This window comes from Rubrimonas cliftonensis (genome assembly GCF_900107585.1).
GTDB lineage: Bacteria > Pseudomonadota > Alphaproteobacteria > Rhodobacterales > Rhodobacteraceae > Rubrimonas > Rubrimonas cliftonensis.
In genome coordinates, this window is sequence record NZ_FNQM01000001.1 from 1 (window position 1) to 56860 (window position 56860).

The 56860-nt window shown below is 71.8% G+C and carries 46 protein-coding genes and 1 pseudogene (1 of these 47 cut by a window edge); 20 read left to right on the forward strand and 27 right to left on the reverse strand.

The genetic code is table 11. The annotated features are described in order from the left end of the window. Positions 1 to 1340 (forward strand): IS1634 family transposase (locus BLW43_RS00005; protein ID WP_093247447.1); only part of this gene is annotated, 1340 nt, incomplete at its 5' end. A gap of 566 nt (positions 1341 to 1906) precedes the next feature. Here BLW43_RS00005 and ilvC read toward each other — a convergent pair. Then, positions 1907 to 2950 (reverse strand): annotated as a pseudogene (gene ilvC, locus BLW43_RS00010) (ketol-acid reductoisomerase); the annotation flags it as partial. Positions 2951 to 3349: 399 nt separating this feature from the next. Here ilvC and BLW43_RS00015 point away from each other — a divergent pair. The 7 genes from BLW43_RS00015 (at position 3350) to BLW43_RS00045 (ending at position 10458) form a co-directional block, all read left to right on the forward strand. Further along, positions 3350 to 4438, forward strand: coding sequence for a vWA domain-containing protein (locus BLW43_RS00015; protein WP_093247449.1), 1089 nt, complete (start codon positions 3350 to 3352; stop codon positions 4436 to 4438). 86 nt (positions 4439 to 4524) lie between these two features. Continuing rightward, positions 4525 to 6228: a tetratricopeptide repeat protein gene (locus BLW43_RS00020; protein ID WP_093247450.1), complete on the forward strand. Its 1704-nt coding sequence runs from the start codon at positions 4525 to 4527 to the stop codon at positions 6226 to 6228. Between the two features lie 108 nt (positions 6229 to 6336). Beyond that, positions 6337 to 7092: a glycosyltransferase gene (locus BLW43_RS00025; protein WP_175478689.1), complete on the forward strand. Its 756-nt coding sequence runs from the start codon at positions 6337 to 6339 to the stop codon at positions 7090 to 7092. 117 nt (positions 7093 to 7209) lie between these two features. Next, a complete protein-coding gene (locus BLW43_RS00030) occupies positions 7210 to 7647 on the forward strand; it encodes a YeeE/YedE family protein (protein ID WP_093247452.1) in 438 nt (145 codons plus the stop codon). Beyond that, the gene (locus BLW43_RS00035) at positions 7647 to 8075 is read left to right on the forward strand and encodes a DUF6691 family protein (protein ID WP_093247453.1); all 429 of its coding nucleotides are present in this window, start codon (positions 7647 to 7649) and stop codon (positions 8073 to 8075) included. The genes BLW43_RS00030 and BLW43_RS00035 overlap by 1 nt, the downstream gene beginning before the upstream one ends. Positions 8076 to 8208: 133 nt before the next feature. Beyond that, a complete protein-coding gene (gene ctaD / locus BLW43_RS00040; protein WP_093247454.1) occupies positions 8209 to 9831 on the forward strand; it encodes a cytochrome c oxidase subunit I in 1623 nt (540 codons plus the stop codon). Positions 9832 to 9879: 48 nt separating this feature from the next. Then, positions 9880 to 10458, forward strand: coding sequence for a DUF2244 domain-containing protein (locus BLW43_RS00045; protein WP_093247455.1), 579 nt, complete (start codon positions 9880 to 9882; stop codon positions 10456 to 10458). Here BLW43_RS00045 and BLW43_RS00050 read toward each other — a convergent pair. Then, a complete protein-coding gene (locus BLW43_RS00050) occupies positions 10445 to 11428 on the reverse strand; it encodes an MBL fold metallo-hydrolase (RefSeq protein ID WP_093247456.1) in 984 nt (327 codons plus the stop codon). The two genes, BLW43_RS00045 and BLW43_RS00050, sit on opposite strands and share 14 nt — an antisense overlap. Before the next feature lie 91 nt (positions 11429 to 11519). Here BLW43_RS00050 and BLW43_RS00055 point away from each other — a divergent pair, with 91 nt between their 5' ends. Continuing rightward, on the forward strand, positions 11520 to 12860 hold the full coding sequence (locus BLW43_RS00055) for an ATP-binding protein (protein ID WP_093247457.1): 1341 nt from the start codon (positions 11520 to 11522) through the stop codon (positions 12858 to 12860). A 98-nt stretch (positions 12861 to 12958) separates the two neighbouring features. Here BLW43_RS00055 and BLW43_RS00060 read toward each other — a convergent pair whose 3' ends face one another. The 3 genes from BLW43_RS00060 to BLW43_RS00070 all read right to left on the reverse strand — a co-directional run bounded on the left by BLW43_RS00060 (position 12959) and on the right by BLW43_RS00070 (position 17352). After that, complete coding sequence (locus BLW43_RS00060; protein WP_093247458.1) at positions 12959 to 13924, reverse strand: hypothetical protein; 966 nt, start codon at positions 13922 to 13924, stop codon at positions 12959 to 12961. Between the two features lie 32 nt (positions 13925 to 13956). Beyond that, positions 13957 to 15576: a long-chain-fatty-acid--CoA ligase gene (locus BLW43_RS00065; protein WP_093247459.1), complete on the reverse strand. Its 1620-nt coding sequence runs from the start codon at positions 15574 to 15576 to the stop codon at positions 13957 to 13959. Between the two features lie 192 nt (positions 15577 to 15768). Next, on the reverse strand, positions 15769 to 17352 hold the full coding sequence (locus tag BLW43_RS00070; RefSeq protein ID WP_093247460.1) for a lysine--tRNA ligase: 1584 nt from the start codon (positions 17350 to 17352) through the stop codon (positions 15769 to 15771). A 135-nt stretch (positions 17353 to 17487) separates the two neighbouring features. Between BLW43_RS00070 and BLW43_RS00075 the strand changes: the two genes are divergently transcribed. Next, positions 17488 to 17901 carry a tellurite resistance TerB family protein gene (locus BLW43_RS00075; RefSeq protein ID WP_093247461.1) on the forward strand — a complete coding sequence of 138 codons (414 nt, stop codon included), beginning with the start codon at positions 17488 to 17490 and terminating at the stop codon, positions 17899 to 17901. Between the two features lie 40 nt (positions 17902 to 17941). Here BLW43_RS00075 and BLW43_RS00080 read toward each other — a convergent pair whose 3' ends face one another. From BLW43_RS00080 to BLW43_RS00100, 5 genes are all read right to left on the reverse strand, one after another. Then, on the reverse strand, positions 17942 to 19453 hold the full coding sequence (locus BLW43_RS00080) for a D-alanyl-D-alanine carboxypeptidase (protein WP_093247462.1): 1512 nt from the start codon (positions 19451 to 19453) through the stop codon (positions 17942 to 17944). Between the two features lie 100 nt (positions 19454 to 19553). Continuing rightward, a complete protein-coding gene (locus tag BLW43_RS00085) occupies positions 19554 to 20156 on the reverse strand; it encodes a nicotinate-nucleotide adenylyltransferase (protein WP_245730891.1) in 603 nt (200 codons plus the stop codon). 163 nt (positions 20157 to 20319) lie between these two features. Further along, complete coding sequence (locus BLW43_RS00090) at positions 20320 to 21288, reverse strand: 4-(cytidine 5'-diphospho)-2-C-methyl-D-erythritol kinase (RefSeq protein ID WP_425441156.1); 969 nt, start codon at positions 21286 to 21288, stop codon at positions 20320 to 20322. Continuing rightward, positions 21278 to 22987, reverse strand: coding sequence for a tetratricopeptide repeat protein (locus BLW43_RS00095; protein WP_093247464.1), 1710 nt, complete (start codon positions 22985 to 22987; stop codon positions 21278 to 21280). The genes BLW43_RS00090 and BLW43_RS00095 overlap by 11 nt, the downstream gene beginning before the upstream one ends. 93 nt (positions 22988 to 23080) lie before the next feature. Then, positions 23081 to 24733, reverse strand: a complete 1653-nt coding sequence (locus tag BLW43_RS00100) for an electron transfer flavoprotein-ubiquinone oxidoreductase (protein WP_093247465.1) — start codon at positions 24731 to 24733, stop codon at positions 23081 to 23083. A gap of 189 nt (positions 24734 to 24922) precedes the next feature. On the opposite strand from BLW43_RS00100, the gene BLW43_RS24540 reads away from it, so the two are divergent. Together BLW43_RS24540 and BLW43_RS00110 are read left to right on the forward strand one after the other, a co-directional pair. Continuing rightward, on the forward strand, positions 24923 to 27328 hold the full coding sequence (locus tag BLW43_RS24540; protein WP_093247466.1) for a methyl-accepting chemotaxis protein: 2406 nt from the start codon (positions 24923 to 24925) through the stop codon (positions 27326 to 27328). A 13-nt stretch (positions 27329 to 27341) separates the two neighbouring features. Beyond that, positions 27342 to 28940, forward strand: coding sequence for a chemotaxis protein CheW (locus BLW43_RS00110; RefSeq protein ID WP_093247467.1), 1599 nt, complete (start codon positions 27342 to 27344; stop codon positions 28938 to 28940). Between the two features lie 37 nt (positions 28941 to 28977). Here the strand turns inward: BLW43_RS00110 and BLW43_RS00115 are convergent, their stop codons facing one another. The 10 genes from BLW43_RS00115 to BLW43_RS00160 form a co-directional block, all read right to left on the reverse strand. Then, the gene (locus tag BLW43_RS00115) at positions 28978 to 29223 is read right to left on the reverse strand and encodes a DUF2312 domain-containing protein (RefSeq protein ID WP_093247468.1); all 246 of its coding nucleotides are present in this window, start codon (positions 29221 to 29223) and stop codon (positions 28978 to 28980) included. A gap of 168 nt (positions 29224 to 29391) precedes the next feature. Further along, a complete protein-coding gene (locus tag BLW43_RS00120) occupies positions 29392 to 30897 on the reverse strand; it encodes a UxaA family hydrolase (RefSeq protein ID WP_093247469.1) in 1506 nt (501 codons plus the stop codon). 11 nt (positions 30898 to 30908) lie between these two features. Beyond that, entirely contained in the window at positions 30909 to 32186 is a 1278-nt protein-coding gene (locus BLW43_RS00125; protein WP_093247470.1) for a TRAP transporter large permease, read from the reverse strand. Continuing rightward, complete coding sequence (locus BLW43_RS00130; RefSeq protein WP_093247471.1) at positions 32186 to 32788, reverse strand: TRAP transporter small permease; 603 nt, start codon at positions 32786 to 32788, stop codon at positions 32186 to 32188. Before BLW43_RS00130 ends, BLW43_RS00125 begins: the two co-directional genes overlap by 1 nt. 3 nt (positions 32789 to 32791) lie before the next feature. Beyond that, a complete protein-coding gene (locus BLW43_RS00135) occupies positions 32792 to 33769 on the reverse strand; it encodes a sialic acid TRAP transporter substrate-binding protein SiaP (RefSeq protein ID WP_217632061.1) in 978 nt (325 codons plus the stop codon). A 134-nt stretch (positions 33770 to 33903) separates the two neighbouring features. Then, positions 33904 to 34662 (reverse strand): SDR family NAD(P)-dependent oxidoreductase, encoded by a 759-nt coding sequence (locus tag BLW43_RS00140; RefSeq protein ID WP_093247472.1) that lies wholly within the window; start codon positions 34660 to 34662, stop codon positions 33904 to 33906. A 24-nt stretch (positions 34663 to 34686) separates the two neighbouring features. Further along, positions 34687 to 34854 carry a 50S ribosomal protein L33 gene (gene rpmG / locus BLW43_RS00145; protein WP_093247473.1) on the reverse strand — a complete coding sequence of 56 codons (168 nt, stop codon included), beginning with the start codon at positions 34852 to 34854 and terminating at the stop codon, positions 34687 to 34689. Between the two features lie 107 nt (positions 34855 to 34961). Then, on the reverse strand, positions 34962 to 35453 hold the full coding sequence (locus BLW43_RS00150) for a DUF2948 family protein (protein ID WP_093247474.1): 492 nt from the start codon (positions 35451 to 35453) through the stop codon (positions 34962 to 34964). A gap of 2 nt (positions 35454 to 35455) precedes the next feature. Continuing rightward, positions 35456 to 36721, reverse strand: a complete 1266-nt coding sequence (murA, locus tag BLW43_RS00155; RefSeq protein ID WP_093247475.1) for a UDP-N-acetylglucosamine 1-carboxyvinyltransferase — start codon at positions 36719 to 36721, stop codon at positions 35456 to 35458. A gap of 23 nt (positions 36722 to 36744) precedes the next feature. Then, complete coding sequence (locus BLW43_RS00160) at positions 36745 to 36942, reverse strand: hypothetical protein (protein WP_093247476.1); 198 nt, start codon at positions 36940 to 36942, stop codon at positions 36745 to 36747. 141 nt (positions 36943 to 37083) lie between these two features. Here BLW43_RS00160 and BLW43_RS00165 point away from each other — a divergent pair, with 141 nt between their 5' ends. The 7 genes from BLW43_RS00165 to BLW43_RS00195 all read left to right on the forward strand — a co-directional run bounded on the left by BLW43_RS00165 (position 37084) and on the right by BLW43_RS00195 (position 44720). Then, positions 37084 to 37413, forward strand: a complete 330-nt coding sequence (locus tag BLW43_RS00165) for a DUF1476 domain-containing protein (protein ID WP_093247477.1) — start codon at positions 37084 to 37086, stop codon at positions 37411 to 37413. Positions 37414 to 37620: 207 nt separating this feature from the next. Then, entirely contained in the window at positions 37621 to 39153 is a 1533-nt protein-coding gene (locus BLW43_RS00170; RefSeq protein WP_093247478.1) for an FAD-binding domain-containing protein, read from the forward strand. 129 nt (positions 39154 to 39282) lie between these two features. Beyond that, the gene (locus BLW43_RS00175) at positions 39283 to 39432 is read left to right on the forward strand and encodes a DUF2256 domain-containing protein (protein WP_093247479.1); all 150 of its coding nucleotides are present in this window, start codon (positions 39283 to 39285) and stop codon (positions 39430 to 39432) included. Next, the gene (locus tag BLW43_RS00180) at positions 39429 to 40961 is read left to right on the forward strand and encodes a cryptochrome/photolyase family protein (protein WP_093247480.1); all 1533 of its coding nucleotides are present in this window, start codon (positions 39429 to 39431) and stop codon (positions 40959 to 40961) included. Before BLW43_RS00175 ends, BLW43_RS00180 begins: the two co-directional genes overlap by 4 nt. A 533-nt stretch (positions 40962 to 41494) precedes the next feature. Continuing rightward, positions 41495 to 42574, forward strand: a complete 1080-nt coding sequence (locus BLW43_RS00185) for a hypothetical protein (protein WP_093247481.1) — start codon at positions 41495 to 41497, stop codon at positions 42572 to 42574. A 103-nt stretch (positions 42575 to 42677) separates the two neighbouring features. Beyond that, positions 42678 to 44042: a serine/threonine-protein kinase gene (locus tag BLW43_RS00190; protein ID WP_093247482.1), complete on the forward strand. Its 1365-nt coding sequence runs from the start codon at positions 42678 to 42680 to the stop codon at positions 44040 to 44042. A 36-nt stretch (positions 44043 to 44078) separates the two neighbouring features. Then, positions 44079 to 44720 (forward strand): vWA domain-containing protein, encoded by a 642-nt coding sequence (locus BLW43_RS00195; RefSeq protein WP_093247483.1) that lies wholly within the window; start codon positions 44079 to 44081, stop codon positions 44718 to 44720. Positions 44721 to 44753: 33 nt separating this feature from the next. Here the strand turns inward: BLW43_RS00195 and BLW43_RS00200 are convergent, their stop codons facing one another. The 5 genes from BLW43_RS00200 to BLW43_RS00220 are packed head-to-tail and all read right to left on the reverse strand — an operon-like array spanning position 44754 to position 51393. Beyond that, the gene (locus tag BLW43_RS00200; protein ID WP_093247484.1) at positions 44754 to 45032 is read right to left on the reverse strand and encodes a hypothetical protein; all 279 of its coding nucleotides are present in this window, start codon (positions 45030 to 45032) and stop codon (positions 44754 to 44756) included. 50 nt (positions 45033 to 45082) lie between these two features. Then, positions 45083 to 45988, reverse strand: a complete 906-nt coding sequence (locus tag BLW43_RS00205; RefSeq protein ID WP_093247485.1) for a hypothetical protein — start codon at positions 45986 to 45988, stop codon at positions 45083 to 45085. Positions 45989 to 45998: 10 nt separating this feature from the next. Beyond that, the gene (locus BLW43_RS00210; RefSeq protein ID WP_093247486.1) at positions 45999 to 47774 is read right to left on the reverse strand and encodes an OmpA family protein; all 1776 of its coding nucleotides are present in this window, start codon (positions 47772 to 47774) and stop codon (positions 45999 to 46001) included. Further along, complete coding sequence (locus tag BLW43_RS00215) at positions 47771 to 49378, reverse strand: hypothetical protein (RefSeq protein ID WP_093247487.1); 1608 nt, start codon at positions 49376 to 49378, stop codon at positions 47771 to 47773. Before BLW43_RS00215 ends, BLW43_RS00210 begins: the two co-directional genes overlap by 4 nt. Next, positions 49375 to 51393 (reverse strand): type IV secretory system conjugative DNA transfer family protein, encoded by a 2019-nt coding sequence (locus BLW43_RS00220; protein WP_093247488.1) that lies wholly within the window; start codon positions 51391 to 51393, stop codon positions 49375 to 49377. Before BLW43_RS00220 ends, BLW43_RS00215 begins: the two co-directional genes overlap by 4 nt. A gap of 150 nt (positions 51394 to 51543) precedes the next feature. On the opposite strand from BLW43_RS00220, the gene BLW43_RS00225 reads away from it, so the two are divergent. Further along, entirely contained in the window at positions 51544 to 51864 is a 321-nt protein-coding gene (locus BLW43_RS00225; protein ID WP_139283939.1) for a hypothetical protein, read from the forward strand. Positions 51865 to 52673: 809 nt separating this feature from the next. Here the strand turns inward: BLW43_RS00225 and BLW43_RS00230 are convergent. Together BLW43_RS00230 and BLW43_RS00235 are read right to left on the reverse strand one after the other, a co-directional pair. Next, positions 52674 to 55835, reverse strand: coding sequence for an efflux RND transporter permease subunit (locus tag BLW43_RS00230; RefSeq protein WP_093247490.1), 3162 nt, complete (start codon positions 55833 to 55835; stop codon positions 52674 to 52676). After that, a protein-coding gene (locus BLW43_RS00235) for an efflux RND transporter periplasmic adaptor subunit (protein WP_093247491.1) crosses the window boundary here: on the reverse strand, positions 55832 to 56860 show its 3' portion. It continues 273 nt past the right edge of the window; 1029 of the gene's 1302 nt are visible here — the last part of the coding sequence; the start codon falls outside the window, past its right edge; its stop codon occupies positions 55832 to 55834. Before BLW43_RS00235 ends, BLW43_RS00230 begins: the two co-directional genes overlap by 4 nt.

The window sequence follows — 56860 nt, forward strand, 5'->3', positions numbered from 1 at the left end:
AAGCCCTGGTGCGCGCCATGGTGTTCAACCGGCTGTGCGATCCGGCCAGCAAGCTCGGCTGCCTGCGCTGGCTGGAGACCGTCGCCATGCCGGCGGCGCCGGAGGGCGTCACCCACCAGCATCTCCTGCGCGCCATGGACGCGCTGATGGACCACGCCGAGCGGGTCGAGATGGAGCTGGCGAAGCAGATCCGCCCGCTCGTCGACCGCGATCTGGCGGTGGTGTTCTACGACCTGACCACCGTGCGCATCCATGGCGAGGGGGCTGTCGAGGACGACATCCGCGCGTACGGCATGAACAAGGAGCTGGGCGCCGTCGCGCGGCAGTTCGTACTCGGCGTCGTGCAGACCGCCGAAGGCCTGCCGCTGATGCACACGGTTCACCCGGGCAACGTCGCCGAGACCAAGACCCTGCAGGCGATGCTCGCCGCTGTCTTGCAGCGTTTCCCGGTCCAGCGCGTGATCCTGGTCGCCGACCGCGGCCTGCTCAGTCTCGACAACATCGGCGCGCTGACCGCGCTCGCCGACCAGGGTGGGCGGACGCTGGAGTTCATCCTCGCCGTCCCCGCCCGGCGCTACGGCGAGCTGGTCGAGACCTTCCGCGACATCGCCTTCGACGAGGCAGGGCTGGCCGAGGCCGCCTTCGCCGGCCATCGCCTGATCGTCGCCCACGATCCCCTGCGCGCGGCCGAGCAAGGCGACCGTCGCCGCGCCCGCATCGCCGAGCTCGAGGTCATGGCCGAGACGATGGTCGCGAAGCTCGACGCGCAGGACGCGGCGCGCGCGACGGAGGCCAAGGCCGCTCGCGGCCGCCGGGCGTCGGACCGCGGCGCCTACAGCCGCTTCACCCGCGCCGTCACTGATGCCGAACTCACCCGCTTCCTCAAGGCCGACTTCGCCGCCGACCGCTTCAGCTGGTCCGTGGAGGAGGACGCCGTCGCTGAAGCCGAACTCTTCGACGGCAAGCTCGCATTGCTGACCAACGCCCCGGATCTGACGCCTGCCGACGCCGTCGCCCGCTACAAGGCGCTTGCCGACATCGAGCGCGGCTTTCGCGTGCTGAAATCCGACATCGAGATCGCTCCGGTCCATCACCGGCTGCCCGACCGCATCCGAGCCCATGCGCTGATCTGCTTTCTCGCCCTCACGCTCTACCGCGTCATGCGCATGCGCCTGAAAGCTAAGGGCCGCAGCGCCAGCCCCAGCACCGCCCTCGCCATGCTCGCCCGCATTCAGCGCCATCACGCGCGGATCGCGGACCGAAAGCTGGAAGGCGTCACCACCCCGAACACCGAGCAACTGGACCTCTTCGACACGCTGAACCTGCCAAAACCAGCCTGACAAGCCCGTGTAGTTACATTTTGGCCCATCCGGCCATAACAATATCAATCGCTTACGCGTTTTGCTGTCGAAGTTGGGGTGCCACCCATTGCCGAAAGTGTGCGCAATAACACCGTCTCGGTAATTCTTAAGGTTCTGAAGCTCGGCCGACCTCGAAACGAAATCCAGACGCTCGTAGAGCTCTTCATGCGCCTGCGAGTGAGAAATGCGTTGAGAAATCATCCTGTCACCAAGGCGCTTAAAGCTCACCGTAACTTGGCTTCGTAACTCGCTTGCTGCGGTCAGTCGATCCGAATATCTTCTAAGTTTGAATGCAGAAAGACGGTCACTGTTTCCCTTGTCTGGATCCCAGAAACGCGCCAATGCCAGAACCGCGCTCTGAAACAGAGCTTCGCCGCATTGGCTCGGGATCCAAGCAAGAACGCCGAACTCTCGATCCGCTGCAATAAGTTGCTCAGTGAGGGCGTTACAAGATGCGATCTTCGTGACCGCATCTTGATAGTTGTCGGTAAGCGCGCCGAAGAGCTGCTCAATCTCTGCATCAAGCGCGCCTTCACACATGCTCTTTAGTTCTTCGCCTTGTCCACCAAAGCGTTGGACTTGATCCACGGCATCATGCCGCGCAGCTTCTCGCCGACCTGCTCGATCTGGTGGGCGTCGTTGTTGCGGCGGATCGCCTTGAAGGAGGGCTGGCCGGCCTTGCACTCCAGCATCCAGTCGCGCACGAAGCGGCCCTGCTGGATGTCGTCGAGCACCGCCTTCATCCGCGCCTTGGTCTCGTCATAGGGCAGGATGCGCGGGCCGGAGACGTATTCGCCATACTCCGCCGTGTTGGAGATCGAGTAGTTCATGTTGGCGATGCCGCCCTCGTAGATGAGGTCGACGATCAGCTTCACCTCGTGCAGGCACTCGAAATAGGCCATCTCGGGGGCGTAGCCGGCTTCCACCAGCGTCTCGAAGCCCATGCGGATCAGCTCGACGAGCCCGCCGCAGAGCACCGCCTGCTCGCCGAAGAGGTCCGTCTCGCACTCCTCCTTGAAGGAGGTCTCGATCACGCCCGAGCGCCCGCCGCCGATGGCCGAGCAGTAGCTCAGGCCGATCTCCAGCGCCTTGCCGGAGGCGTCGTTGTTCACCGCCACGAGGCAGGGGACGCCGCCGCCGCGCTGGAACTCGCCGCGCACGGTGTGGCCGGGGCCCTTGGGCGCCATCATCAGAACGTCGATGGTCGCCTTCGGTTCGATCAGGCCGAAATGGATGTTGAGGCCGTGGGCGAAGGCGATTGCCTTGCCGTCGCGCAGGTTGCCGGCGATGTGGTCGCGGAAGCAGTCGGCCTGCAGCTCGTCGGGCATCGCCATCATCATCAGGTCGGCCCACTTCGCGGCTTCGGCGATCTCCATCACCTTCAGCCCGGCGGCTTCGGCCTTCTTCGCCGACGCCGAGCCCGGACGCAGCGCGACGACAACGTTCTTGCAGCCGCTGTCGTGCAGGTTCAGCGCGTGCGCGTGGCCCTGGCTGCCGTAGCCGACGATGGCCACGTTCATGCCCTTGATAAGATTGATGTCGCAATCGCGATCATAATAGACGCGCATCCGCTGGAGCCCCTCATGTCCCGTTGTTGCGCGCCGGGGTCTAAAGCGCGCGCGACGTCATGTCCAGCCGTCCGCGGGTATCGCGAATCACGACGGGCGCGGGCCGCCGCCGCCCGGACGCTCCCATGCCGCACGCGCTGTCGCTGCGCCGCAGCGACGAACGACGCTCAGCCCTGACGCGAACGCCGGATCGAGGCGCGTGTCGCCGATCGGGCTTTTGTCGCCCCGGATCAAGGGGCGCATCGCGCTGACGCGCAACCGTGAGGCGACTGCGACACGAATGGATTAACTGCGAATAAATGGTGAGAAATAATAAATATTCCATTAAAGTTCAGTGCAGATGGAGTATCCATTCGGATGACATGTGTGTAACTCGCGCGTGTTTCATCCTTGAGTTGCAATTTTCACGGGAGACTAGAAATGAATTGGGTCTACAATCTCAGGACGTCGCTGGTGACCAGCGTGTTCGTATGCATGGCGGGCGTCGCCTCGGCCGACAGCATCACGCCGCTCACCTTCAGCGCCGACCTTGCGGTGGGCGAGTCGGCGACGATCTCCAAGACCGTCGTGGTCAATGAGGGCGCGCCCACCGATGCGCTCGTCGACGTCCACTTCCTGATCGACACGTCCGGCAGCATGAGCGGTGAGATCAACGCTGCGAAGGCTGCTGCGGCGGAACTCTTCGACGGGCTCAAGGCGTCGTTCGGCGATGTCGCCGCCGGGGTGGGCGTGTTCTCCGAAGGATCGTTCCTGCCGCCCGACGGGCCGCTCAACGGGCGATCGATCAACCAGGATCTGACCACCGACACCACGACTTTCACCGGCGCAGTGAACAACGTCTCGCTCGGCAACCCTGACGGGGGCTTCGACCGTCCCGAGTCCGGCTACACCGCGATCGCGCAGGCGGGTTCGAACGTTTCGTGGCGGGCGGGCTCCAACCGGTTCATGTTCGTCTTCACCGACGCCGATGGAAAGGGCGACTCGGTCGGCGCCCTGGCCGCGCTCGCCGACGAGGACATCGATCTCATCGTTCTCGCCTACCGCCGCACCGATATCCAGCAGAGCACCTACGGGAACATCCTGGGCGCCGACGTCTTCGGAAGCACGACCTCGGCGGAGGCCATCATCGACGACGTGACGGCCGGGATCACGGCCGGCTTCGCCGACTACACGTCCGTCACCGTGGGCGACCTCGACGGCGGCTTGCCCAACATCGCTGTTTCGACCGTCTGCACCTCGGCTGACACCGGCGCCTGCGTCGGCGCCGAGGCCGTCGGCGTTTTCGATCGCTCCACCGAGCGAACCTTCACCTTCGACGTCACCTTCACGCGCATCGCCGCAGGCTCCACGACCTTCGACACCTTCGCTCTCGTCGATGGTGGCATCGTCGCTCGTGAATTCGACAGCTTCCCCGACAGCGCCGCGGTGATCCCCGTGCCGGCGGCGCTCCCGCTGCTCGCGTCGGCCTTCTGCGGCTTCGCGCTGTTCCGCCGCAAAAGGGCCGCCTGACGAGAGGCTCCGCTTGACGGAGTAGACGCTTGCGCGGGGCGAGGCAGCCCCGCGCCCCTCCTTGTCACATCTGGAGTTCCCGTCCGATGTCCGCATTTCAACGCACAATTTTCGCGGCCGCCGCTTTCGCCCTCGCGCTCGCAGCCGCGCCATCCGGCGCCGCCACGATCGTGGATCGGCTCGACAGGCAAGCCGACGAGGCGCAGGAAGGGTATCTCGTCCCGATCGCCGAGGCCCTCGCCGCGGGCGACATCGACCGGGCGGAGACGCTGATCCAGGCGCGTCTGGAGGCGGAGCCCGACGATGCGCTCGCTTGGGAGTTGCTTGGCGTCGCATCGGCCCTCTCTGGCGACGCCGCCGGCGCCGACGCCGCTTATGCGCGCGCGATTGCGCTCGATCCCGGACGGCTGACGGCCTGGATCAAGCGCGGCGATCTTGCCGACGCATACGGCGACATGGAGGGGGCGCGGCGCGCGTGGCTCGGGGCGCTCGACGTCAACCCGCGATACGCGATCGCGCATGAGCGCCTGGGATTTTACTATGCGACGGCCGGTCGACCCGACGCGGCGATCTCCCACCTCGAGCAGGCGCTTGCCGCCTCTGCGGCTGACGGGGATCGGCTGGAGGCCGACCTCGCGTTTCTCTACAACCGCGCCGATCGCCCAAAGGACGCGCTCACGCTGTTGAAGCGTTGGGACGAGGCCGCTGCGCGCGGCGATGCGGCGCCGTCACTACAGATGCTCGCCCTCGGCAACGCGCATTTCGCCCTCGGCGACGCCGAGACCGCCATCGCGCGCTATCGGCTCGGGCTCGCGACCGCGCCCGGCGATGGCGCGCTCCTGCGCGCTTTCGGAGCGGCGCTGCTGGCGACAGGCGACGCGGAGGGCGCGGCGGCGGCGCTCGAGGGACCGGCGGCGGCCGAGCCGATCGACGCTTTCGCCAACGCCCAGCGCGGGCGGGCGCTTCTGGCGATCGGTCGCCCCGCAGAGGCCGTCGACGCAGCCGAACGCGCGATCGAGGCCGAGAACGGAGCGTCGGCTGCGACCCTCATGCTCGCCGCGCGCGCGCGGCTCGCGGCGGGGGAGGCGGACGCCGCCGCCGATGCGGCGCGGCGGCTCGTGGCGCTGCATCCCGACGAGCCCGCCGCCTGGCGTGAGCAGTCGACGATTCTGGGCGCACTGGGCCGCTATGACGCCGCTCTCGCGGCAAGCGACGCGGGCCTCGCGCGCTTTCCCGAAGACGCCGCAATGCTGAGGGGCCGCAGTCTCGCAAACTTGCGGCTCGGGCGCCTCGACGCGGCCGCGGCCGACGCCGCCGGCGCGGCGGCGGTCGCGCCCGACTGGCTCGAACCGCGGTACCTGCTTGGCGTCATCGAGGAGGCGCGCGGCGACGCCGTCGCCGCGGAGGCGGCGTATCGCGCGGCCTTGGCGGTCGCGCCGGACCATGCGCTCAGTCTCAACAACCTCGCCATGCTGCGCCTGCGGGCAGGCGCGGCCGAGGAGGCTCTCCCGCTCGCGCAGCGGAGCGTGTCCCTTGCTGGCGTCGCGGCGACCTACGACACGCTCGCGCAGGTTCTTGCGGCCTCCGATCGACTCGGCGAGGCGCTCGGAGCCCAGCGCGAGGCGGTCCGGCTGGACGCGAACGACATCGGGGCCCGGTTGCGGCTCGCGACCTATGTCGCCGCGTCGGGCGACGTGGAGGCCGCGCGCGCCGTGCTGCGCGAGGCGCTCGCGGCGGCGACGGTCGAGGAGGATGTCGAGCGCGTCTCATCGGCCTTGGACCGGCTCTGACGGCGCGGCGACGACGGGGTGGCGCCGCGCCGGCTTGCATTCCGGCGCCGGGTGGCGGCTCCTAGCGGCGGCGGTGCGGATATGGCGCGGCGGTCGAGGGACTTTAAGGTGAGGCAGGGCGCTGCGGAGGGCGTGACGGCGGTGCTGACGAGCTGCGGGCGGATGCGCCAGCTCGGGCGGCTGCTGGAGAGCCTGCGCGCCTTCAACGATCATCCGCTCGCGCGCTTCATCCTGATGGAGGACAGCGGCGACGCCGAGGCGGGCCGCATCGCCGCCGATCTGGGCTTCGACGTCGAGTTGCACCTCGCCCAGCAGCGCCGGGGCCAGCTCGCGTCGATCGACTACGCCTATGCTCGGGTCGAGACGCCGTGGATCCTGCATCTGGAGGATGACTACGTCTTCACCCGGCCCGGCTATGTCGCCGAGGCGCTGGCGGTGCTGCGCGCCGATCCGCGGGTGAGCATGGTGTCCGGGCGTGTCTGGGGCGAGGAATTCGCCGGAACGCGGCCGCCGGTGACGGCGGTCGACGGCGTGCGGGTGCGGCTCATCCCGCGCGACGCGCACCCGTCCTGGTTCGGCTACGCCTTCCACACCGGGCTGCGGCGCAAGCGGGAATGGGAGCGGTTCGGCCCCTTCGCGCCCTATCGCCGGGAATGGGATGTCAGCTACGCCATGAAGCGCGCCGGGATGCGCATGGCCTATCTCGTCGAGCCGGCGTACCATGACGACGATCTCGGCGAGCAGAGCGCGTCGAGCGACCCCGCCCGGCCTGCGCGCGCGGCCTCGCTGGGATACAAGTTCTCGAAATCGGCCAAGAAGGCGCTGTTCCGCGTCGAGCGCGCGCTCGGCCGCTACCGGGACTGACGCGCCGCTCCATGCGACAGGGTCTGTGATACGGTCTGTGAGATCGTCACCGAACCGGCGCTTGCCGCGGAACGCCCGTCGCGGCACGCGGTAGGGCGGAGAGCGGAGGAGGAAGACATGCGTTTCGAATTGACCGATGCGCTGGCCGGGCTCGCCGGCGGCGCCATGATCGGCGTTGCGGCGGCGCTGCTGCTGCTCGGCGTGGGGCGGATCGCGGGGATCAGCGGCGTCGTCGGCGGCCTGCTGCGGCCGACTGGACAAGCCGCCGACGGCGACAACGCCGCCTTCCTCGCCGGGCTGGTCGGCGCGCCGGCGCTGGCGGCGCTCGTCTGGGGCGCGCCGGAGATCGGCGCGACGACCTCCGTTCCGCTGCTGGTCGCGGCGGGCCTGCTGGTGGGCTTCGGCACGCGGATGGGCTCGGGCTGCACCTCGGGCCATGGCGTCTGCGGGATGTCGCGGCTCTCGCCGCGCTCGCTGGCGGCGACGGCGACGTTCATGGCCGTCGCCGCCGCGATCGTGGCGGCGATGCGTCTGACGCTCGGGGGGGCCGCGTGATGCGCCGGCTCGTCCACTTCGGCTCGGGCGCGCTCTTCGGCCTCGGCCTGCTCGTCTCCGACATGATCGATCCGGCGCGCGTGCTGGCCTTCCTCGACGTCGCCGGCGGCGCCTGGGATCCGACGCTCGCCTTCGTGATGGGCGGCGCGCTCATCCCCATGGCCGTGGCCTGGCGCGTCGCGGCGGCGCGGGCGCGTCCCGCCTTCGGCGACCGCTTTCCCGGCCCCCCCTCTGGCGGGATCGACGCCCGGCTGCTGGGGGGCGCGGCGCTCTTCGGCGCCGGCTGGGGGCTCGTCGGCTTCTGCCCCGGCCCGGCGCTGTCTGCTCTGCTGGTCGGCGGCTGGCCGGTGGCGGTCTTCGTCGCGGCGATGCTCGCCGGCATGGCGCTCCATGGCTGGCGCCTCGGTCGGCGCGGCGTCGCGGTCTGAGTGCGACGGTTGGTCCTAGGAACTGGACCGACTGCGGCCCAGCGTCAGCTTGAGCCTCACGCCTGCACCAGTTAGAGCCAAGATCATGTGCGTGGCGCGGCGACGCGTCAGGGAAACAAGTCAGGAGCAACGCATGGCCGACGCCACAGCGTCCCACGACCACCACGCGGCGCCGGGGTTCTTCACCCGCTGGTTCTGCTCGGTGAACCACAAGGACATCGGGATCCTCTACCTCATCAGCGCCGGCGTGCTGGGCGCGATCTCGGTGGCGATGACGTTCTACATGCGGCTCGAACTGATGGAGCCGGGCGTGCAGTACATGCTGACCGAGGACGGTCAGGTGGACGGCAACCTGTGGAACGTGATGATCACGGGCCACGGCATCCTGATGATGTTCTTCGTCGTGATCCCCGCGCTGTTCGGCGGCTTCGGCAACTACTTCATGCCGCTTATGATCGGTGCGCCGGACATGGCGTTCCCGCGGATGAACAACCTCAGCTATTGGCTGTTCGTGGCCGGCGCCACGCTGGCGGTGCTCGCCGTTTTCGTGGACGGCGGCGTGCATGCCGGCTGGGTGCTCTACGCGCCGCTCTCCACCACGGGCTCGCCGGGCATGGCGATGGACCTCGCGATCTTCGCGGTGCACCTCTCGGGCGCTTCGTCGATTCTCGGCGCGATCAACATCATCACGACGTTCCTGAACATGCGCGCGCCGGGGATGACCCTGTTCAAGGCGCCGCTGTTCGCGTGGTCGATCTTCGTGACGGCGTTCCTCATCCTGCTGGCGCTGCCGGTGCTGGCCGGCGCCATCACCATGCTGCTGACCGACCGCAACTTCGGCACGACCTTCTTCGACCCCGCAGGCGGGGGCGACCCCATCCTCTACCAGCACATCCTTTGGTTCTTCGGTCACCCGGAAGTGTACATCCTGATCGTGCCGGGCTTCGGCATCGTCAGCCACATCGTCTCGACCTTCTCTAAGAAGCCGGTGTTCGGCTATCTCGGCATGGTCTGGGCGATGATCGCGATCGGCGTGCTCGGCTTCGTCGTCTGGGCGCACCACATGTACACCGTGGGCATGTCGGCCGACGCGCAGGCCTACTTCATGCTCGCCACGATGGTCATCGCGGTGCCGACCGGCGTGAAGATCTTCTCGTGGATCGCCACGATGTGGGGCGGTTCGATCGAGCTCAAGACGCCGATGCTGTGGGCGCTGGGCTTCATCTTCCTGTTCACCGTCGGCGGCGTGACCGGCGTGGTGCTGAGCCAGGCCGGCGTCGACCGCGCCTATCACGACACCTACTACGTCGTGGCGCACTTCCACTACGTCATGAGCCTCGGCGCGGTGTTCACGATCTTCGCCGGCATCTACTACTGGATCGGCAAGATGTCGGGCCGCCAGTATCCCGAGTGGGCCGGCAAGCTGCACTTCTGGATGATGTTCATCGGCGCCAACATCACCTTCTTCCCGCAGCACTTCCTTGGCCGCGCCGGCATGCCGCGTCGCTACATCGACTACCCCGAGGCGTTCGCCTACTGGAACTACGTCAGCTCGATCGGCGCGTTCATCTCCATCGCGTCGTTCGTGTTCTTCATCGGCGTGATGTGGTACACGCTGACCCGTGGACAGCGCATCACCGAGAACGCCTACTGGGGCTCGACCGACACGCTGGAGTGGACCCTCCCCAACCCGCCGCCGGAGCACACCTTCGAGACTCTGCCGACGCCGGACCAGTGGAACAAGGCCCATCACTGAGCCTTTCGGGGGAGCCTGGAGCGCCCATGAAGACGATGACGACGCGCCATGGCTGAGGCCGGCGCCGACGACGCGGCCGGGGGAGTTCCCCCGGCCGTTTCTCTTGAGGCCGCCGCCTTCGCGCGGCGCGATCCGCCGCTCTGGGCGGTGACGCTCTGGCCGCACCAGTCGATGACGCGCGGCGGCTTCCGCTTCTTCATGGCGGCCCTCGCCGCCGGGCTTGCGATCCCCTTGCTCGCGGTGCTGGGGGCGCCGGGGGGCTCGGCGGCGGCGCTGTTCCTCTCGCCCTTCGTGGTGGGCGCGCTGGGGCTGGTCTGGGCGATGGTGCGGCTCAACGTCCGCCGGCGGCGACTGACCGAGGCGGTGCGGCTCTGGCCCGACGCGATGGCCGTCGAGCGGCGCGAGCCCGGCGGGCGCGTGCTGCGCTGGGCCGCCAACCCGTACTGGGTCCGCGTCGAGCTGGAGGACACGCCGACCGTGGAGCGCTACCTCACCGTCAGCGGCGGCCCGCGGCTGATCGAACTGGGCGCATTCCTGACGCCGGAGGAGCGGGTGGCGCTGGCGGTCGAACTGCGCGCGGCCCTGCGCCGGGCGCGCGGCGCCGCCGGCCCGGTCACGCCAGCCTGAACGCCGCCCGGGCGGAGAGCGGGCCGACGCATTCGGCCGCGCCGTCCTCGGCCAGCGCGAGCAGATGCGCCAGCACGTTGCGCGCCGCCGCCGGCATGAGCCGCGGCTCCAGCCCGACATAGAGCCGCCCGGCGAGCTCGACCGCCGTCGCCGGCCCCTCGGCGAGCGCGACGAGGATCTGCCGCGTGCGGCGCGCCCGGTGCGCCGCCTGCCACGCAATCATGCGGTCAGGGTCCGTCACCGGGGCGCCATGGCCCGGCAGCAGCAGACGGTCGCCGCGCCGGCGCAGCCGCGCCAGCGTCGCAAGGAACGCCTTCATGTCGCCGTCGGGCGGCGATACGAGCGTGGTCGACCACGCCATCACGACATCGCCGGTGAAGAGCGTCCCCGTCCCCTCCAGCGCGAAGGCGAGGTGGTTGGCGATGTGGCCGGGGGTGTGCAGCGCGGTCAGCCGCCAGCCCTCTCCGGCGACGCTCTCGCCCTCCGCCAGCGCCGCGTCGGGCGCGAAGCCGGCGTCCGCGCCTTCGCCGCCGCCGAGCCCCCCGGCCGCCGCCAGCGCCGCCATCTCGGGCCGCGCTCCGGCGCCGTGGGGGCCGAAGGCGCGGAGCGGCGCGTCGAGCGCGTCCGCCAGCGCGCGCGCGCCCGCGCTGTGGTCGCGGTGCGAGTGCGTCACAAGCACCGCGCGCGCCGGCGCGCCGGCCAGCGCCGCGACGATCCGCGCCCGGTGGCCCGGGTCGTCCGGGCCGGGGTCGATCACCGCCGCGTCGCCGCCGCGCCCGCCGGGAGCGCGCACGACATAGGTCGCGGTGCCGGAGAATGTCATGGGCGAGGGGTTCGGCGCGACGATCCGCAGAACGCCCGGCGCCGCCTCGACCGGGACGCCCGCCGCCGGCGCGGCCCGGTCGAAAGGTTCGGGTCCGGCGAGAAGCGCCGCGTCCTGCGGGTCGATCTGCGGCGCGTCTGCGGCCATTGGCGGCGCTCCCTCGCGGCGCGCCGCCTCGGGCGCTAGTGTCTCCTGTGCAAGAAGGCCGGGCCGGCTGCGGTGTGGTCAAGGGGCGGCGATGAAGCGGTATCTTCCACGGGGGCTGTTCGGGCGGGCGCTGCTGATCCTGCTCGTGCCGGTGATTCTGGTGCAGGCGGTGGGCGCCGCCGCGATCGTGCAGCGCTACTATGACGGCGTGACGCGCCAGCTCGCGACCGCCGTGGCCGCAGACATCAACTACGTCGTCGCCCGGGTCGAGCGCGCCGAGGGCGAAGCCGCCGCCGCCGAGGCGGCCGAGGAGGCGGCCGAGGCGCTGGGGCTCTCGATCACGCTCGATCCGGGCGAGATCGTCGCCGTGGACGCCCTGCGGCAGTTCTACGACGTCACCGGCGGCGTGCTGGAGGAGGCGCTGAAGGCCGGCGTGCGGCGGCCGATCACGGTGGATCTGCTCAGCCTCGACAAGCACGCCATCGTCGCGGCGCAGACCGACAAGGGCGTCATCCGCGCCGAGATTGACCGCGGGCGGCTCAACCCGTCAAACCCGCATCAGATCTTCGTCTGGATGGCGGCGTCGAGCGTCGTGCTGGTGACGGTTGCGGCGCTGTTCCTGCGCAACCAGGTGCGGCCGATCAAGGCGCTGGCCGCAGCGGCGGAGGCGTTCGGCAAGGGCCGCGCGGCGGCGTTCCACCCCGCCGGCGCGGAGGAGGTCCGGCGGGCCGGCGCCGCCTTCCTCGACATGCGCGGCCGCATCGAGCGCCAGATCGAGAGCCGCACGCTGATGCTTTCGGGCGTCAGCCACGACCTGCGCACGCCGCTCACCCGGATGAAGCTCGCGCTCGAACTGATGGACGACGAGTCGGAGCGGGCGGATCTCGCGCAGGACGTGGCCCAGATGGAGCGGATGATCGACGCGTTCCTCGACTTCGTGCGCGGCGAGGCGGGCGAGGCGACCGTTCGGACCGACCCGGTGGCGCTGGCCGAGGAGGTGGCCGCGGCGGCGCGTCGCGGCGGCGGCGAGGTCGCGCTGCGCGCCGAGATCGACACGCCGGAGCGGACCACCGCCGAGCTGCGCCCTGAGACCCTGCGCCGGGCGCTCGCCAACCTCGTGCAGAACGCCGTCGACTACGGTGGGCGGGCGGAGATCACCGTGCGGATGACGCGCCGGTGGCTGGACATCGACGTGGAGGACGCGGGCCCCGGCATTCCGGCGGCGCAGCGCGAACTCGCGATGCGGCCGTTCACGCGGCTCGACGCGGCGCGCAATCAGAACGTCTGCGCCGCCGCCGGCGGCGCGGGCGGCGGCGTCGGCCTTGGCCTCTCGATCGCGTCGGAGGCGGCGCGCAGCCATGGCGGCGGGCTCATCCTCGACGTCAGCCCGCGTCTTGGCGGCCTGCGCGCGCGCCTGCGCCTGCCGCGCTAGAGCCTTCTCCGATCTGACGGGCGCAGCCGGCGACGCGAAAACGCCACGGAGTATCGGGCTGGCGCGGCGGATGCGGCGCAGTCGGGTCGAACGCCGCTCTAGCGACCCTCGGCGCAGCCCGCGCGCAGGGCCGCCCAGTCGTCGGCGGAAAGCGCCGGGCGCGCCAGCGCGTTGCGCACGGCCCGCGCCGCGTCGCCGTCCTGCGGAGGCTCGGCGGGCGGGCGCAGCGCGGCGCTGGCGGCGCGGGTGAGGCTGGCGGCGTCGAGATCGCCCGCCAGAAGACCGCGCAGCGCGTCCAGCGCCGAATCGCGCAGGGCGCGGCCTGTCCGCGCGCCGCTGACGGCCTCCGCGACGGCGGGCGCGAGCAGGTCGGCGAAGGCGTCAGGGCCCGGCGCCGCCGCCAGCGCCTCGGCCCGCGCCAGCACCCAGCCGCCGGGCGCGGCGCGCGCCGGCGCGTCGGGGCCGGGCAGGGCGGCGACCACGACCCGAACGGGCGCGCCGGGCTGCGCCAGCGCCGCGGTCGAGAGCGCCGCCGAGAGCCGCGCCAGCGCAGCCGCCGCCGCGGGATCGGCGCAGAGCGCGTCGCCCGCCGCCGCGCGCACCGCCGCCGCGCCGAGCGCCGCGCGCGTCTCCGGCGGAGCCGCGGCCGACATCGCGTCGATCGCCCCCGGCGCCGCGGCCCAGAGGCCGGCGCCGAGCGCGCCGACGAACAGCAGCGCCAGAGCCCACCGCGCGCCGGGCCCGAGGGGCCTGCGCGCCTTGGGCGCGGCGTCGGCCGCGGCCTGCGCAGCCGCGCGCAGGGCGTTGATGGCCTCGATCATGTCGCGATCCTGAAGCGCCAGCCGCTCCGGCGCGGCGTTGTCGGGCGCCAGCGTCATCGCCGCCGAGCCGGGCATGTCGACGAGCGAGGCGATCGGCCAGTGCGTGATCGGCGTCTCGTCGAAGCGCTGTATCGTGAGCGTCGCGCGGCCGAAGCTCACCAGCACCTCGACCGGCGGCGCGCCGTCCGCCCCGACATACCAGCCGGGAGCCTCGAGAATGTCGTAGCGCGGCGCAGCGGTCATGGAGATCCCGGCGGAGGCCCGCCCCGAAGGCGTCAGGCGTGGGGCAGGCTGTAGCCCATCTGCTCGAGCTGCGCACGGAGATCGCGCTTGGAGAGCTTGCCGGTTGCGGTGTGGGGCAGCGCCGCCATGAACAGCACGTCGTCGGGAAGCTGCCATGTCGCGAAATGCGGGCGCATGTGGTCGAGCACGCGCGCCGCGTCGGGCGGCGCCGCGGGATCGGGGCGGATGACCAGCACCGGGCGCTCGCCCCATTTCGGGTGCGCCACGCCCACGGCGGCGGCCTCCAGCACGCCGGGGCAGCCGACGGCGACGTTCTCGAGGTCGATCGAGCTGATCCACTCGCCGCCCGACTTGATGACGTCCTTCGAGCGGTCGACGATCCGCACATAGCCCAGCCCGTCCATCGTCGCGACGTCGCCGGTGTCGAACCAGCCCTCGGGGTCGGTCGCGTCCGCCTCCGCGCCGACATAGCGCTTCGCGACGCAGGGTCCGCGCACCACCAGCCGGCCGCGGCTCGCGCCGTCCCGCAGGACCGGGGCGCCGAAATCGTCGCGCAGGTCGAGGTCCACCGTGAAGGGCGGATGGCCAACCGACAGCTTCGCCGCCATCCGCTCCGCCTCGGGCAGCGCCAGTATCTCGGGCTTCAGTGAGGCGAAGGAGCCGAGCGGCGAGGTCTCCGTCATGCCCCAGGCGTGCAGCACCTCCACCCCGTAGTCGCGCTGGAAGGCTTCGATCACCGATTGCGGGCAGGCCGAGCCGCCGATCACGACGCGGTTCAGCGTCGACAGCCGCAGCCCCTCGCGCCGCATGTGGTCGAGCAGGCCCAGCCAGACCGTGGGCACCGCCGCGGTGACGGTGACGCCGCGCTCAAGCATGGAGTGGAGCGCCGGCGGCGTGAGGTCGCGCCCCGGCAGGACCATCCCCGCGCCCACCATCGGCGCCGAATAGGCCGTGGACCAGCCGTTGGCGTGAAACAGCGGCACCACCGGCATCAGCACGTCGCGCGCGGAGAGGGCCAGCATGTCGGGCTGCACCATCGCCATGGCGTGCAGCACGTTCGAGCGGTGGCTGTAGCAGACGCCCTTGGGCGCGCCGGTCGTGCCGGAAGTGTAGCACAGGCCGCAGGCCTCGCCCTCCTCGCCACCGACCCAGGCGAAGTCGCCGTCGGCGGGCGCTGCGTCCCACGGCGCGCAGTCGAAGGGCGTCGGCGGCGCATGGGCGGCGTCCGCGAGGCAGATGAAGCGCTCGACCGTCTCCAGCCGCGGCGCGATGGCGGCGACCACGGGCGCGAGGTCGGGGTCGAAGGCGAGGAAGCGGTCGGCCGCATGGTTGACGATGTAGACGAGCTGCTCCGCCGAGAGCCGCGGGTTGAGCGTGTGCGCCACGCCCCCGGCGCCGGGAACGCCGTACCAGAGCTCCAGATGCCGTGCGGTGTTCCAAGCCATCAGGCCCACGCGGTCGCCCTTCGCCAGCCCCATGCGCGAAAGTCGCTGGGCAGAGCGCAGCGCGCCCTCCCGCAGCTGGCGCCATGTCGTCTCGACGATCGGCCCTTCGGCGCTGGCCGAGACGATGCGGCGGTCGGGATGATACTTCGCGGCGTGGTCGATGATCCGCGACACGCGCAGCGGCCAGTCCTGCATCAGGCCCATCATAAGCGGTCGCCTCCCTGCGTCCCCCTCGACCCGGCGTCTTCCGCGCCGGGGTCGGGCGTCAGGGTAGGCGCAGGCGCGATGGGACGGAAGCCCGACGGGCTCGCCGGCGAGCGGCTGGAGCCATGGCCTGAGGGTTCGCGTGTCCGGAGCTCAGGCCCCGCGACTCAGGCCCGGCGGCCCAGGCTCCGCTGGTCAGGCCCCGACAAGTTCGCCCGCCAGCGCCCGTTCGATCAGCGCCGCCGTCTCGGCCACGCCGTAGAGCGCCACGAAGCCGCCGAAGCGCGGGCCCTGCTCGGCGCCGAGCAGCACGGCGTAAAGCGCGCCGAACCAGTCGCGCAGGTTCTCGAAGGGATGCCGCTTGCCGACCTCGTAGACGAGATCCTGCAGCGCGCCGGCGTCCGCGCCGCCCGTCCAGGCGCGCAGTTCGCCAGCGAGGTCCGCCAGCGCCGCGCGTTCGGTCCCGGTCGGCGCGCGGAAGCGGCGATTCGGCAGCACCTTGTCGGCGACGTAGTTCAGCGCGCGGCCCACGGCGGCGTCGAGCGCGGGGTGGGTCTGCGGCGAGGCCTCGGGGGCGTATTTGTGGATGAAGCCCCACAGCACGGCCTTGTCCTGAGCGCCCGCCGCCGCGGCGAGGTTGAGCAGCATCGCGAAGGGCACCGCCATCTGGCTCTCGGGCGGCGTCCCGGCATGGATGTGCCAGACCGGGTTCTCCAGCCGCTGGGCGTCGTCCTGCTCTGGAAAGGCGCGCAGGTGCTGGTCGTATTCGTCCACGGTCTTCGGAATCACGTCCCAGTGCAGGCGCTTGGCGGTGCGCGGCTTCTGGAACATGAACAGCGACAGGCTCTCGCTGGAGGCGTAGCGCAGCCATTCGTCGATCGAGACGCCGTTGCCCTTTGACTTGGAGATCTTGCGCCCCTCCTCGTCGAGGAACAGCTCGTAGACGTAGTGCTGTGGCGGCCGGCCCCCGAGGGCGGAGCAGATGCCGTCATAGACCGGCGTGTTGGGCAGGTGATCCTTGCCGTACATCTCGAAATCGACGCCGAGCGCGGCCCAGCGGGCGCCGAAATCGGGCTTCCACTGGAGCTTCACCTGGCCGCCGGTGACGGGCAGGGTGGTCTCGGTCCCGTCCTCGTCGTCGAAGGTGATCTCGCCGCGCTTCGCGTCGACGTTCCGGATCGGGACGTAGAGCACCCGCCCCGTCGTCGGGCTGATCGGCAGGAAGCAGGAGTAGGTCGCCTGCCGCTCCTCGCCCAGCGTCTTGAGCATGATCGCCATGATGGCGTCGTAACGCTCGGCGCAGCGGATCAGGATGTCGTCCATCCGGCCGCTCTTGTAGTAGTCCGTGGCGCTCGCGAATTCGTAGTCGAAGCCGAACGTGTCAAGGAAGCGCCGCAGCATGGCGTTGTTGTGGGCGCCGAAACTCTCGAACTTGCCGAACGGGTCCGGCACGGCTGTCAGCGGCAGCTGCAGATGGGCCTTCAGCGCCTCGGGGTCGGGCACGTTCTCTGGCGCCTTGCGCATCCCGTCCATGTCGTCGCTGAAGCACAGCAGGCGGGTGGGGACGTCGCACAGCATTTCGAAGGCGCGGCGCACCATGGTCGTGCGCGCCACCTCGCCGAAGGTGCCGATATGCGGCAGGCCGGAGGGGCCGTAGCCGGTCTCGAACAGCACATGGCCCTTCTCGGGGTCTCCGGCCCCGAGACGTTTGAGCAGCTTGCGCGCCTCCTCGAAGGGCCAGGCGCGGGCCTTCTCGGCAAGTTCTCGCTGACTGCTCATGGCGACGTCTCCAAGGTGAAGGCGCCGATTACCGCCGCCGCGCCCCCCGCGTCAATGAAGCGGGCGGAGACGCGTCTTGTCCGCGGCGCGCGCCCCCCCTAGTTTCGCATCGCAACAGGACGCGAGGCTCCGGACATGACCGCTCCCTTCACCGCGCAGGACGGCCTCGTGGCCGCTATGGTGCTGACCGCCGCGGCGGACGGCTCGCTCTCGAACGCCGAACGCGACACGGTGGCGGGAATCGTCGCGCTGATGCCGATCTTCCGGGGCTTTTCGGAGGGCCGCTTCGGCGAGATGAGCGACGTCGTGGTGCAGATGCTGGCCGAGGAGGACGGCATCGACCAGATCCTCGACCTGCTGTGCGAGAGCGTGCCGGAGCACATGCGCGACACCGCCTATGCGCTCGCCTGCGACGTGACGGCGGCGGACGGCTTCGCAGGCGAGGAGGAGCTGCGCCTGCTGGAGTTGATGCGCTACCGCCTCGACATCGACCGCCTCACCGCCGCCGCCATAGAGCGCGGCGCGCGGGCGCGCTACCGGCGCGTCTGAAGCGGGCGCGCCAGAACCCGCCGCCGTCGAACCCGGCGCGTCAGTCGAAGCGGCGGGTCCAGTCCGCCAGCAGCGCGCTCTCCAGCGTCACCGCCCGGTTGCGCCACGTCCGCGCGCCAATCCTGCTCCCGTCGATCTCCGGCGTCGCGTCGCGCCGCGCCATGTCGTTGGCGAAGTAGGCGAAGGCCAGAACCCGGCCGGACGGCGTGAAGACGTAGCCCGCGAGCCCGCGCACGAAGTCCATCGTGCCGGTCTTGGCGTGGGCGACCGCGCCCTCGGGCGCCTCCTCGTCGAAGGCGTGGCGCGGCAGGAGCGCCGCGAAGCCGGCGGGGTCGGCCCGGTAGGCGGCGGCGAGCAGCTCCGCCATCCGCCTCGGCGAGACGCGGCTTCTGGCGCTGAGGCCCGAGTGGTTGTCGAAGGCGATCTCGGCGTCGAGCGGCGCCTCCAGCCGCCCGGCGGCCCATCGGTTCATCGCCGCCGCCGACGCCGCCATGCCGCTCCCGGTTTCTCCGCCTTCCCGCGTCGCCGCGATGCCCAGCACCTCCGCCGTGAGGTTGGTGGAGTGGTCGAGCATGTCGACGACGATCTCCTCCAGCGGCCGGCTCAGGCGGCGCGCCACCGTCGCGCCCTCGGCGGCGGCGCCTCCAGCGCCCTCGGCGGCGGCGGCGCCGAAGACCATCCCGGCGCCCTCCGCCGCCGTTCGGAACACGTCGGCCGCATAGGCCGCCGGCGCGCGGACCGGCAGCCACAGAGCACCGTCGCCGCTCAGCGCGCCCTCGCGCACGCGCCAGCCCTCGCCGCGCGCGTCGGCGGCGTAGGCGAGGGCGGGGCAGCCGCATTCCTTCGGCGCCGTCTCCAGCCGCACGGCGCGGGTCTCGGGGCTGTGGCGGTCGGACTGGGCGAGCAGCGCCACCGCGCCGTCGCGCGTCCAGCGCAGGCGCACCCGGTTGAAGTTGAGGTTCAGCGCCGCGACCGCCGGGTTGTAGGCGGCCCGCTCCGGCTGGTCTGCGTCGATGAGCGGTGCGACCGGCCCGGCTCGGACGACCAGCCCGCCCTCCACCCGGGCGACGGCCTGGGCAGCGTCGCGCGCCAGCGCGGCGAGGTCGGCGCTGTCGAGCTCCGGGTCGCCGCCGCCCACCAGCGCCAGATCGCCAAGGATGCGGCGGCCCTCGATCGGCCCCAGCGCGCGCGCCGTCGTGGCGAAGCGGTGGTCGAGTCCCAGACGCTCCAGCGCATAGAGCGCCGTTGGCGCCTTGGCGACCGAAGCGGGCGCGAAGGGCGTCGCCGCCTCGAGCGCCGCCAGGCGCTCGCCCGTGCGCGCGTCGATCACGGCGTAGCCGACGGCGCCGGTCAGACCGTAGCTCGCGGCCTGCGGGCCCTGCGTAGCTGCCTGCGCCCCCGCATTCCCCGACGCTGCGCCCGGCGCCTGCGTCGCCGCCGGGCGCGGCTCCGGCGGCGGGGCCGTGCGCGGCGCCTCGGCGCAGGCCGTCGTCGCGGCTAGGACGAGCGCGGCGGCGGCGAGCGCGCGCATCGATCGATGCAGAAGTGTCATGGGTCCAGCATGGCCAGATCCCGGCGCGAGGGCCAGAGCGATCCTGCACGGTCCCGGCTCTGGTCCCAGTCTCGGCCCCGGCTGCGCGCGCCCAACCGGTTCAGGGCCAGGCCCCGCTCTGGCGGATGCGCGTCGAGCTTTCGCGAGACATCGGGCCGGTCAGCAGCGTCCAGGCCGGGGCCTTGCGTCCCGCCAGCGTGCGCGCCGCGCCCGCGGGCAGGCGGCTCTGCGCGAAGGCGCGGGCCGCCGGCGCGAGGCCAGCGTAGAGCTGCTCGCCCGGCCGCGCCAGCACACCGATCGGCACGGAGCGCATGATGTGCTCCCAACGGTCCCAGCGGTGAAAGCCCGCGAGGTTGTCCGCCCCCATCAGCCAGACGAAGTTCACCCCCGGATGCCGCGCCTTGAGGCTGTCGATGGTGTCGGCGGTGAAGCGCGAGCCGAGCCGCGCCTCGACGTCCGTCACCGTGACGCGCGGGTGGCGCATCATTGCCCGACAGGCGGCGACGCGGCGCGACAGCTCCGCGGGGCCGCGACGCTTCAACGGGTTGCCGGGGCTGACCAGCCACCACACGCGGTCGAGCCCGAGCGCGCGCATGGCCCAGAGCGTGATGTGCGCGTGCCCGCCATGCGGCGGGTCGAAGGAGCCGCCGAGCAGGCCGACGCTGAGGCCGCGCGGCGCCTTGGGGCCGTTTGGCGGGCCGATAGGGGGCAAGCGGCTCTCCCGGTGAGCAAGGCGCGCGCGAGGCGGGGCCGCCATAGGGGGGCAGGCGGCGGGGGGCTGTCAATCGCCGGCCCCAAGATCGCCGGCCCGAGGATCGGCGGGCCCAGGATCGGCGGGCCCGGGACCGGCGGAGCCTTCGCTCCGCTCAGCGAGCCGCGCCCGGAACGCCGCCGTCCGCCGGAAGATCGTCGGCGCGCCCAACGCCGTCGTCCGCCGCGCCCTCCCACGCCGCCACAGGGGCCGGCGCCGTCCACCAGCCCGGTTCGGCGTCCCTGATCCTCGCCGCAGCGGCTGTCGCCTGCGCCTGCGTCGCGAAGACGCCGAAGCAGGTGGCGCCGGAACCCGACATGCGGGCCAGCAGGCAGTCCGGCGCCCAGCGCAGGGCGCCCAGCACGCTCGCCACTGCCGGCAGACGGTCGCGCGCCGGGGCCTCGAGGTCGTTGCGCTGCCGCGCGAGCCACGCGACGAGGTCGCCGAGGCTGGCGAAGCGCGCGGGCGCCGCGGGGCCCGGCGGGTTGTCGCGCCGCTCCAGCGCGCCGAACACCGCGCCGGTGGAGAGCTGGCGCAGCGGGTTCGCCAGCACCAACCAGAAGCCGGGCATGAGCGGCGCCGGGCTCAGAGCCTCGCCTGCGCCCCGCATCATCGCAGGCGCCGACGCGAGGCACACCGGCACGTCGGCGCCGAGATCGAGCGCGAGCCGCCCGAGCGTCGCGGCGTCGGGCGCCCGGCCCCACAGCCGCATCAGCAGCCGCAGCGCCGCGCCCGCGTCCGCCGAGCCGCCGCCGATCCCCGAAGCGACCGGCAGCCGCTTGTCGAGGCGAAGCGAGACGCCGGCGCCGATGCCGGTCGCCGCCGCCAGCGCCTCCGTCGCGCGCATCACGAGGTTGTCCTCGCCGCCGCCGAGCTCCATCGCAAACGGCCCGTCCAGGCTCAGCGAGCGGATCGGGCTGCGCTCCGCCGTCAGCACGTCGCCGATCTGCGGAAAGACGGCGAGGCTTTCCAGCGTGTGCCGCCCGTCAGGACGGCGGCCGCGGACATGGAGAAACAGGTTGACCTTGGCGCGGGCGAGGTCCGTCAGCGGGTCGGCGGCGCGCAGACCGGGCTCAGCCGCCATCGCCGGCGGAGGCGGCGCCGCGGGCCGCTTCCGCCTCCTCCTCGAGCACGATGTCGAGCCCGACGGCGAGCTTGCGCTTGATGCGCGCGAGGTCCTTGGGCTCGGGGTCGAGCGAGCGGGCGCGCTTCCACTGGAACTGCGCCTCGAGCCTGCGCCCGACGCGCCACAGGGCGTCGCCGAAATGGTCGTTGATCACCGGGTCGACCGGCGCCAGCTCGACGGCGCGCTCCAGCCATGTCACCGCGCCGTCGAAGTCGCCGAGCTTGTAGAGCACCCAGCCGAGCGAGTCGGTGATGTAGCCGTTGTCAGGCCGCTGATCGACGGCCTTTTCGATCATCGCCTGCGCCTCGGCCAGATTGTGGCCCATCTCGACCCAGGTGTAGCCGAGATAGTTCAGCACCAGCGGCTGATCGGGCTCCAGCTCCAGCGCGCGCAGGAAATGCGCCTCCGCCACGGGCCAGTTTCCGGCGCGCTCATGGGCGATGCCGCTCTGGTAGTAGAGCGTCCAGTCCGGGTCGCCGCCGGTTTCCGCCAGTTCGAGGGCGCGGTCATAGCGCGTCGCGGCCTCATCGAAGCGTTCCGCGCGGCGCAGCTGGTCCGCGAGCGCCAGCTGCGCGTCGAGCGAGGTCGCATTGGTCGCCACCAGCGCCCGCAGCGCCTCGATCGCGGCGTCGGTGCGGCCCAGCGCCTCCAGCGCGCCCGCGCGGCCGATCTGCGCGCGCGCCCAGAGCGGGTCGCTCGCGGGCGTGGCGGCGTAGACGGCGAGCGCGGCCTCGTCCTGGCCGTCGCCCTGCAGCAACTCCGCGATGAGCAGCTGCGCCGGGGCGAGATCGGGGCGCAGATGGGTCGAGAGCCGGGCGTGCGCCAGCGCGAAGCGCCGGCCCGAGTCTCCGCCGAGCGCCGTCGCCACGCCGAACAGCGCCTCCGCGGCGCCCTCGGCCATGGTGGCGACCGGCGCGACCGTCGCGCCGCCTGCGTCGAGCCGGGCGATGGCGGCGGCCATGGTCGGGTCGCCGAGCCGGCTCGCCGCCTCGGTCCGCTCATAGAGTTCGCGGGCCTCGTCGTCCCGCCCAAGCGCCTCCAGCGCGGCGCCGTGGGCGAGCGACAGTCGAGTGGTCGGCCCGGAAGCCGCAGCCTCCGCCCGCTCGAATGCCTCTATCGCCCCCGCTGCGTCTCCGGCGGCGTGGCGCAGCATGCCCAGATGGGCGTCGGCGAAGAGCCTGAAGATCGGCGGTTCGCTCAGCTCCGCGAGCGCCGCCTCGGCCGCCGCGACGTCGCCGGCCCCGAACGCAGCCCACGCCTCCAGAAGCCGCCGGGTCAGCGGGAGGAAGGCGTCGGGCTGCTCCGCGAGCCGCTCCCGCGCGGCAACATGGTCGCCCTGCGCAAGCGCGGCCGCCACCAGCGCGAGATTGGCCACCCGATGATCCGGCGCCAGTTCCGCGAGGCGTTCGGCCATGGCGGCGCCGGCCTCGATCTGTCCCGACGCGATCAGGTTGAGGGCGGCGCCCTCCATCAGCGCGACGTTGCCGGGGTCGGCCTCCAGCGCCTCGGCGTAGAACCGCGCCGCGGCGCCGACTGCTCCCAGCGCATCCGCGCTGCGCGCCGCGAGATAGGCGCCCGGCGCCTGGGCCGCCGCCTGGGAGGCGAGCAGCGCGAAGGCGAGCGCCGCCGCGCGGGAGATCGGGAAAGGCCCAGACATCAAAGGCTCCGGCGTTTTGAGGACTTGTGCGAGACCCAATTGACAATGGGTCGCGCATCGGCGCGCGGCAAGGAGGGCGGCGCGGCGACGCCCTCACATGTTGGGGTAGTTCGGCCCTTCGCCGCCCTGGGGCGTGCGCCACTCGATGTTCTGTGCTGGATCCTTGATGTCGCAGGTCTTGCAGTGCACGCAGTTCTGCGCGTTGATCACGAAGCGCGGCGCGCCGCCCTTGTCCTGCACCACCTCGTACACGCCGGCCGGGCAGTAGCGCGTAGCGGGCTCGGCGTATTTCGGCAGGTTCCAGGCTATCGGGCGCTCGGGATCCTTGAGGTGCAGGTGGCAGGGCTGCTCCTCGGCGTGGTTGGTGAAGCTGTAGGCCACGTTGGTCAGGCGGTCGAAGCTCAGCACGCCGTCCGGCCTGGGATACTCGATCGGCTCGTAGCGACTGGCGCGGCCGGTCGCCTCCGCGTCGGACTTGCCGTGCTTCATCGTGCCGAACGGGTTCCAGCCGACGAGGCTCGACAGCCACATGTCGAGCCCGCCGAGCGCGACGCCGCCGGCGAGGCCGTATTTCGACCACAGGGGCTTCACGTTGCGCACCGGGCGCAGGTCCTTCGCGATGGGGCCGCTCAGCACGTCCGTCTCATAGGCCTCCAGCGCGTCGCCGCCGCGGCCTTCCTTCAGCGCCGCCGCAGCCGCATCAGCCGCCGCGATGCCGGAGAACATCGCATTGTGGTTGCCCTTGATGCGCGGCACGTTCACGAAGCCCGCCGAGCAGCCGATCAGCGCGCCGCCGGGGAAGGCGAGCTTCGGAATCGACTGCCAGCCGCCCTCCGAGATCGCCCGCGCGCCATAGGCCACCCGCTTGGCGCCCTTCAGCAGCGCCGCAACCTCGGGGTGGTGCTTCCAGCGCTGGAACTCCATGTAGGGGAACAGGTGCGGGTTCCGGTAGTTGAGGTGCACCACAAAGCCGACATAGACCTGATTGTTTTCAAGGTGATAGATGAAGCCGCCGCCGCCGGCGTTGCCGCCCAGCGGCCAGCCCATCGAGTGCGTGACATGGCCGGGGCGGTGCAGCGCCGGGTCCACCTCCCACAGCTCCTTCATGCCGAGGCCGTACTTCTGCGGCTCGCGGCCCTCGGCCAGCGCGTATTTCGCGATGGCCTGCTTGGAGAGCGAGCCGCGCACGCCCTCGCCGAGCAGCACATAGCGCCCGCGCAGCTCCATGCCCGGCTCGTAGGACGGACCGGGGACGCCCTCCTTCGTCAGGCCGAACTCGCCGGCGACGACGCCGACGACCTCCCCCCTGTCGCCGAAGATCAGCTCCGAGGCCGCGAAGCCCGGGAAGATCTCCACGCCCAGCGCCTCCGCCTGCTCCGCCATCCAGCGGCAGACGTTGCCCATCGAAACGATGTAGGCCCCGTGATTCGACATGAATTTCGGCAGCAGCGCGTTGGGGATGCGCAGCGAGCCGGCCTCGCCGAGAATCCTGAATTCGTCGGACGTTACCGCCGTGGCCACCGGCGCGCCCTGCGCCCTCCAGTCCGGCAGCAGCGCGTCAAGGCCGGAAACGTCGAGCACTGCGCCGGAGAGGATGTGCGCCCCGACCTCCGAGCCCTTCTCCAGCACGACGACCGAGATTTCGGGATCGATCTGCTTCAGCCGGATCGCCGCCGAGAGGCCCGCCGGCCCCGCGCCCACGATCACCACGTCATAGTCCATCGCCTCGCGCTCGATCCCGCTCATGTCGCCCTCTCGCTGCATTGCACACGGGAACTATCCCTCGGAGGGTTCAAGATCAATTGTCGGTCGATCCGATGCGGCGAAAGCGCGGCGCCGCATGCTCAAGCCACATCCCCATCCGAACTTTAATCGTGCCTTCACCGCACGCCGTTACCGACTGCTTCTGGGTCTTTGGTCCGGAGAGAACACCTTATGTCCGCCGATTTCGCACCGCCCCGCGACGCCGCCCTCGTGACGGCGCTTCTCGACGACCGCATCGCCATGGCCCGCATGGCGCCGGGCGATTGGCGGATCCTGGCGTGCAACGCCGCCGCCGACGCGCTGCCCGGCGGCCGCGACGGGCTTGCGGCTGCGCTCGTCGATGCAAGGGACGCGGCCGAGGCGGCGCTCGCGGAATGCATGGCGGACGGCGCGGCGCCGCTTGCGCTCACGCTCGACGGCCGCGCCTTCTCGGCGCGCATCGCGATTGAGGAGGGCGGCGCGCTTCTGCTGGCCGGTTCGCTCGACGCTGCGCCGACCTCGGCGGGGTCGTCCGACGGGCCCGCCGCCGACGAACTCGCCGGTCTGCGCGCCATGGCGGAGGCGATCGACACGACGCGATGCGTCATCGAATACGACATGGACGGCGCCATCGTCCGGATGAACGACAACGCCCTGTCTGCGCTGGGATATTCCGGGCACGAGGTGCTCGGCCGCCCACGCGCCGCGATCCTCGCCCCGGGCGAGGCCGCGGGCGCCGAGGACGGGTCGTTCTGGGCTGATCTGCGTGCGGGCGGCACTGTCAGCGGCGAGTTCAGGCTGGTTGGCAGAGGCGGCAAGCCGCTCTGGTTCAAGGGCGCCCACGCGCCCGTCGCAGGGGCGGCTGGCGCGATCACCGGCGTGCTGTGCGTCGCCGAGGACGACACCGAGGAGAAGATGCTCCTCGCGGCCAGGAACGGCAAGATCAACGCGATCAGTCTCTCCCAGGCCGTGATCGAATTCGACATGAGCGGCATGATAATTGACGCGAACGACAACTTCCTCAAGTCGATGGGCTATACGCTGGATGAGGTCCGTGGCCGCAATCACGCGATGTTCGTCGACCCGGCGCTCGCAAAGTCGAAGGCTTACGAGGAGTTCTGGGCGCGGCTGGGCCGCGGCGAGTCCATCCGCGACGAGTTCAAGCGGTTCGGTCGGGACGGGCGCGAGGTCTGGGTCCAGGCAGCCTACAACCCGATCTTCGACCCGGTGGGCCGGCCGTGGAAAGTCGTCCAGTTCGCAACCGACGTCACCCGCGACAAGCTGCGCAACGCCGAGTTCGAGGGCAAGGTCGATGCGATCGGTCGAAGTCAGGCGGTCGTCGAGTTCGACTTGAAGGGCAACGTCCTGACCGCCAACGACAACTTCCTGCAACTCCTGGGCTGGCGGCTGGACGACGTCGTCGGGCGGCACCACCGCGTGTTCTGCGACCCCGAGGACGTCCAGACCGACAAGTATGCGGAGTTCTGGGAGCATCTGGGCCGCGGCGAGTACCACGCCGGGGAGTTCAAGCGCATCACGTCCGGCGGCAAGGAGGTCTGGATCCAGGCGACCTACAACCCGATCTTCGATCTCGATGGCCGTCCGATGAAGATCGTGAAGTACGCCGTCGACGTCACCAGCGCCAAGCACCGCGCCGTGGAGTTCGAGAGCAGGTGGGACGCGGTCAACCGCGGGCAGGCGGTCATCGAGTTCGACCTCGACGGCAACGTGCTGACCGCGAACGACAACTTCCTGCGAACGATGGGCTATTCGCTGCGTGAGGTGAAGGGCAATCACCACAGCATGTTCTGCACCGGCGACTATATCCTCTCCGAGGAGTATCGCGACTTCTGGCTCAAGCTCGGCAAGGGCGAGCACCATACAGGGCGCTGCCAGCGCGTCGGCAAGTTCGGCCGCACCGTCTGGATCCAGGCGTCCTACAGCCCGATCCTGAACCTGCGCGGCGAGGTGGTGCGGGTCGTGAAGTACGCAAGCGACGTCACGCGCCATGTCGCGCTGGAGGAGCGCATCGCCGCGAAATCGGAGGAGATGCGGTCGGTGGTGGCGCTGCTGACCGACTCGATCGACGAGATCAACGGCAGCACCGACGCCACCAAGTCGCTCGCCGGCGAGACCCAGGGCAACGCAGAACGGGGCTACGAGGCCCTGAAGAACGCGATCAGCTCCATCGAGCTGATCCAGAAATCCTCCAGCGAGATCTCCGAGATCGTTCAGGTCATTGTCGAGATCGCCGGGCAGACCAACCTGCTCGCCTTCAACGCCGCGATCGAGGCGGCGCGGGCGGGCGAGCACGGCGTCGGCTTCTCGGTGGTCGCCGACGAGGTGCGCAAGCTCGCGGAGCGGTGCAGTCAGGCCGCGCGCGAGATCACCAAGCTCATCGACGAATCGGCCAAGCGCGTGGACCAGGGCACCGAGCGGTCCCACCTCGCCAAGCAGGCCTTCGAGGAGATCGTCGGCAGCGTCGACCGCACCGGGGCGGCCATCAACGGCATCGCCGGTTCGGCGCGCTCGCAGCGGGAGGTGTCGGCGCGCGTCGCGGCGCTGATCGGCGAGCTCACCGGCGTCGCGGCGGCCTGAGGAGGGCTGAGAGATGGATGGCGGCGTCGCGCCAGCGACCGTCGACGGGGCGGCGCCGGAGGCTTTCGTTCCGCTGATGACGCTCGGCCAGTTCGCGGCGCCCGCCAGCGAGACGATCGAGCGCACCTTCGGGCTGTTCCGCATCGGCGCGGCGCTCGTCGCGATCCCTGTCGGCGCGGTGCGCGAGGCGACCCTGAACCGCCCGCTCTCGGCGCTGCCGGGGGCCTGCGACGGCATGCTCGGCGTGCTCACCCTGCGCGGCGACGTGATCCCGGTGCTGGACCTGCGCCGCGTCGTCGGCGGCGAGGTCGGCGGCCCGCCCCAGCCGATCATTCTGGTGGTGCGGCTGCAGGGGCATCGGCTGCTCGGCTTCTCCGCGGACGAGGTCTGCGGCATCGCACGCGCCGCGCCGGGCCGGATCGCCAGTCTCGAGACGCGCTCGCTAGGCGACGCGACGCTCACCCCCGAGACGCTGGTGGTGGGGGAGGAGGCGGCCGCCGTCCTAGACATCGAGCGCATCGGCGCCCTGCCGGGCGTGCCCCTCGGCATGGAGCAGGCGCCCGCCGGCCGCAACCGCGGCGGCGACGACCTGCGCGCCATGCTGACTTTCCGCGCCGACGAGGCCTATTTCGCGGTCGACGCCCTGCGTGTCGAGGCGGCGGTGCCGCGGCAGCCGATCCGCCGGAATGCGCTCTCGCACGGTCCCTGCATCGGCGTCATCGAACGCCAACGACTCGAGATCCCGGTGCTCTGTCCGAGCGGCGCGCTCGGCGTGGGCGAGGCGCAGCACCCCGCGGAGGCGGAGGTGGTGATCCTGAGGCTCGACAACGGCGCCCTCATCGGCCTGGCGATGGACGAGGTGCGCGACATCCGGCGCGTGCCCGGCGGCGAGATCGTCCCCCTGCCGCAGGGATGCGCGGGCGGCTTCTTCAGCGGGCTGATCGCCGAGAGCGAGGGCGTCCAGTCCCTGGTGCTCGACCTCGCGGCGATCTCGGCGCGGAAGCTTTTCGTCGACCTTGCCGCCATGACGCGCAGCCTGTCGGACGGGACATGCGCGGAGGACCGGCTGGCGGCGTCGACGCGCGGCGAAACGGGGCGCCCGGACGCAAAGGGCGAGGCCGGAGAGGCCGACGTCGGCGCGGCGCCGGAGACGGTCGCGCGCAGTGCGGCGGAGCCGCGAGGCGTCGTCTCCGACCGCCGCCAGCACCTCGTTTACGAGGCCGGGTCGGAATTCGCGACGCCGCTGACGGACGTGCGCGAGATCACGCCGATGCCGCCGAAACTGGCCCCGCCGCCATCCCGCCGCGCCGGACTGCTGGGCGTGTGGCGGCATCGCGACGGCGCGACGCCGCTCTACAGCCTCGCCGGCGCCCTGGGCCTGTTCCCGCCGCAGCGCGAGACCCATGTGCTGATCGTGGAGACGCGGTCGGGCTGCGTCGGCTTCGCCATCGAGCGCCTGAACTCCATCGAAACCGCCGTCTGGAGATCGCGTCAGGTGCGCGAGGACCATGCGCCCGGCGACGTGCTGGTGCGAATCGGGGTGGGAGAGGGCGCCCGCGCCGTCGCCAGGGCCGACCTCGCTGCGCTCGCCGAGACGCTGCTGGAGCGCTGAAGCGCGCGGGTCGCCCCGGCGCCGGGGCGGGCTGCGCTCAGGCCATGCCCAGCGCGGCCTTGTAGAGTTCCAGGATCGCCTCGTGCTCGGCCAGGTCGTCCGGGTCGGCCTTGCGGAGCTTCAGGATCTGGCGGATCACCGAGGTGTCGAAGCCGAAGCCCTTCGCCTCGGCCATGACCTCCTTGATCTGCTCGGCGACCGCCTTCTTCTCCTCCTCAAGCGTCTCCAGCCGCTCGACGAAGGCCCTGAGCTGTTCGTGGGAAAGGGTGTCGGGGCCGGACATGGGCAGCGCTCCGTGGATGAGAGACGTCCGCGCGGGGCGCGGTCAGGCGCGCTGTCTAGCGAGCGCGCGCCGGGCGGGCAAGGCGGGCGGGCAAGGCGGGCGGCCGGGGCGGGCGGCCGGGCGAGCCGGCCGGAACGGGAGACGGCGCGCGAGCGCGGCGCCGCGCGCTCACATGACGGCGCCGATGCTCCACGGCACGAACTCGTAGTCGCCCAAGCCCTGCGCCTCGGACTTGGTGCGCTCGCCCGACGCGACCCGCAGCAGGGTCTCGTAGATCTCGCGCCCCTTGTCGTCCACGCTCACGCCGCCGTCGAGGATGTCGCCGGCGTTCACGTCCATGTCCTCGACCATGCGGCCGTACATTTCGGAATTGGTGGCGATCTTCAGCGTCGGCGCGGGCTTGGACCCGAAGGCGGAGCCGCGCCCCGTGGTGAAGGCGACCAGGTTGCAGCCCGAGGCGATCTGGCCCGTCACGCTGGCGGGGTCGTAGCCGGGGCTGTCCATGAATCCGAAGCCGGGCTTCGTCACCGGCTCGGCGTACTTGTAGACGCCGGTCAGCGGGGTGGTCCCGCCCTTGGCGGCTGCGCCGAGCGACTTCTCCAGAATGGTCGTCAGCCCGCCCTTCTTGTTGCCGGGGGAGGGGTTGTTGTCCATCGAGCCGCGGTTGCGGGCGGTGTAGTCCTCCCACCAGCGGATCAGCTCGAGCAGCTTGTCGCCGGTGGCGCGGTCGACGGCGCGGGCGGTGAGCAGGTGTTCGGCGCCGTAGATCTCCGGCGTCTCCGCCAGCACGCCGGCGCCGCCCTGCGCCACCAGCAGGTCGCAGGCGCGACCCAGCGCGGGGTTGGCGGTGACGCCCGACCACGCGTCGGAGCCGCCGCATTGCAGCGCGAGCTTCAGCGCGGAGGCGGGGCAGGGCTCGCGCCGCGCCGCGTTCGCCAGCGGCAGCATGGCGCGGATCTTCTCCACGCCCTTCTCGATGGTGCGGCGCAGGCCCGCGACGTCCTGGATGTTCATCACCTGGAACAGCGGCCCCTGCTTCAGGCCGTAGGCCTCCAGCAGCCAGTCGATCTGGTTCATCTCGCAGCCGAGGCCGACCATCAGCACCCCGCCGCAGTTGGGGTGGCGCGCATAGCCCCACATCACCCGCTGCAGCGCCTCGAAGCCCTCGCCCGAATCGGCCATGCCGCAGCCGGTGCCGTGGATGAAGGCGGCCACGCCGTCGACGTTGGGAAAGTCCCGCAGCTCCGCCGGGCCGAACGCCTGCGCGATGGCGCGCGCGGCGGTGGCGGAGCAGTTCACCGAGGCGATCACCGCGATGAAGTTGCGCGTACCGACTGCGCCGCCCTCGCGCCGGAAACCCATGAAGCTGTCGGCCTGCGCCGCGGCGGGGGCGGGGCGCAGGTCTGTCCCGAAGGCGTATTCTCCCGCCACCGCGCGGAAGGCGAGGTTGTGGACGTGGACGTGCTCTCCCGGCGCGATGGCATGCGAGGCGTAGCCGATCACCTGCCCGAACTTGCGCAGCGGCGCGCCCTGGGCGATCGCCCGCAGCGCGATCTTGTGGCCGCGGGGGATGAGCGCCGCCGCCGTCACGCCGGACGCCTGCGCGCCGACCTCCAGCGGGCGGGTGGCCACGGCGACGTCGTCGGCGGGGTCCAGCGTGACGACAGGCTGCATCGGGACGGCCCTCAACGGTAGATCAGGGTCGGCAGCCACATCGAGACCGCCGGCACGAAGGTGACGAGCATCAGCACGGCGACGAGCGGGATCAGGAACGGCGCCGTCGCCGCAACGCAGCGCTCGAACGGCACGCCGCTCACGCGCGCCAGCACGTAGAGGACCATCCCCACCGGCGGCGTCAACAGCCCGATCATCAGGTTCAGCACCATGATGACGCCGAAATGCACCGGGTCCACGCCGATCTTGACCATGATCGGCAGCAGCACCGGCGTCAGGATCGTGATGGCCGCGATGGTCTCCATGAAGCAACCCACCACCAGCAGGATGAGGTTCACCAACAGCAGGATGATGATCGGGTTCTCCGTCACCGTCAGCAGCATCGCCGCGAACTGCTCGGTGGCGCGGTTCGACGTCAGCAGCCAGGCGAAGATCGAGGCCCCGGCGACGATGAACATCACGATCGAGGTGGTCTCGATGGTGTCCATGCTAACCCGCAGCAGGCGCCTCCACGTCAGCGTGCGGTAGACGACGAGACCCAGCAGCAGCGCATAGGCCGATGCGGCGATGGCGGCCTCGGTGGGCGTGAACACGCCCGCGAGGATGCCGCCGACGATGATCACCGGCGTCATCAGCGACAGGAACGCCGCGAGGAAGCTGGAGCCCAGCACGCCGAGCGAGAACGCAGCGTCGCGCGGGTAGCCGCGCTTGCGCGCATACCACGCCACCATCGCCATCAGCGCCAGCGCCATCAGCAGGCCGGGAATGAACCCTGCCGCGAAGAGCTGCCCGATCGAGGCCGAGGCCACCACGCCGTAGATCACCATGGGCAGCGAGGGCGGAATGATCGGCCCGATGGTCGAGGACGCCGCCGTGACGCCCACCGAGAAGTCGGCGTCGTACCCTGCGTCCTTCATCGCCTTGATCTCGATGGTCCCGAGGCCGCCGGCGTCGGCCACCGCCGCGCCGGACATGCCGGCGAAGATCACCGAGGCGCCGACGTTCACATGGCCGAGCCCGCCGCGCAGCCAGCCGACGCCGGCCTTGGCGAAGTCGAAGATGCGGTTGGTGATGCCGGCGGTGTTCATCAGGTTGCCCGCGAGGATGAAGAACGGCACGGCGAGCAGGGGAAAGCTGTCAACCCCGTTCACCATGCGGTGGATCACCACGAGTTCCGGCGCCTGGCCGGTGACGGCGATGAAGATCAGCGAGGAGGCCGCCAGCGACACCGCCACCGGCATGCCGATCACCACCATCCCGAAGATGAGCGCGAACAGGAGCCAGAGCATCAGAAGGCGCCGGCGGACGGGTCGACGGGCGGCTGCGTCAGCGCGCCGTGGCGTCGGCCGTGGAAACGGTCCCACGCCAGCCGGGCGGCATAGAGCGCCATGGCGGCGAAGCACGCCGCGACGATCCAGTAGATCACCGCCTTGGAGACCTCGATGGACGCCATTTTCTGCCGCGTGCGCATCGCCAGCTCTACGCTGTACCATGTCGCCGCGACGAAGAACGCCGTCTTCGCGACGTCGATGGTCGCCGAGAGCAGCTTGCGCGTCCGCATCGACAGGTACCGGTAGAAGAATTCGACCACGATGTGGCTGTCCTTGCGCACGGCGATCACGGCGCCGGTGAAAGCGGAGACGATCAGCAGGTAGCGGGCGATCTCCTCGGTCCAGCCGAGGCTGTCGTTCAGCACGTATCGCGTGAAGAACTGGAGAAACACCACTCCCGCGAGCACCCAGAACATAGCCACGGGGATGACGTCCACCGCGCGCATGTCGGAAAGGTCGGGCTCTTGGTCCTCGGGAACCGCGAACTCGACCGGGCCGCCGGGTGTGGCCCGGTCGTCGGCCCGGTCGTCAGCCCGCTGGGGGGCCTTGTTGTCCGCCATGGCTTACTTGATGGCCTGGAGACGGTCGTAGGTCGCCTGGTCCCAGGTCGCGGCGGGGCCGTTGTGCAGCGGGGCGACGGCCTCGATGAACGGCGTGCGGTCGACTTCGTTCACGTTGACGCCCTGCTCGCGGAACCACGCCACAAGGTCCTTCTCGGCCTGCACGATCTCATCGGTGCAGTTGGCGGCGGCTTCCTCCAGCACGGCGATCAGCGTCGCGCGGTCGGCCTCGTCCATCGAGGCGAGCGTGTCGCCGGAGACGATGGTCATCAGCGCGTCGGTGATGTGGCCGGTGAGGTTGATGTCGCTCTGGACCTCGTAGAACTTCTTGAACTGGATGGTCGGGAGCGGGTTCTCCTGCGCGTCCACCACGCCCTGCTGCAGCGCGAGATAGACCTCGGCGAAGGCCATCGGCGTCGCGTTGGCCTCGACCGCCTCGGGAAACATCGTGTAGAGCGGCGCGTTCGGCACCCGGATCTTGAGGCCCTGCATGTCGGAGGGCTTCAGGATCGGCTTGTTTGAGGTGACGTGGCGCAGGCCGTAATAGGTCAACGTCACGACATGGTGGCCGCTCTCGTCCTCGTAACCGTCGGCGAGTTCGCGGAACAGGCCGCCGTCGCGGAACTTCTCCCAGTGGTCGAAGCCGCGGAACATGAACGGCGCGCCGCCGATCGCCATCGGCCCGTAGGTGCGCCCGGCGAAGAGCTGCCCGGTGTAGATGATGTCGACGGTGCCGAGGCCAAGCCCCTCGTTGATGTCGACTTCCTTGCCGAGCGAGGAGGCGGGAAACACCTCGATCGTGTAGCGCCCGTCGGTGCGCTTCGCGAGTTCCTCGCCGGCCCAGACCGCCCAGCTGTGATAGTTCGATGCGGATTCGTAGACATGCGCCCATTTGAGCGCGGTCTGCGACGCGGCGGCGCCGGCCAGCGTGATCAGGCCCGCCGCGGCGACCGCCACGGCCCGTGCGAATCTCATGGTCATTGCATTCTCCCCAGAGTGGGCGGTCGCTTCGCGCACGCCGCCTTTCTTCTGGGTCGCACCGTCTCAAACGATTTAGGTCGACGCAAGAGGACTTTTCCGGGGTGATGCGGTCCGCAGCGGTCCGGGCGCCGCGCTCAGACGCGCCCCATGTCCACGACCATCGTCTGCGCCGTCATCGCGCGTGCGGCGTCGGAGGCGAGGAACAGGCACGGGCCCACCATGTCCTCCGGCATGATCTCGCGCCGGATGCACTGCTGCGAGAGATGCGCGGCCAGCGCCTCGGGCGTCGCCCACAGAGTCCGCTGGCGCTCCGTCATCACCCAGCCCGGAAACAGCGCGTTGACGCGCACGCCGAAGGCGCCGAAGTCCCGCGCCTGACCGCGTGTGAGGCCGACGATGCCGGCCTTGGAGGCCATGTAGACCTGCAGATCGGCCATCGCCTGCAGGAAGCTCACCGAGGAGAAGTTCACAACTGCGGCGCCGGGGACCGACTTGAGGTCGTCAAGGCAGGCCTGCGCGGTAAAATAGACATGGCGCAGGTTCACCGCCTGCATGTCGTCCCACTGCTCGACCGAAACCGTGCCGGGAGCGGTGCGGTCGTCGCGCGCGGCGTTGCAGACCAGGCGGGATATCGGGCCGTGGGCCGCGCGCGCCTCGGCGACCGCCGCCTCGATGGCCTTCACGTCGCGCAGGTCGGCCTTGATCCAGAGCGGCGCGGTCCCGTGGCGCGCGGCCGCTTCGTCGACGAAATCGGCGCTGTCCACCACATCGATGAACGCCACGCGCGACCCTTGCGCGAGAAACCCCTCGACAAGGCTGGCGCCGATTCCCGAACCGCCGCCCGTCACCAGCACGCTGGCGCCGGCGAGATCGGGGTGGATGGCCGGCTTCATGTCGCGCGCCCGGCGGGGGCGGGCTTACTTGATCTTGCCTTCCTTGTACTCGACATGCTTGCGCGCGACGGGGTCGTACTTCCGCACGCTCATCTTGTCGGTCATGGTGCGCGAGTTCTTCTTGGTCACATAGAAGTGGCCGGTGCCCGCGCTGGAGTTCAGCCGGATCTTGATCGTCGTGGGCTTCGCCATGGTCGTCTCCCGGAGGGCGGGGCCCCCGATGCTGTGCGCGCATCGCGCTGTGAAAATCGAACCCGTGTGGATACCCATGCGTGGCGGCGTGTCAAGCGCCGCGGCGGTCAGTCGGCCTGCGCCGCGCCGTCCTCCGCCGGATGCTCGGGCAGCCCCCGCGCAGCATGGGGACGGGCCACGTCGCTGAGCGAGACCTCGAGCGCCTCGACGTCGAGCACGATGTCGGCGCCGCCCGACAGCGCCAGCCGCAGTTCTCCGGCCCCGTCCTCGGCGGGCTCGAACGACATCGACAGGAGGTTGTAGACCGCGTCCGACGCCGCGGGAGACAGGCCCCGCGCCCGCGCCGCCAGCACGTTCTCCACCACCAGCATGGCGCGCACGCGCTCGTAGGGCCGCCCGGCGGCCTTTGCGGCCTCGGCGTCCTCCCAGCGGAAACGCGAGATCAGCGCCGCGAAGCGCCGCGCGCGCGGCAGGAACCGCGCGTCGCCCACCGCGCCGACCGCGTCCTGCGCCAGCGCGGCGAGCACCGGAAGGCCCTCGGCCGTCTCGGCGCGGATGCGCAGCGGCCTGTCAGCGTCCTCGAATCGCGCGTCCGCCATGCTCAGTCCTTCAGCCGCTCGATGCGGGCGCCGCAGGCGGCGAGCTTGGCCTCCACGCGCTCGTAGCCGCGGTCGAGGTGATAGACGCGGCTGATGACGGTCTCGCCCTCCGCCGCCAGCGCGGCGAGGATCAGCCCCGCCGAGGCGCGCAGATCAGACGCCATCACTGGCGCCCCCCGCAGCCGCGCCCGCCCGCGCACCCGCGCCTCGCCGCCGTGCACCGTGATGTCGGCGCCCATGCGCGCCAGCTCCGGCACATGCATGAAACGGTTCTCGAAGATGGTCTCGGAGACGACGCTCTCGCCCTCGGCCTGGGTGAGCAGCGACATCATCTGCGCCTGGAGGTCGGTGGGAAAGCCGGGGAAGGGGGCGGTCGCGAAGCGCATCGCCTTCAGCGCGTCGCCCTCCCGGCGCACTGAGAAGCCGCGCTCGGTGTCCTCCACGCGCACGCCGGCCTCCTCCAGCGCCTCGATCATCGCGCCGACGAGCGCCCGGTCGCCGCCGACGATCTCGACCGCGCCGCCGGCGATGGCCGGCGCGATCATGTAGGTGCCCATCTCGATCCGGTCGGCGATGACGCGGTGCGTGGCGCCGTGCAGCCGGTCGACGCCCTCGATGGTTATCGTGTCGGTGCCCTCGCCCTGGATGCGGGCGCCCATGGCGCGCAGGCAGCGGGCGAGGTCGACGATCTCGGGCTCCTTCGCGGCGTTGACGAGCTCGGTCGTCCCCTTCGCCAGCGTCGCGGCCATCATCAAATTCTCCGTCGCGCCGACCGAGACGATGCGGAACGTCACCCGCGCGCCCTTCAGCCCGCCCGGCGCCTCGGCGTGAACATAGCCGTCGCGCAGCTCCAGCGTCGCGCCCAGCGCCTCCAGCCCGCTGAGGTGGATGTCCACCGGGCGTGCGCCGATGGCGCAGCCGCCGGGCAGCGACACCACCGCGGCGCCCTCGCGCGCCAGCAGCGGCCCGAGCACAAGGATCGAGGCGCGCATCTTCCGCACGATGTCGTAATGCGCCAGCCGGCTGGCGATGCGCTCCGCCCCGATGGCCAGCGCCCGGCCCTCGTTCAGCGCCGCCACCTCGCAGCCGAGGCTCTCCAGCAGCGCGCGCATCGTGGCGATGTCGGCGAGCCGCGGCGCGTTGGTCAGCGTCAGCGGCTCGTCGGTGAGCAGCGCCGCGGGCATCAGCGCGAGGCAGGCGTTCTTGGCGCCGCCGATGGCGATGGCGCCGTTGAGCGGCGCGCCGCCGGTGATCGCGATCCTGTCCATTGCAGCCCTCTCGCCCTCTCGGTTCAGTCGTCCCGCCGGCCGCTCTCCGGCGGTTCGGCGGCGGCTTCACGGCCGTCCTGCGGCTGCGCCTCGTCCAGCGGCGCCGCGCGCTTCGCTTGCTTGCGCCGCCGCAGATTGTCGCGCAAGGCGGCTGCGAGGCGCGTGCGCCGCTCGTCCTCGCCGCCCCGCCCGTCGCCCTGTCCGTCGCCGCGTCCCGCCATGGCGCTTCCTACCGCGAGCGCCGCCGGCGCGTCCACAGCCGCCAGCTTGCGGCGCCTCGGCTATGGCGCGCAGGGGGATGATCGGCTATCGCAACCCGGGTTGCGTCGCGGGCGCGGCGCTGGCGAGAGAACGAGGCGGCCATGTCAACTTTCGACGATCGCGAACGGGCGTTCGAGAACAAGTACGCTCACGACGCGGAGATGCAGTTCAAGGCGGGCGCGCGGCGCAACAAGCTGCTGGGCCTGTGGGTCGCCGAGATCATCGGCAAGTCCGGCGACGAGGCCGACGCCTACGCCAAGGAAGTCGTCATCGCCGACTTCGAGGAGGCCGGCGACGAGGACGTGTTCCGCAAGGTCTGGGCCGACCTTCAGGCGGCCAACGCGCCGGTCGACGAGGCGACGCTGCGCCAGCGGATGCTCTCCCTGATGAGCGAGGCTAAGAACCAGGTCATGACCGAGGTCAAGGACTGACCGGGGCGACGGACTGACCGGCGCGACGGACTGGCGGGCCGCCGCGCGCCGCCGCGGCGGGTTCGAGGCTGGCCGAGCTTCCGGTTCACGCTTCCGGTCGGCGCTTCCGCCCGCCGCATCGCGGCGCCGCCGACGATCCCGCCTCTTTTCCGGCGGGGACGCCCGCAGCCGTTGACGTGGAGTCGCCGCGGCCTTCCTTCCATCGCCATGCGCGACCCTCTCACCCTCGTCTGGTTCAAGCGCGATCTGCGCGCCGAGGATCACGCTCCGCTCTGCGCCGCCGCGCAGGCGGGCGCCGTCCTGCCCGTCCATGTCGCGGAGCCGGCGCTCTGGGCGCGGCCGACGATGAGCGCGCGCCAATGGGGCTTCGTCGCCGACAGTCTCGCGGCGTTGCGCGCCGATCTCGCGGCGCTTGGCGCGCCGCTGGTCGTGCGGGTGGGCGACGCGGTAGAGGAGCTGTCGCGCCTCGCCGCTGAGACCGGCGCCTGCGCGCTCTACGCCCATGCCGAGACCGGCGACGGCTGGACCTATGCGCGGGATCGTCGCGTCGCCGCCTGGGCGCGCGGGGCCGGGCTGGAATGGCGCGAGTTTCCCGCCGGCGGCGTCGTGCGGCGCCTGCGCTCGCGCGACGGCTGGTCGGCGCGATGGGAGCGGACGATGCGCGCCCCCGCGCTGGCGCCCCCCGCCCTGCGCGGCCCGCGCCTCGATCCGGGGCCGATCCCCGGCGCCGCCGCGCTCGGCCTCGCGCCGGACCCCTGCGAACGCCAGAAGGGCGGGCGCGGCGCCGCTCTCGCGACCCTCGGCGGGTTCCTGACCGTGCGCGGACGTGACTATCGCCGCGCCATGAGCTCCCCCCTGACCGGCTTCGACGCCTGCTCGCGCCTCTCGCCCCATCTCGCCTGGGGCACGCTCTCGACCCGCGAGGCCGCTCAGGCCGGCTGGGCGCGGCGGGCGGAGCTGACCGGGGAGGGCGCGGACGCCGCCTGGCGCGGTTCGGTCGACAGCTTCCTCTCCCGCCTGCACTGGCGCTGCCACTTCATGCAGAAGCTGGAGGACGAGCCCGAGATCGAGACGCGCTGCATGCACCGCGCCTATGAGGGCCTGCGCGAGGCCGACCACCGGCCCGAGATGCTCGCCGCATGGGAGAAGGGCGAGACCGGCTATCCTTTTGTCGACGCCTGCCTGCGCGCCCTGGCCGCGACCGGCTGGATGAATTTCCGCATGCGCTCGATGCTGACGGCCTTCGCCGCCTATCACCTGTGGCTCGACTGGCGGGCCGTCGCGCCGCCCATGGCGCGCTGGTTCACCGACTACGAGCCCGGCATCCACTACAGCCAGCTCCAGATGCAGAGCGGCGTGACGGGGATCAACACGACGCGGGTCTACAATCCGGTCAAGCAGTCGCAGGATCAGGACCCGGACGGCGCCTTCATCCGCCGCTGGGTTCCCGAACTCGCCGGCCTTGCCGCCGCGCGGATCCATGCGCCCTGGAAGATGGAGCGGGCGGAGGCGCGCGCCGCCGGCGTCGTCCTCGGCGAGAGCTATCCCGAGCGCGTCGTCGAGCACGAGGCCGCCGCGCGCGCCGCGAAGGAGAAGGTTCACGCGGTGCGCCGCGGCGACGCCTTCCGCGAGGAGAAGCGCGCCGTGATGACGAAGCACGCCAGCCGCAAGCAGGGCCGCGACGGCTTCCCGAAGCGCGCCGCGCGACCCGACGCCCGCCAGCGCGCCTTCGAGTTCTGATGCGCGCCCCTCCAAGGCAGCCGCTCAGCGGCGCTCCCCGAGCGCAGGCGGCACTCGCATCGCCCCCTCTCCCGCCTGCGGGAGAGGGCCGGGGTGAGGGCGCGGGCGTAACGCGATAGGCTGGCGAGCATGGCGAAGATGACGAAGAAGGCCGACCTGCCGTCCAAGCCCTGCGCCGCCTGCGGCCGCCCCTTCGCGTGGCGCAGGAAGTGGGCGAAGGTCTGGGACGAGGTCCGCTACTGCTCCGACCGCTGCCGCTTTGAGGCGAAGAAGAAATGAGCGACGCCGCACCCGTCCGCCGACTCTGCGTCGTTCTCGGCGACCAGCTCGACGCCGACAGCGCGCTTTTCGACGGCTTCGACCCCGCGCGCGACGCGATCCTGATGACCGAGGCCGCCGAGGAGGCGACCTACGTCCCCCAGCACAGGAAGCGCCTCGTGCTGTTCTTCGCCGCCATGCGCCATTTCGCGGAAGCTCAGCGCGCCGAGGGTCGCCGCGTCCTCTACCGCCGCCTCGACGACGGCGCGCCGCAGACGCTTGCCGACAGCCTGCGCGCCGCCGTGGACGAGCACGCCCCCGAGCGCGTCGAGGTCGTCCTGCCTGGCGACTGGCGCGTGCTGGAGGCGCTGAAGGCCGCCGCCCCCGAAATCGTGATCCGGGAGGACCGCCATTTTCTCACGACGCCGGAGCAGTGGGCGGACATGCGGCGCGATCGCAGGCGCTTCATCCTGGAGGATTTCTACCGCGCCCAGCGCCGGCGCACCGGCTGGCTGATGGAGGACGGCGAGCCGCTGGGCGGCGAGTGGAACTTCGACAAGGCCAACCGCAGGAGCTTCGGCCGCGACGGCCCCGGCCTCGTGCCGCGCCGCCCCCACAGCGCGCCCGACGACGTGACCAACGACGTCATCCGCATGGTCGAGAAGCGCTTTCCCGACGCGCCGGGCTCCACCCAGGGCTTCGCCGAGCCGGTCACGCGCCGGCAGGCGCTCGTCCACCTGCGCGCCTTCGTGGAGGACCGGCTGCCGCTCTACGGCGACTATCAGGACGCCATCGCGCAAGGCCAGCCGACGCTCTGGCACGCCCGCATCTCGGCGGCGATGAACCTCAAGCTGATCTCACCGCGCGAGGCCTGCGAGGCGGCGATGGAGGCGCATCGGGCCGGCCGGGCCCCGCTCAACGCCGTCGAAGGTTTCGTGCGCCAGATCCTCGGCTGGCGGGAATTCACCCGCGGCGTCTACTGGACGCTGATGCCCGACTACGCCGGGCGCAACGAACTCGGGGCCGACGCGGACCTTCCGGCGTTCTTCTGGACCGGCGAGACGGAGATGGCCTGCCTGCGCGACAGCGTCGGCCAGGTGCTGCGCGAGGGCTACGCCCACCACATCCAGCGGCTGATGGTGATGGGCCTGTTCCTGATGCTCTGGGGCGCCCGGCCGAAGGCCGCCCATGACTGGCACATGGGGATGTATCTAGACGCGGTGGACTGGGTGTCGCTGCCCAACATGGCCGGCATGAGCCAGCACGCCGACGGCGGCGTGATGGGCACAAAGCCCTACTGCGCCTCCGGGGCCTACATCGACCGCATGTCAGACTGCTGCTCGGGCTGCCGCTACGACCCGAAACAGGCGACCGGCGAAAAGGCCTGCCCGTTCACCACGCTCTACTGGGATTTCCTCGACCGCCACGAGAGTCGCTTCAGGAGCAACATGCGCATGAAGATGCAGCTCTCGAACCTGCGGCGGAAGTCCGACGCGGACCGCAGGGCGATCCGCAAGGCGGCGGAGGGGGTGCGGGGACGTCCGGGGTAGGGGGCCGCGCGCGAAGACCGCACGGCCTGGCGCAGAGGTCGCCGGAGGCGCCGTGCGGCCCTGGCGTGCGGAGGTCGCCCGCGTGAGCCGTGATCCCGCCGTCCCGTTTCGAGCCCGTCGACGATGCCGCGCCGCGGATCGCTGGACATCGTGCTCGACGGCGCGGGTCCGGAGTTCCTCCGTCCGGGCGCGCGCCGGACACTGCGGGAGCCGGCGTTCGAAGCGCAAGCCGCATGTCTGCGTCGAGCCCGATCGCGGCGGGATCGTCGCCCATGAGGTGACGGAGGGCGAGACCGGCGACGCCGCGCCAAAGCCGCAGGGAAGCCGCGCGGCGATGAGCATGTGCGACGCGAGGGGAACGGCTTAACGTCCGCTGGACGTGTTGATACGTTAACCCCGGATCACGATGCGATTCGTCGCAGGCGCTTCAGGGCTAGGTGGTGGATTCGATTAACGCTCGCTCGGAACGGTCGATCTGGCGCGTCTACTCGTGTCGCCGCGGCGTTCTGGCGGCGCGGCGAGAGCATGATCTGATGTCGCTCGTCGACCGGAACATCGGCAACGCGTTCGGCGACTGGAGCGTGGAGCCGACGACCGACCTCAAGCTGTTTCCGCCGTCGCGATCCGACCATTTCCTGCCCTATCAGATCCGCCTGCCGGTCGAGCTGACCGACGATGACATGGCGGCGATAGATTATGACGGCGACGGAAGCCTCGGAGCGACCGTGTTCGGCCCCGAACAGGAAAAGCACTCCAATCAGGACTTCTGCGTGTGCGGCGCGATCGCCGACGACCGCGGCCGCAGGCTCTCGTTCTCGGTGGTCTGCGACGGCGTGAGCACCGGCGCGTTCTGGACCCAGCGCGGGGCCCAGGTCGCGTCCTTCAGCGCCTACGCCGTTCTGAAGCAGATGTGGCGGGAAGGGATGTCCTCGGCGGAGAGGATCACCGAAGCCCATGTCGAGGCGTTCCGCGAGCGATGCGCAGAGCGGATCGCCGCGGCGATCAAGGCCGACCGCAGCAATCTGCTCTATGACGTGCACGGCTACCCGCCCGACTTCGCCGCCAGGGTGTTTCTCAAGAACCGCGACGGCATGGACGTCTGGCACCATTCCACGATCATCGTGGCGGCGGTCGCGCATAACGGCGGCCTGATCGCGTTCGCGGGCGATGGCGGCGTCAGCCTTCTGCGCCGGAGCAGGGGCGGCGAGGAGAGCGTCAGGTCGATCCTGCGCTCCACCGACGATCTGGCGATCTCGAAGTTCGTTTCGCCGATGGTGCGCGCGAGCGACATCGCGGCCGGGGTGATCGACACCACCGACGTCGAGCATGTCCAGATAACAACCTGTTCCGACGGCGTGGACAGGACGCTGAGCAAAGCGGACGTCACGCTTGAGGCGTTCGCCGGCGAGTTCGGCGACAGCGAGGCGCTGGCGGCGGGTCTGGAAGCCTTGCCGTCGCGTTTCGGCGAATTTGCCGAGCGCGACAACTACGCGCTGGCGATCATCGCGTGGCCGCGGATCGAGCGCCCCGCCGCGTCGGGCGCCGGCGCGCCGGAGGCGCAGTCCGGGGCGGGGCAGGGCCTCGACGACGCCGGCGCGCCGAGCCCGACATGACCCGACGGACCGTGACGCGCGCCATGCGGCGCCCCGGAACCGTCACGGACGTCGCGCAGTCGGGCCGCGCCGGCGCGGCGCGTCTGCTCAATCACGGGTCGCCATGCTGACGGCCTACACCGTGAAGCAGCTCGCCGGCGGGGAGTTCCAGCTCCGCAACAGCGGCGGCGGATCGGGCGGCGGCGCCCTCGTCACGATCAGGTTTCCGAAGCCGTTCCCGAAGGGATGGCCGCGCGGCGGCGCCGAGGGCTACGCCGTGCCGGCGACCATGAGCAGCCCCGCGCTGGGCGACGTGCCCTGCATCGTGAAGGCGTTCCGCAACGGGCTGCCGGGCCGCGGGGACCGGATGGACAAGCTGGTGGGACACGGGCTCGCGCGCTCCCATGACTGGCTGTTTTCGGGCGTTCCCTTCGCCTCGGTAAGGCGCGCCACGGTCAACGGCGTGCCGCTGGACGACAGCAACATCTCGATCCACGTCTGCTACGACGTCAACGGCGAGGATTTCGCCCACCTCAAGAACCATGACGCGTTCGACGCGTTCGACGCCGACGAGAGAGGCTGGCTGGCGGCCCAGCTCTGCGAGACCGTCGCCGGTCTGGAGAAGCGGCGGATCGTCCACGGCGACCTGTCCCATGGCAACATCATGATCGGGTGGGACGACGAGCGGCGTCGGGTGGAATGCGTCCTCATCGACTACGACGGTTTCACGGCAGCCGGCACGCCGCCGCTGCCGCGCCGCCACGCCGGTCAGCCGATCCGCATGCTCGGCTCCCCGGGCTACCAGCACCCCGAGCTGATGCGGCGCAGCAGCGCCGACCCCGCCGGCGCCGACGAGGGCGTGTTCGTCGAGAACGACCGCTTCGCGCTTGGCGTGCTGTGCTGCGAACTGATGGTGTGGCGATCCTCTGTCAGGCAGGCGCTGCTACGCGACGAACTCCTGTCGCCGGAGGCGCTGGCGACAGGGCGCGACGTGATCCCGAAGGAGCTCTCCCGCGGTTGGCCGGACGGCGCCGACCTGCTCGCCGAGGCGCTGCGCGCGCCCACGGCCGCCGATCTGCCCGAACCGCACGCGTGGCTGCGCGCCATGGGCCGCAGGGTCGACGACCATGCGCCGGCCGAGTGGACGACGCCGAAGCCGGTCATGCGGATCTCGCGCCAGAGCGGCGGGCCGCACAGCCCGATCAGCGTGCGCCGGAGGGTCGAGTTCGGTCACAGCGCGCAGGGCGCCGGCGACCTTTCGGCGATCGACCCGCGGCTCGCGCCGGTAGGCTTCGCCTACGAACGCGCGGACGGCGCGCTGACCCTCAAACTCACCTTCGACTGGCCCGAACTCGTGACCGTGACGCGGAGCGACCGCATGCTGAGGCTGGATGCGCGCAAGGCGCCGCGGCCGCGTCCGCTCACCTTCGAGGTCGGCCCCACCGATGTCATTCGCTCCGACGGATGGCGTTTCGACTTCAGCCCCTAACCAGCCTTCGCCCGGCATCAGGACAGGAGATCGACCATGCCCGCATCCCGCGTAACGTCCGAAACTCCCTGGCACGTCGTCTTCGTCATCGACGACAGTCACTCGATGTCAGGCCCGCCCGCCGACGCCGTCAACGAGTCGCTCAAGCACCTGCTCGCCCAGCTCGAGATGTCGTCGCAGGGCAAGAAGCCCTACTTCAAGGTCTCGATCATCGCGTTCGGCTCGTCGGTCCAGCCGATCTGCGAGGCCGCCGCGGAGACCGACGTGGACGCCGACGCCATCGCCACCTTCGGCGGCAATCTCGGGGGAACCGACGCAGCGGCGGCGTTCGATGAGACCGCTGCGCTGTTGCGGCGTCATCCCGGCAAGGCGTCGGACTTCACGCCCTTCGTGTTCTTCTTCTCCGACGGCGCGCCCGCCGACGACAAGCTGGCGCTGGCTGCGGCGGAGAAGGTGAAGAATCTCGACATTCCGGCCGGGAAGCCCTGGATCGTCAGCATCGGCTTGGGCGACGGTGTGCAGGAAGACTTCATGAAGTCGGCGGCGACCACTTCCGAGCTCTACAAGTGGCTGCGGACGCCGGCCGACATCGTGAAGTTCCTGCCGGCGATCGGCACGGTCGCGCAGACCACCGCCGGCGGCGCCGAGGGGGTCGCGGCGGGCGTCATGCAGTTCTGAGGCGCGCCGGCGCGCGCCGTGGCGCTGCGCACGCTAGACGCTGCGCCGCGCGGTGACGGCGGTCGGCAGCGGCGTCTCCACGCCGAGCTCGGCGAACTCCACGACGGCGAAGCGCATCGCGCTGCACGCCGGGTGCGCGATCGCCCGGCCGGTCGCGGCGTCCCGGAAGCCAAGTCGCCATGCGCGAGGGTCGCCGCGCGCATCGACCACGACGCCGCGCGTCGGCCGCAGCGCCGGGTCGGCCGCCGCGCGTTGCGCCGCGACCGCCTGCGCCATCAGCACATGCTCGTCGTTCGCCACATCGAGGGACATCCGGCGCCTCCACGCGCATCTCCGCCGCCGGAAGCGATAGCGCGACGCGGTTAAGGCTTTCTCGACGGGGACCGGCCGATCGCGACGAACAGCGCGATGGCGATGAGCGGCGATCCGATCACGACGAGCGTGGCGGGGAGGCGCCACCCCAGATCGCGCCACCGCGCGACGATCGCGCAGAGCGCAGCGCCGAATGCGCAGGACAGGATGCACAGTGCGAGCCGGAAACCGGAACTCCAGCCCGCCGGGGAGGCCGTCAGTTCGAGGACGGTCCACTCCGCGAGCCCGGCGAGAACGGGCGGCGCCCCATCCGCGCGGTCGAGCCTGACGCTTCCGCCGGCGTCGCCGAGCGCCGCGACGTGAAGCAGGGCGAGACCGGGCCCCGCGGCCGCGAGGGACAGGATCATCGCGGAGAGGAACCGGGCGCGCCCCAGCCGCAGCGCGTGGCCGCCCGGCCGCCGGGAGCGCCTCGCCATGCCGAGGAGGATGTTGAGGATCGGAACGAAGAACAGCGCCAGCAGCGGATCCTTCACCTCGCCGTCGCGAGCGCGCAGGAGCGCCGCTCGGGAGAGGACGCCGACGGCGCCAAGCGCGACGAGGATCGACGCGGCCTCCGCAGCCGCGTCGGCCCAGGGCGGCGTCGCCGGCAGCAGCATGAGCAGCGCAAACAGGCAGCGCAGGGCGAAGTCGCGGCGGCCGAAGCTCCGCGGCGCAGGCGTCGGCGGCGCCGGCTGCGGCGCAGGGGGCGGCGCGCCGCGCGCCGCCGTCGGGTCGGCGCTCGGCCGTTGAGCGCTCCCCGGGCTCGAGGGCCGGGCCGGGCGGCGCGCTTTGGCCTCGCCGGGCTCGCTCCCGGCGCCGCCGGGCGGGTCGGCCAGGGATGGATCGGGCCGCCCCGGCCGGTCCAGCCGCATGACAAAGGCGTGCAGCGCCCAGAAGTCGTTGTCGAAACGGGACACTGCGGCGCGCCTAGCCGCAGTCGGGGGGAGCCGAGGCGCGCGATCCCTCCCCCGAGAGCAATGCGTCGCGGTTGATCGTGGCGCGGAACACCACCCGACGCGAGCGCGGCGCGTCCTCGATGCCGGTCGCGGGGTCGAGGATCGGCCGCGACGACGAATGCCCGACCGCGACGAGGCGACTGCGCGCCCATCGCCCGAGCGCGGTGTCGCCGGTGAAGGCGAGACATGCCTCCAGCACCGCATAGGCGCGGCGTTGCGACAGGTCCAGATTCAACCGGTACGCCGTCGCTCCGTCGGGAGCGCCCTCCCACTCCGAGGACGCATGTCCCTCGATCCGCGCCTCGTCGATCACGTCTCCGACGCGGCACAACGCGCTGAGCCACGGCGTGCAGAGGTCGCGCAGCAGCGCCGACTGCGCCGGGCCCACGGCGGCCTCCTGCGATGCGAACGCGGTCGCCTCGCCGAAGGTGATCGCGCCGGTGGCGCGGTCAATGGCGCCGCCTCCGGCCGCGACGGTCGCGCCGACGGCCGCCTCGACTTCGGCGACGACGTCGCGCCGCGCGGCGGAGAGCGCCGCCTCCAGCCGGCTCTGCGCCGTTTCTCCCGCGCGCACGGCGTTCTCCACCCGCTCTGCGCCGAACTCCAGCGCCAGCCGGTGGAGCGCGAGCGTCTCGCCGAGCGTTCCGGCCCCGGCCGCCGCCAGCGCCGTCTCGCGCGTGGCGCGGTCCATGGCCGCTCCCGCCGCCAGCCATTCCAGCGCCGCGTCCTCTCCGGCGGCGTCGACGAGCGCTTCGAGCAGCCTGCCGGCCTCGGCCTCGCGCTGCGTGTCTTCCCGCGCAAGAAGCGCCGCTGCGCGGTTCAGCGCGTCGGGTCTGGCGAGCGCTTCGAGCAGGGCGGGCGGCGTCCGATCGAGCTGCTCCACGATGCGCGCCGCGGGGCCCGGCGGCGCGAGCGCGGCCCCGCCGGCAAGCGCGCGCGCCGTCTGGGCGAGCTGCGCGCCGCCGCCGGGCAGAACCTGTGCGCCCGCGATCGCGTCGAGGATGTCGGGGTCCGCCGCCGTCGCGGCGCCGGCCTTCAGCCAGTCCAGCGCGGCCTCGGGACCGGCGGCGGCGATCAGCGCGCCGAGCAGCGGCTGGATGCGATCGCGTCCGACGGTCGCCTCTGTCGCCAGTCCTTCGGCGGCGCGGAGCAGGGCGTCCGGCTCCGAAAGACGGTCGAGCGCCCAGGCGGGGACGTCGGCGAGCTTTCGGGCGATTTCCGCGGCAGGCCCGGGCGGCGTGACCGCGGCGCCCTCGGACAGGGCCTGCGCCACGCGCGCCAGCTCCGCCACCCCGCCCTTCGGCAGGCCCGACGCAGCCTTCAGCAGCGCCAGCGCATCGGGGTCGGCGACGATCCGTTCGCCGCGCTGCGGAGAATACAGCGCGGCCCCCGACCGCAGGCGCTCCAGAGCGTCGGCCGCCGCCTCCGCTCCAACCGCGCCAAGCCACGCGTTCAGCGCCTCGAATGTTCCGCGATCGAGTGGGCTCGCAAGCGCCGCGGCGAGCCTGCCGTCGCGCGCCGCCTGCGCGACGGCTTCGCGCGCCGCCGGCGCCAGCGCCGCCAGCGGGTCGTCGCCGCTGCGCGCGCGTTCGGCCTCGAGCGCCTGCTCCGCGCTCAGCTTGCCCTTCTCCGAGATCGCGACGACGAGCAGGAGGACGAAGACCGCCAGCATGAAGACTTCGGCGATGGCGAGACCGAGGACGACGCCGCGCTCCGGGCCGCGGCGAAGGGAGGACGCGCCGATCATCCTGCGCTCCCGCCGGCGTTGCGCAGTCGGTGCGCCAGCTTGTCGGCCTCCATCACCGCGTCGCCCCAGGCGGATCGCGCGCCCTCGGTTTCGTCGAGCACCGCCTCGATCTGCTCCCGCGCCGCAATGAAGCTCGCCGCGCCCCCGTCGAGAACCCTGGCGAGCCCCTCGACGGCTGCGCGCAGCGATCCCACCTCCGCCGTGAGCGCCTGCGAAGCCTCCGCCGAGGAGGCGTCCACGCGCCGCCCGGCCGCCCCGATCGCGTCGACCGCGGCGGCGAGACGCTCCTCGAAGGCGCGGCCCTGCCGCTGAGCCGCGTCGCCGAAGGTCGTCGTCGCCGTGACGAGGCGCTCGTGCGCCTGGGTCGCGCCGTCCGCCAGGCGTGTCGCGTCGGCCGCCATGGCGTCCGCGCGCGTGGCGAGCTTCGCGGCGACTTCGGCTGCGCCGGCGCCGAGCGCGTCGAACTCCGCGAGCACGCGGCGCATCGCCTCGCCATGGCCGGCCGCGGCCGCTCCGAGACCGTTCTCGAGCGAACGCGCCACCTCCTGCGCCCTCGCTTCGACGCCGGCCAGCAGCGCGGCGAGGCCGTCGCGGGAGGCGGCCATCGCGGCCGTCAGTTCGGCGGCCGCCGCGGCGAGCCTTTCGGCGCTGGCCTCCGCCGCCTCGGCCACCGCGGCGTGGTGGGCGTCGGCGTGGCGCCTCGCGGCGTCGACGAGCGCCGCCTCGGCGGCGTCGCGCGTCCGCCCCGCCGCCGTCGCCTGCGCCTGCGCCGCCGCGTCGACGCCCGCGACGAGCCGCGCCGAAGCCTGCGCCAGCGCCGTCTCCACCTTTTCGGCGCCGGCGGCGAACCGCTCAGCCGCTCCCGACAGCGACGCGTCGAGCCTTCGCATGAGCGCATCGGATCCGGCCGCCGCCTGTGAGCGCCCGGCCTCGGCGGCCTCTGCGCCGCGACGCTCCATGTCCGCGATCATCGCCGACAGGACGCGGCCGACCTCCTCGGCGATCGCCGTCGCACGGGCGGACGCATCGGCCTGCGCCGCCTCGCCGGCGGCGGAGACGCGCTCGGCCACGACCCTCCGGATCGCGGCGTCGAGGCCTTCGAGATTGGCGGCCACCTTCTCGCCGGCCATGCGCGCGGCTTCGGCCGCGGCCCGCGCCTCATCCGCGACATCCGACAGCGAAACGGCCGGATCCTGCGAGTCCGCGCCCTGATTTATGGTCGCGCGCAGCAGGACCCCGGTGATCGTGGACGCCAGCGCCACGCCGAAGCCGACGATGATGCCTCCGACGGAGCCGACCATCGCACCGTCCGCGCCGACCGATTGCAGCAGCGTCAGGGCCAGGCTGACCAGCGTGAACAGGAACCCCAGATAGTAGCAGTTGTCGCCAATCGCCTCGACGCCGCCGCGACGTCCCTTCGCGGCGAGGCTCGCCGCAGCGTAGCCCACGATGACCAGCGCCGGCCAAACCCAGATGATCCACGGGCTTGCGTCCGCAAACCTGAGGGCGAGGATGCCGGCTCCGCCGGCTGTCGCTGCGATGAGGAACCAGCCGGGACCGGAGCGCAGGACATTCGGCCGCCGCGACGAAGCGCGCGCCGTCATGCTTCGAGCCGTCTTTCCAGGACGCGATAGCCGGCTTCGACAAGCCGGATCGCCTTTGGGTCGGCTCCATGACCCTGCAACAGCGCCGCGCGCGCGCCGTCCAGCGCGGTGCGGTCATACTCCGGACCAAGCGCGAACATCGCCAGCGCGTTGGTCTCCGAGCGGGTGAGCGCGACCCGAGCGCCGCCGGGCGGCCGCGGCGCGGTCGCCACGGGAGTGGCGGGCGCCGCGGCCATGGTCGGCCTCAGTCTTGGCGCCGGCGCCGCGGGCGGCGCGGAAGTCCTTGTGCGCACGGGGCCCGCCCTCCCGGGCGAAAGGCGCCGCATCAGGGCGCGCGCGGCGCGCCGGAGCGGCCGTTCGCGATGATCGCCGTCGGGCGTGTAATAGTAGACCGGCAGTTCCCTGAAGTAGGGACTTGTCTTTAGCTTGAGCGCGCGCTTGCCGAACCGGGTGACGATCACGTTGCAGGTGTCGGGATCAAGGTATCGCTTGATCTGATCGGCGGTCAGCACTTCCGTCTCGACGCCGGACCCCGTGGCGCGGCCCAGGGTCTCGGCCAGCTGCTGCGCCGTCTCGTCGTCGTTGGTCGCCATCCAGTACACGGCGTCGGCGTTGCCAAGCCAGTTTCGCCACGTCTTGGGATAGACGTCGCTCAGGGCCGACAGCGTCTGGGCCACGCCGAGGAACTGCACGCCATAGCTGCGCAGCACCGCCGGCCCCTTGTCCAGCTTCTCGATGGCGCCGAGGCTCGGAAGCTCGTCGATGGCGAAGAAGCACTTGGGCTTCAGATCGCCGGGGACGCTCTCGAAGATCGCGAGCGACATCACCGTGAGCAGCCGGAACCAGTCCGACAGCTCACCGTTCACCGACCCGGTCGGCGCGCATACGAACACGTCCTGCCGCCCGAGCTTGAGGTCGTGCAGGCTGAAGGTCGAGTGGGCGGAGATCGCGCGGACGAGATCGTTGTCATAGACCGACAGCGCCACCTTCAGACCGGCCATCACGTCCCCCGCCGACCGCGCGTCGGAGAAGACGGACGCCGCGGAGGCGATCGCGGCGTACCGGGTGTTGCGCGCCATCTCCTGCAGGAGGAACTGGAAACCCTGTTGCGGCGTCACCGACTTTCCGGTCGCCCGGCGCATGTCCTCCGCCAGTCCGGCGTTGACGAGCTGGTGGACGCGCAGCATCGTCCGCATCGGCGGCGGATCCTCGGTCAGCACATAGAGCACGAGCCCCGAGAGGAACTTGCGGGCGGCGCGCGGAAAATAGGGCTGTCGCCCCTCGATGCGTATGAGGCCCTCGGCAAGCTTGTCGGCGTAGCGCACCGCGGCGAGCGGCCCCTCGCGCGCGATGGCCGTCTCGATCTCGGTGAGCGGGTTCCAGCAGTCGCTGATCTGGTTCGGCACGATGCCGTAGGGGTCCAGCACGGCGATGGACTTGCCGAGGCCGATCACGCCGTCGCCGCCGCCGCCGCGGCGCGCGCGCAGCGTCTCGGCCATCTTGCCCTTGGGGTCGATCACGAACGCGTTGCCCGGGTGCAGCGCCAGCATCGTTGTCAGGAACGAGGTCTTTCCGCCGCCCGTCCCGGCCAGCATGAACAGATGCCGCTCCAGCCGCTGGCCCACGGGCTGCGCGAAGCCGACGCCGGCGATCGACAGCCTGCCCAGCAGGACGTCGCCTGGCCGGAACACCAGGCAGAGCTTAGTCAGCGTTCCGGCGAACCCCCCCGTCGGGGCTCCGGCGCTGCGCCACTCGTTGTCGATGTAGGCGCGAAGCCGGAGGTATGCAGACGCCAGCGCGCGCCACGGCAGCCACAACCACAGATGATGCGCCGCCGGGTTCCACAGCCCCAGCCGCCGCGCCGCCGTGGCGTAGGCCGCATGCGAAGCGGCGATCGCCCCAAGGAAGGCGGCCAGAGCGGCGACGCCGAGGGCGGGCTGCCCGCCGGAAATGGTCGGACCTGCGAGCGCCGCGAAGCCCCCCAGCCGCAGGAAATGCGTGACGGATCGTGCCACATTCGCTCCATCGGCGCAGCGCCGGCCATGGGACGGCCCACTGGCGACAAATTTAGACGCATAGGCCGTTTCATGCTAGATTCTTCGGGATTTTCGTCATTTGTCGTCAAGGTCGCGGGCCATGGCTTCGCGACGGCGAAGGAGGTCGTCATGGGCGACAAGGGCCTGCAGAGCTTCGACGGCTCGACGAACGGCTACAAGAAGGATGGTCGCGGCACATGGCGCGACACCGGGGACCACTCGATCCGCCACAGCGTCGATCTGGCCGAAGACGGCTCGATCCGGGAGCACGTTGTCCACACCGACAAGACGACCGGATTTCGCGACAAGCGAGGTGAGGTATATACCTCGGACATGCTGCAATCGGGCGATGGCGACGCCGAAAGCCGCGAGGAGAGGATGCGGCGGTTTCTCGAAGGGTCGGACCAGCAGGAGCCTGCCCTGCGGCAGGAGCGAGACATCGACCTCTGACCGCGGCAGGACCGCACGACCGCCTGCAGCCTTCACGGACTGCAGACCGTTCGCCTGGCCAATCCCCGCGTGACGGCGGCGCCGGCGCTCACAGTCGAGATGCGCGGCGGCGTCCGCCTAGCGTCGGGGGCGACGCGGATGCTCCAACCCGCCAGGCTCGAAACCGTGATCGAAGCGCTCTCGTGCGAGCGGACGGCCTCTCGGGCGGAGACAATCGCGAAGACGCCGCGTTCTACAGCCGCCGTGATGACCGCCCCGGCGCGGCGGAGCTTGTCGCGGGTCGGCGTCAGCAGTTGGCATGCGTCCCTCGGACCGGACAGTTTTCTGCGTGCGGCTCGACCGGCCCGGCCCTTTCCCGCGGAAAAGGCCGACGTCGAGACGCCACCGCAAGCCGCTTGCGGCGCGTGGATCCGAGAACTCGGGTCGTGGCCGGGGCGGAGGCCGGCGCGTTCGATGACGATGTCGCTGAAGTCGGGTCGGAAGGGCGCGAAGGTCAGGCGGCTGGTGACGCAGCATGATCTCAATCCGCGCCGATGGCGGCGCTTTGCGAGAACCATCGACGGCGACCATGGCGGACCGATCCATCCGCTGGTCGCCCGGGGGCGCCGGGATTCATGCGCCCGATCACCTGCGGGTCGGCGACATCGCCTTAGCAGCCGTCGCAGCCGGCTTCCTCCGTGTCGCGCGGGAGGCTGACAGCGGCCCGGAGGCGCTTCGCCCGACCCTTGGCGCGTGCGGCCGGCGCGGGCCGCGGGGGAGGCGGCCGTTCGCTGGAGCTGCGCCAGAAAAGGACTTTCGGCCGAAGCGCCTCACGCCGCCGCCCGCGCCCGCATCCTGCGCGCCCGCGCCAGCGCGCGCGGCAGGCGACGCGTCGAGCGCCACAGCGCCGCAAGGTCACCCTGCGCGGCGAGCAGCGCGGGGGTCACGACCAGCACCAGGACCATCCCGAAGCCGAGGCCGAATGCCAGCGTGATCACGGTGGGCTTGAGGAACTGCGCCTGGGTCGAGGTCTCGAACAGCATCGGCGCCAGCCCCGCCACCGTCGTCGCCGTGGTCAGGAACACCGCCCGCAGGCGGTCGCAGCCGGCCTCCACCAATGCGGGCGCGAGGCCTCGCCGCGCGGCGTGCTCGTCGGCGGCGCGCACCAGCACGATGCTGTCGTTGATGACGATGCCCGCCATTCCCAGAAGCCCCACCACCGAGAACATCGAGAGCGGCGCGCCCATCAAGTGATGGCCCCAGAGCACGCCGATCAGCCCGAGCGGGATCGCGATGAGCACCGGCAGCGGGCGCGACCATGAGCCGAACGCCCAGGCCAGCGTGGCGTAGATCCCCGCGAGGCAGGCGAGGAACCCGACGCGCGCGTCCGCCAGGAACCGCTGCTCCTGCTCGCGCAGCCCGCCCACGCGCCAGTCCACCGCGAAGCGCGCGGCGATGTCGGGCATGATGCGGCCCTCGATCTCGGCGACGGCGGCCGCGGCGGCGGCGGGGTCGGTCCCGTCGATCTCGCCGGAGACGGTGAGCACCGGGTAGCCGTCGCGCCGCGTGATCGTCGCGAAGCCGGACCCGCGCGAGACGGCGGCGATGTCGCCGAGCGCAGCCCAGCCGCCGTCGGGCGCCCGCAGCGCCGCGCGGTCGATGAAGTCGGCGGTCCGCTCGGCGTCGGCGAGGCGGACCGTCACGGTCGCCGTGCGGCCCTCGATCGGGAACTCGGCGGCCTCGATCCCGGTCAGGCGCGCGCGCAGGGCGGCGCCGAGGCTCTCGGCGTCGAAGCCGAGCGCGGCGCCGCGCGGCGTCGTCCCGATGGTCAGCTCCTCCCTGTCGAAGGGCAGGTCGTCCTCCACGGCGGAGACGGGTTCGAGCCGCGCGAGCGCGGCCTTGAGGGCCTCCGCGGCGGCCTTCAGCACGCGCGGGTCGTCGCCCACGAGGTCGATGGAGAGCGCGTCCCCGCCCGGCCCGGCGGCGTCGCCGCGCCCTGCTACGGTCTCGGTCAGCGGATGCGGCCTGATCTCCTCCCGCCACGCCCGCAGGAAGGCGGACACGGTCCAGTCGCGGCGTTCGGGCTCGACCACCTCGATCGAGACCCCGCCGAGCAGTTCGGCGTCCCTGCCTTCGGCGCCGGCGAGCCCGCGTCCGGCCGAGCCGCCCGAGACGCCGAGCGCGAAGACCACCGGGGGCGCCCCGTCAGCCGTGGCGAAGCGGGGCGAGACCGCCTCCAGCGCCCGCAGCGTCTCAGCCAGCATCGCCTCGGTGTCGCCGCGCCCGGCGGTCGGCAGCATGGCGAAGTCGAGCGAGCCTGAACTGCGCTCCGGCGCGTCGAAGAAGCGCCAGCTCACCGCGCCCGAGGTCAGCAGGGTGGCGCTGGCCATGAGCAGCGCCGCGGCGCCGCCGATCACGACCCAGCGCCAGCGCACCGCGGCGGTGAGCAGGGGCCGGAACAGCCGCTCGCGCGCGCGCCGGAAGCCGCGGTCGACCAGCCGCGCCGGCGCGTCCGCCCAGCCGCCGCGCCGACCGCCCGCGAGCGCCTGGCGCATGTGCCCGGGCAGGATCAGGAAGCACTCGATCAGGCTGGCGACAAGCACCATCGTCACCGTCAGCGGGATGGCCAGGATGAGCGAGCCGAAGCGCCCGCCGATCGCCACCAGCCCCAGAAACGCAATGACCGTCGTCAGCGAGGCGGCGAAGACGGGCATGAGCATCCGCTCCGCCGCCGCCTGCGCCGCCGCCTCGGGCGCCATGCCGCGGGCGCCGAGGTGGTCGGCGTGCTCGGCGACCACGATGGCGTCGTCCACCACGACGCCGAGGCACAGGATCAGCGCGAAAAGCGAGATCATGTTGAGCGTCAGCCCCGCCGCCCACATCAGGGCCAGCGCCGCCGCCACTGCCACGGGGATGCCGAACGCCACCCACAGCGCGGCGCGGGCGGAGAGGAACAGGAAGAGCAGCCCCAGCACGAGCGCCAGCCCGATGGCGCCGTTCCAGATCAGCAGGTCGAGCCGGTCGGTGATCGCCTGCGCGCGCGTCCTTGTCAGCGCGATCTCGACGCCCGCCGGCAGGTCTTGCCGCAGGGCGTCCGCCGCGCGGGCGACGGCGTTCTGGATCGCCACGGCGTCGCCGTCCTCGCCGCGGTCGACGGCGAGGATCACCGCCGGCGCTCCGCCGACGCCGTAGGACGCGCCGTCGCCGTCCGCGTCGAGGCGGACGTCGGCGAGGTCGCGCACGGCCAGCGCGCCGCCGCCCGGCTCGCGGCGCAGGGCGATGGCGGCGACGGCCTCGGCGCTGCGCGCGTCGGCCCCGGCTCGGACCCGCGCGCCGCCCTCGCCGACCTCGCCGGCCGGCGTCGCGGAGGCGGCCTCGCGGATGCGGGCGGCGATCTCCTGCAGCTCGATGTCGTGGCGGACGAGGTCGATCTCGCGCGCGGCGACGACGATCTCCGGCTCCGGCGCGCCGCGCAGCGCGACGCGGGTGACGCCGGCGGCGTAGAGTCGGGCCTGAAGCTCCTGGGCGAGCCGCACGAGGGTCTCGCGGTCCACCGGCCCCCAAAGCGCCACGTCGGTCACGCGGTCGCGGAAGGTGGTCTGGCGCACCTGCGGCCGCTCCGCCGAGTCCGGCAGGCCGCCGCTCTCGGCGGAGACGACGCCGAGGGCGTCGCTGAACGCGCGCGCCATGTCGTGCCCGGGCTCGAAGCTGACCCCGATCGAGGCGGCGCCTTCGGTCGAGCGGGCGGAGACGCCCTCGACGCCCTCCATCGCGCGCAGGGCCGGCTCCAGCCGCGCGGTGATCTGTCGGTCGACGTCCTCCGGGCTCGCGCCCGGCCATGCGACGTCGACCCGGATCTGCTCGATCACGATGTCGGGGAAGAACTGCTGGCGCAGCGAGCCGGCTGCCCAGAAGCCCGCCAGCAACATCAGCGCCGCCACGAGCCCCGCGGCGGTGCGGTGGCGGATGAAATAGGAGATCAACCCGCTCATCCGCGCGCGTCCTCCGGCGCGGCGGAGAGCGGCCCCGGCGGCTCGGCCGCGCCCTCGCCGGGGCGCACGAGAACGCCCGGCGCCAGCTGCGGCGCGCGGGCGGCCACATAGCGCGCGCCGTCCTCCAGCCCCGAAACGATCAGCCTGTCGCCCTCGCGCCGCAGGATCGTCGCCACGACCTCCCGCAGCCGACCGATCTCGTCGACCAGCAGGATGCGCCCGTCCTCGGTCGCGGCGGCGGCGGGCAGGACGGCGACGCGCTCCAGCGCCGGCTCGCGGATCTCGGCGGTCACGAAGTCTCCGGGCCGCAGGACGGCGCCGGGTCCGGGCTCGAGCCGCGCGAAGACGGTGCGGCCGGCGCCCTCCACCGTGGGTCCGGGCCGGTCGAGCCAGCCTTCGACCGTCAGCGCGGCGCCGCCGAGCGAGAGGCTCGCCGCGACCGGCGCCTGACGGAGCCTGCCGCCGTCGTCCAGCAGCCGCCCGAAGGCGGCGCCGCTGAGGCGCAGCTCGGCCTCCAGCGCCGAGGGGTCGATGAGCCGCGCGACGGTCTGGTTCGCGCTGAGCACGTCGCCCACGGCGACGTCCGCCTCGCCGATCACCCCGTCGAAGGGCGCGACCAGGGTCGTGTCGGCGAGGCGGCGCTCGGCCTCCTCCAGCGCGAGCGCGGCCCGCTCGGCGGCGATCCTGGCGCGCGCGACGGAGAGCCGCGCCGTGGTCTCGGCCTGCGCAAAGCCCGCCAGCGCCTGCTCCGCCGCGGCGAGCGCCAGTTCGGCCTCCTCAAGCGCGGCGCCCGAGGCGAAGCCCTGCCCGGTGAGGTTCTCGCGCCGGTCGCGCGCGGCGGCGCGCAGGGCGACCTGGCGCCGCGCGGCCCGCAGTTCCGCCGCCGCCGCCGTCTCCGCCGCGGCGGCCTCCTCGGCGTCGGCCTCGGCCTCGCGCAGGGCGAGGCGGCCCTCGGCCACGGCGGCCATGTAGTCGGCGGGGTCGATGCGGGCGAGTTCGGCGCCGGCGCGCACGGCGGCGCCGTC

Excerpts from the sequence above, each read along its gene's own strand:
- BLW43_RS24540 (WP_093247466.1), top strand. The coding sequence starts at position 24,923 with ATGTCCGCCGATTTCGCACCGCCCCGCGACGCCGCCCTCGTGACGGCG.
- BLW43_RS00185 (WP_093247481.1), top strand. The coding sequence starts at position 41,495 with ATGTCGCTCGTCGACCGGAACATCGGCAACGCGTTCGGCGACTGGAGC.
- BLW43_RS00060 (WP_093247458.1), bottom strand. The coding sequence starts at position 13,924 with ATGACCGCTGCGCCGCGCTACGACATTCTCGAGGCTCCCGGCTGGTAT.
- BLW43_RS00080 (WP_093247462.1), bottom strand. The coding sequence starts at position 19,453 with ATGACACTTCTGCATCGATCGATGCGCGCGCTCGCCGCCGCCGCGCTC.
- BLW43_RS00115 (WP_093247468.1), bottom strand. The coding sequence starts at position 29,223 with ATGTCCGGCCCCGACACCCTTTCCCACGAACAGCTCAGGGCCTTCGTC.
- BLW43_RS00160 (WP_093247476.1), bottom strand. The coding sequence starts at position 36,942 with ATGGCGGGACGCGGCGACGGACAGGGCGACGGGCGGGGCGGCGAGGAC.
- BLW43_RS00100 (WP_093247465.1), bottom strand. The coding sequence starts at position 24,733 with ATGAGCGGGATCGAGCGCGAGGCGATGGACTATGACGTGGTGATCGTG.
- BLW43_RS00210 (WP_093247486.1), bottom strand. The coding sequence starts at position 47,774 with ATGATCGGCGCGTCCTCCCTTCGCCGCGGCCCGGAGCGCGGCGTCGTC.
- BLW43_RS00020 (WP_093247450.1), top strand. The coding sequence starts at position 4,525 with ATGTCCGCATTTCAACGCACAATTTTCGCGGCCGCCGCTTTCGCCCTC.
- murA (WP_093247475.1), bottom strand. The coding sequence starts at position 36,721 with ATGGACAGGATCGCGATCACCGGCGGCGCGCCGCTCAACGGCGCCATC.
- rpmG (WP_093247473.1), bottom strand. The coding sequence starts at position 34,854 with ATGGCGAAGCCCACGACGATCAAGATCCGGCTGAACTCCAGCGCGGGC.
- ctaD (WP_093247454.1), top strand. The coding sequence starts at position 8,209 with ATGGCCGACGCCACAGCGTCCCACGACCACCACGCGGCGCCGGGGTTC.
- BLW43_RS00045 (WP_093247455.1), top strand. The coding sequence starts at position 9,880 with ATGGCTGAGGCCGGCGCCGACGACGCGGCCGGGGGAGTTCCCCCGGCC.
- BLW43_RS00110 (WP_093247467.1), top strand. The coding sequence starts at position 27,342 with ATGGATGGCGGCGTCGCGCCAGCGACCGTCGACGGGGCGGCGCCGGAG.
- BLW43_RS00215 (WP_093247487.1), bottom strand. The coding sequence starts at position 49,378 with ATGACGGCGCGCGCTTCGTCGCGGCGGCCGAATGTCCTGCGCTCCGGT.
- BLW43_RS00135 (WP_217632061.1), bottom strand. The coding sequence starts at position 33,769 with ATGACCATGAGATTCGCACGGGCCGTGGCGGTCGCCGCGGCGGGCCTG.
- BLW43_RS00090 (WP_425441156.1), bottom strand. The coding sequence starts at position 21,288 with ATGGCGGCTGAGCCCGGTCTGCGCGCCGCCGACCCGCTGACGGACCTC.
- BLW43_RS00095 (WP_093247464.1), bottom strand. The coding sequence starts at position 22,987 with ATGTCTGGGCCTTTCCCGATCTCCCGCGCGGCGGCGCTCGCCTTCGCG.
- BLW43_RS00055 (WP_093247457.1), top strand. The coding sequence starts at position 11,520 with ATGAAGCGGTATCTTCCACGGGGGCTGTTCGGGCGGGCGCTGCTGATC.
- BLW43_RS00225 (WP_139283939.1), top strand. The coding sequence starts at position 51,544 with ATGGGCGACAAGGGCCTGCAGAGCTTCGACGGCTCGACGAACGGCTAC.
- BLW43_RS00180 (WP_093247480.1), top strand. The coding sequence starts at position 39,429 with ATGAGCGACGCCGCACCCGTCCGCCGACTCTGCGTCGTTCTCGGCGAC.
- BLW43_RS00200 (WP_093247484.1), bottom strand. The coding sequence starts at position 45,032 with ATGTCCCTCGATGTGGCGAACGACGAGCATGTGCTGATGGCGCAGGCG.
- BLW43_RS00195 (WP_093247483.1), top strand. The coding sequence starts at position 44,079 with ATGCCCGCATCCCGCGTAACGTCCGAAACTCCCTGGCACGTCGTCTTC.
- BLW43_RS00170 (WP_093247478.1), top strand. The coding sequence starts at position 37,621 with ATGCGCGACCCTCTCACCCTCGTCTGGTTCAAGCGCGATCTGCGCGCC.
- BLW43_RS00120 (WP_093247469.1), bottom strand. The coding sequence starts at position 30,897 with ATGCAGCCTGTCGTCACGCTGGACCCCGCCGACGACGTCGCCGTGGCC.
- BLW43_RS00150 (WP_093247474.1), bottom strand. The coding sequence starts at position 35,453 with ATGGCGGACGCGCGATTCGAGGACGCTGACAGGCCGCTGCGCATCCGC.
- BLW43_RS00015 (WP_093247449.1), top strand. The coding sequence starts at position 3,350 with ATGAATTGGGTCTACAATCTCAGGACGTCGCTGGTGACCAGCGTGTTC.
- BLW43_RS00140 (WP_093247472.1), bottom strand. The coding sequence starts at position 34,662 with ATGAAGCCGGCCATCCACCCCGATCTCGCCGGCGCCAGCGTGCTGGTG.
- BLW43_RS00190 (WP_093247482.1), top strand. The coding sequence starts at position 42,678 with ATGCTGACGGCCTACACCGTGAAGCAGCTCGCCGGCGGGGAGTTCCAG.
- BLW43_RS00165 (WP_093247477.1), top strand. The coding sequence starts at position 37,084 with ATGTCAACTTTCGACGATCGCGAACGGGCGTTCGAGAACAAGTACGCT.
- BLW43_RS00230 (WP_093247490.1), bottom strand. The coding sequence starts at position 55,835 with ATGAGCGGGTTGATCTCCTATTTCATCCGCCACCGCACCGCCGCGGGG.
- BLW43_RS00050 (WP_093247456.1), bottom strand. The coding sequence starts at position 11,428 with ATGGCCGCAGACGCGCCGCAGATCGACCCGCAGGACGCGGCGCTTCTC.
- BLW43_RS00065 (WP_093247459.1), bottom strand. The coding sequence starts at position 15,576 with ATGATGGGCCTGATGCAGGACTGGCCGCTGCGCGTGTCGCGGATCATC.
- BLW43_RS00175 (WP_093247479.1), top strand. The coding sequence starts at position 39,283 with ATGGCGAAGATGACGAAGAAGGCCGACCTGCCGTCCAAGCCCTGCGCC.
- BLW43_RS00035 (WP_093247453.1), top strand. The coding sequence starts at position 7,647 with ATGCGCCGGCTCGTCCACTTCGGCTCGGGCGCGCTCTTCGGCCTCGGC.
- BLW43_RS00070 (WP_093247460.1), bottom strand. The coding sequence starts at position 17,352 with ATGAGCAGTCAGCGAGAACTTGCCGAGAAGGCCCGCGCCTGGCCCTTC.
- BLW43_RS00125 (WP_093247470.1), bottom strand. The coding sequence starts at position 32,186 with ATGCTCTGGCTCCTGTTCGCGCTCATCTTCGGGATGGTGGTGATCGGC.
- BLW43_RS00075 (WP_093247461.1), top strand. The coding sequence starts at position 17,488 with ATGACCGCTCCCTTCACCGCGCAGGACGGCCTCGTGGCCGCTATGGTG.
- BLW43_RS00030 (WP_093247452.1), top strand. The coding sequence starts at position 7,210 with ATGCGTTTCGAATTGACCGATGCGCTGGCCGGGCTCGCCGGCGGCGCC.
- BLW43_RS00130 (WP_093247471.1), bottom strand. The coding sequence starts at position 32,788 with ATGGCGGACAACAAGGCCCCCCAGCGGGCTGACGACCGGGCCGACGAC.